The 57,305-nt window shown below is 70.7% G+C and carries 46 protein-coding genes and 2 pseudogenes (2 of these 48 running past the window's edge); 27 read left to right on the top strand and 21 right to left on the bottom strand.

The annotated features are described in order from the left end of the window. Positions 1 to 490 carry the 3' portion of a hypothetical protein gene (locus ABZ910_RS24750; RefSeq protein WP_361368893.1) on the top strand. 119 nt of this gene lie to the left of the window's left edge, so 490 of the gene's 609 nt are visible here — the last part of the coding sequence; its start codon lies off the left edge, out of view; it ends in the stop codon at positions 488 to 490. A gap of 17 nt (positions 491 to 507) precedes the next feature. Here the strand turns inward: ABZ910_RS24750 and ABZ910_RS24745 are convergent, their stop codons facing one another. After that, positions 508 to 798, bottom strand: a complete 291-nt coding sequence (locus ABZ910_RS24745) for a hypothetical protein (RefSeq protein ID WP_361368892.1) — start codon at positions 796 to 798, stop codon at positions 508 to 510. A gap of 261 nt (positions 799 to 1,059) precedes the next feature. On the opposite strand from ABZ910_RS24745, the gene ABZ910_RS24740 reads away from it, so the two are divergent. Continuing rightward, a complete protein-coding gene (locus tag ABZ910_RS24740) occupies positions 1,060 to 1,890 on the top strand; it encodes an alpha/beta hydrolase (protein WP_361368890.1) in 831 nt (276 codons plus the stop codon). 7 nt (positions 1,891 to 1,897) lie between these two features. Here ABZ910_RS24740 and ABZ910_RS24735 read toward each other — a convergent pair whose 3' ends face one another. Then, a complete protein-coding gene (locus tag ABZ910_RS24735; RefSeq protein ID WP_361368888.1) occupies positions 1,898 to 2,287 on the bottom strand; it encodes a hypothetical protein in 390 nt (129 codons plus the stop codon). Between the two features lie 51 nt (positions 2,288 to 2,338). Between ABZ910_RS24735 and ABZ910_RS24730 the strand changes: the two genes are divergently transcribed. Beyond that, complete coding sequence (locus tag ABZ910_RS24730; protein ID WP_361368887.1) at positions 2,339 to 2,689, top strand: type VII secretion target; 351 nt, start codon at positions 2,339 to 2,341, stop codon at positions 2,687 to 2,689. Positions 2,690 to 2,710: 21 nt separating this feature from the next. Beyond that, a complete protein-coding gene (locus tag ABZ910_RS24725; RefSeq protein WP_361368885.1) occupies positions 2,711 to 3,451 on the top strand; it encodes a hypothetical protein in 741 nt (246 codons plus the stop codon). Between the two features lie 36 nt (positions 3,452 to 3,487). On the opposite strand, the gene ABZ910_RS24720 is transcribed toward ABZ910_RS24725, so the two are convergent. Further along, positions 3,488 to 4,078 (bottom strand): hypothetical protein, encoded by a 591-nt coding sequence (locus ABZ910_RS24720; protein WP_361368884.1) that lies wholly within the window; start codon positions 4,076 to 4,078, stop codon positions 3,488 to 3,490. 101 nt (positions 4,079 to 4,179) lie between these two features. Here ABZ910_RS24720 and ABZ910_RS24715 point away from each other — a divergent pair, with 101 nt between their 5' ends. Both ABZ910_RS24715 and ABZ910_RS24710 read left to right on the top strand, forming a co-directional pair. Next, positions 4,180 to 5,370, top strand: a complete 1,191-nt coding sequence (locus ABZ910_RS24715) for a winged helix DNA-binding domain-containing protein (protein ID WP_361368882.1) — start codon at positions 4,180 to 4,182, stop codon at positions 5,368 to 5,370. Between the two features lie 117 nt (positions 5,371 to 5,487). After that, entirely contained in the window at positions 5,488 to 6,081 is a 594-nt protein-coding gene (locus ABZ910_RS24710) for a LysE family translocator (RefSeq protein WP_361368880.1), read from the top strand. A 69-nt stretch (positions 6,082 to 6,150) separates the two neighbouring features. On the opposite strand, the gene ABZ910_RS24705 is transcribed toward ABZ910_RS24710, so the two are convergent. Then, positions 6,151 to 6,465 carry a hypothetical protein gene (locus ABZ910_RS24705; RefSeq protein ID WP_361368878.1) on the bottom strand — a complete coding sequence of 105 codons (315 nt, stop codon included), beginning with the start codon at positions 6,463 to 6,465 and terminating at the stop codon, positions 6,151 to 6,153. 239 nt (positions 6,466 to 6,704) lie between these two features. Here ABZ910_RS24705 and ABZ910_RS24700 point away from each other — a divergent pair, with 239 nt between their 5' ends. The 4 genes from ABZ910_RS24700 to ABZ910_RS24685 all read left to right on the top strand — a co-directional run bounded on the left by ABZ910_RS24700 (position 6,705) and on the right by ABZ910_RS24685 (position 10,988). Beyond that, a complete protein-coding gene (locus tag ABZ910_RS24700) occupies positions 6,705 to 7,067 on the top strand; it encodes an arsenate reductase family protein (RefSeq protein WP_361368876.1) in 363 nt (120 codons plus the stop codon). Between the two features lie 124 nt (positions 7,068 to 7,191). Then, positions 7,192 to 7,944: a hypothetical protein gene (locus ABZ910_RS24695; RefSeq protein ID WP_361368874.1), complete on the top strand. Its 753-nt coding sequence runs from the start codon at positions 7,192 to 7,194 to the stop codon at positions 7,942 to 7,944. Between the two features lie 460 nt (positions 7,945 to 8,404). Further along, positions 8,405 to 8,989, top strand: a complete 585-nt coding sequence (locus ABZ910_RS24690) for a winged helix-turn-helix domain-containing protein (protein WP_361368872.1) — start codon at positions 8,405 to 8,407, stop codon at positions 8,987 to 8,989. Between the two features lie 424 nt (positions 8,990 to 9,413). Then, positions 9,414 to 10,988 (top strand): DUF1996 domain-containing protein, encoded by a 1,575-nt coding sequence (locus ABZ910_RS24685; protein ID WP_361368871.1) that lies wholly within the window; start codon positions 9,414 to 9,416, stop codon positions 10,986 to 10,988. Positions 10,989 to 11,148: 160 nt separating this feature from the next. On the opposite strand, the gene ABZ910_RS24680 is transcribed toward ABZ910_RS24685, so the two are convergent. Beyond that, entirely contained in the window at positions 11,149 to 11,553 is a 405-nt protein-coding gene (locus ABZ910_RS24680; protein ID WP_361368869.1) for a hypothetical protein, read from the bottom strand. 159 nt (positions 11,554 to 11,712) lie between these two features. On the opposite strand from ABZ910_RS24680, the gene ABZ910_RS24675 reads away from it, so the two are divergent. From ABZ910_RS24675 to ABZ910_RS24655, 5 genes are all read left to right on the top strand, one after another. Then, entirely contained in the window at positions 11,713 to 12,222 is a 510-nt protein-coding gene (locus tag ABZ910_RS24675; RefSeq protein ID WP_361368867.1) for a tetratricopeptide repeat protein, read from the top strand. Positions 12,223 to 12,294: 72 nt separating this feature from the next. Beyond that, the gene (locus ABZ910_RS24670; RefSeq protein WP_361368865.1) at positions 12,295 to 14,247 is read left to right on the top strand and encodes a hypothetical protein; all 1,953 of its coding nucleotides are present in this window, start codon (positions 12,295 to 12,297) and stop codon (positions 14,245 to 14,247) included. A gap of 84 nt (positions 14,248 to 14,331) precedes the next feature. Then, entirely contained in the window at positions 14,332 to 15,237 is a 906-nt protein-coding gene (locus ABZ910_RS24665; RefSeq protein ID WP_361368864.1) for a metal-dependent hydrolase, read from the top strand. Continuing rightward, positions 15,237 to 16,286 carry a PDR/VanB family oxidoreductase gene (locus ABZ910_RS24660; protein WP_361368862.1) on the top strand — a complete coding sequence of 350 codons (1,050 nt, stop codon included), beginning with the start codon at positions 15,237 to 15,239 and terminating at the stop codon, positions 16,284 to 16,286. Before ABZ910_RS24665 ends, ABZ910_RS24660 begins: the two co-directional genes overlap by 1 nt. Before the next feature lie 67 nt (positions 16,287 to 16,353). After that, a complete protein-coding gene (locus ABZ910_RS24655; RefSeq protein ID WP_361368860.1) occupies positions 16,354 to 17,070 on the top strand; it encodes a TetR/AcrR family transcriptional regulator in 717 nt (238 codons plus the stop codon). 101 nt (positions 17,071 to 17,171) lie between these two features. On the opposite strand, the gene pulA is transcribed toward ABZ910_RS24655, so the two are convergent. The 11 genes from pulA to ABZ910_RS24600 all read right to left on the bottom strand — a co-directional run bounded on the left by pulA (position 17,172) and on the right by ABZ910_RS24600 (position 35,766). After that, a complete protein-coding gene (gene pulA, locus ABZ910_RS24650) occupies positions 17,172 to 22,580 on the bottom strand; it encodes a pullulanase-type alpha-1,6-glucosidase (RefSeq protein ID WP_361368858.1) in 5,409 nt (1,802 codons plus the stop codon). 204 nt (positions 22,581 to 22,784) lie between these two features. Further along, positions 22,785 to 23,477 (bottom strand): TetR/AcrR family transcriptional regulator, encoded by a 693-nt coding sequence (locus tag ABZ910_RS24645; protein ID WP_361368857.1) that lies wholly within the window; start codon positions 23,475 to 23,477, stop codon positions 22,785 to 22,787. A gap of 74 nt (positions 23,478 to 23,551) precedes the next feature. After that, a complete protein-coding gene (locus ABZ910_RS24640; RefSeq protein WP_361368855.1) occupies positions 23,552 to 24,694 on the bottom strand; it encodes an acyl-CoA dehydrogenase family protein in 1,143 nt (380 codons plus the stop codon). Between the two features lie 80 nt (positions 24,695 to 24,774). Beyond that, positions 24,775 to 26,439: an FAD-dependent oxidoreductase gene (locus ABZ910_RS24635; protein WP_361368853.1), complete on the bottom strand. Its 1,665-nt coding sequence runs from the start codon at positions 26,437 to 26,439 to the stop codon at positions 24,775 to 24,777. Between the two features lie 79 nt (positions 26,440 to 26,518). Next, positions 26,519 to 27,478, bottom strand: coding sequence for a diiron oxygenase (locus ABZ910_RS24630; RefSeq protein WP_361368851.1), 960 nt, complete (start codon positions 27,476 to 27,478; stop codon positions 26,519 to 26,521). A 32-nt stretch (positions 27,479 to 27,510) separates the two neighbouring features. Next, the gene (locus tag ABZ910_RS24625) at positions 27,511 to 29,022 is read right to left on the bottom strand and encodes an NAD(P)/FAD-dependent oxidoreductase (protein WP_361368849.1); all 1,512 of its coding nucleotides are present in this window, start codon (positions 29,020 to 29,022) and stop codon (positions 27,511 to 27,513) included. Between the two features lie 132 nt (positions 29,023 to 29,154). After that, on the bottom strand, positions 29,155 to 30,528 hold the full coding sequence (locus ABZ910_RS24620; RefSeq protein WP_361368848.1) for an alpha-amylase family protein: 1,374 nt from the start codon (positions 30,526 to 30,528) through the stop codon (positions 29,155 to 29,157). Positions 30,529 to 30,667: 139 nt separating this feature from the next. Continuing rightward, positions 30,668 to 32,374, bottom strand: coding sequence for a glycoside hydrolase family 13 protein (locus tag ABZ910_RS24615; RefSeq protein WP_361368846.1), 1,707 nt, complete (start codon positions 32,372 to 32,374; stop codon positions 30,668 to 30,670). Positions 32,375 to 32,464: 90 nt separating this feature from the next. Beyond that, on the bottom strand, positions 32,465 to 33,367 hold the full coding sequence (locus tag ABZ910_RS24610; RefSeq protein WP_361368845.1) for an ABC transporter permease subunit: 903 nt from the start codon (positions 33,365 to 33,367) through the stop codon (positions 32,465 to 32,467). Positions 33,368 to 33,386: 19 nt separating this feature from the next. After that, positions 33,387 to 34,391 carry a sugar ABC transporter permease gene (locus ABZ910_RS24605; protein WP_361368843.1) on the bottom strand — a complete coding sequence of 335 codons (1,005 nt, stop codon included), beginning with the start codon at positions 34,389 to 34,391 and terminating at the stop codon, positions 33,387 to 33,389. Between the two features lie 100 nt (positions 34,392 to 34,491). Next, on the bottom strand, positions 34,492 to 35,766 hold the full coding sequence (locus ABZ910_RS24600) for an extracellular solute-binding protein (protein WP_361368841.1): 1,275 nt from the start codon (positions 35,764 to 35,766) through the stop codon (positions 34,492 to 34,494). A gap of 529 nt (positions 35,767 to 36,295) precedes the next feature. Between ABZ910_RS24600 and ABZ910_RS24595 the strand changes: the two genes are divergently transcribed. Further along, entirely contained in the window at positions 36,296 to 37,330 is a 1,035-nt protein-coding gene (locus ABZ910_RS24595) for a LacI family DNA-binding transcriptional regulator (protein WP_361368945.1), read from the top strand. A gap of 168 nt (positions 37,331 to 37,498) precedes the next feature. Then, complete coding sequence (locus tag ABZ910_RS24590) at positions 37,499 to 38,356, top strand: phosphatase PAP2 family protein (protein ID WP_361368839.1); 858 nt, start codon at positions 37,499 to 37,501, stop codon at positions 38,354 to 38,356. Positions 38,357 to 38,704: 348 nt separating this feature from the next. Here ABZ910_RS24590 and ABZ910_RS24585 read toward each other — a convergent pair whose 3' ends face one another. Beyond that, entirely contained in the window at positions 38,705 to 41,704 is a 3,000-nt protein-coding gene (locus tag ABZ910_RS24585; protein WP_361368837.1) for a bifunctional [glutamine synthetase] adenylyltransferase/[glutamine synthetase]-adenylyl-L-tyrosine phosphorylase, read from the bottom strand. 340 nt (positions 41,705 to 42,044) lie between these two features. On the opposite strand from ABZ910_RS24585, the gene ABZ910_RS24580 reads away from it, so the two are divergent. The 5 genes and pseudogenes from ABZ910_RS24580 to ABZ910_RS24560 all read left to right on the top strand — a co-directional run bounded on the left by ABZ910_RS24580 (position 42,045) and on the right by ABZ910_RS24560 (position 45,908). After that, positions 42,045 to 42,932, top strand: coding sequence for an alkaline phosphatase family protein (locus ABZ910_RS24580; protein ID WP_361368835.1), 888 nt, complete (start codon positions 42,045 to 42,047; stop codon positions 42,930 to 42,932). Between the two features lies 1 nt (position 42,933). Then, positions 42,934 to 44,205 (top strand): MFS transporter, encoded by a 1,272-nt coding sequence (locus tag ABZ910_RS24575; RefSeq protein WP_361368833.1) that lies wholly within the window; start codon positions 42,934 to 42,936, stop codon positions 44,203 to 44,205. Next, entirely contained in the window at positions 44,202 to 45,221 is a 1,020-nt protein-coding gene (locus tag ABZ910_RS24570; protein WP_361368831.1) for a TolB-like translocation protein, read from the top strand. The genes ABZ910_RS24575 and ABZ910_RS24570 overlap by 4 nt, the downstream gene beginning before the upstream one ends. A gap of 163 nt (positions 45,222 to 45,384) precedes the next feature. Continuing rightward, a pseudogene (locus tag ABZ910_RS24565) lies at positions 45,385 to 45,703 on the top strand (Scr1 family TA system antitoxin-like transcriptional regulator); the annotation flags it as partial. After that, positions 45,700 to 45,908: pseudogene (locus ABZ910_RS24560) on the top strand (DUF397 domain-containing protein). The pseudogenes ABZ910_RS24565 and ABZ910_RS24560, both read left to right, overlap by 4 nt. Positions 45,909 to 45,966: 58 nt before the next feature. Here ABZ910_RS24560 and ABZ910_RS24555 read toward each other — a convergent pair. Together ABZ910_RS24555 and ABZ910_RS24550 are read right to left on the bottom strand one after the other, a co-directional pair. Then, entirely contained in the window at positions 45,967 to 47,013 is a 1,047-nt protein-coding gene (locus ABZ910_RS24555; RefSeq protein ID WP_361368829.1) for a radical SAM protein, read from the bottom strand. A 731-nt stretch (positions 47,014 to 47,744) separates the two neighbouring features. Then, positions 47,745 to 49,106, bottom strand: coding sequence for a glutamine synthetase family protein (locus ABZ910_RS24550; protein ID WP_361368828.1), 1,362 nt, complete (start codon positions 49,104 to 49,106; stop codon positions 47,745 to 47,747). 346 nt (positions 49,107 to 49,452) lie between these two features. On the opposite strand from ABZ910_RS24550, the gene ABZ910_RS24545 reads away from it, so the two are divergent. Continuing rightward, on the top strand, positions 49,453 to 50,640 hold the full coding sequence (locus ABZ910_RS24545) for a globin domain-containing protein (RefSeq protein ID WP_361368826.1): 1,188 nt from the start codon (positions 49,453 to 49,455) through the stop codon (positions 50,638 to 50,640). Here ABZ910_RS24545 and ABZ910_RS24540 read toward each other — a convergent pair whose 3' ends face one another. Further along, entirely contained in the window at positions 50,641 to 51,084 is a 444-nt protein-coding gene (locus tag ABZ910_RS24540; RefSeq protein WP_361368943.1) for an Rrf2 family transcriptional regulator, read from the bottom strand. A gap of 212 nt (positions 51,085 to 51,296) precedes the next feature. Between ABZ910_RS24540 and ABZ910_RS24535 the strand changes: the two genes are divergently transcribed. The 4 genes from ABZ910_RS24535 to ABZ910_RS24520 all read left to right on the top strand — a co-directional run bounded on the left by ABZ910_RS24535 (position 51,297) and on the right by ABZ910_RS24520 (position 56,638). Further along, positions 51,297 to 51,998, top strand: coding sequence for a DUF3105 domain-containing protein (locus ABZ910_RS24535; RefSeq protein WP_361368824.1), 702 nt, complete (start codon positions 51,297 to 51,299; stop codon positions 51,996 to 51,998). Further along, entirely contained in the window at positions 51,998 to 52,630 is a 633-nt protein-coding gene (locus tag ABZ910_RS24530; protein ID WP_361368822.1) for a DUF305 domain-containing protein, read from the top strand. Before ABZ910_RS24535 ends, ABZ910_RS24530 begins: the two co-directional genes overlap by 1 nt. A 228-nt stretch (positions 52,631 to 52,858) precedes the next feature. Then, positions 52,859 to 54,799: a S53 family peptidase gene (locus ABZ910_RS24525; RefSeq protein ID WP_361368820.1), complete on the top strand. Its 1,941-nt coding sequence runs from the start codon at positions 52,859 to 52,861 to the stop codon at positions 54,797 to 54,799. Positions 54,800 to 54,883: 84 nt separating this feature from the next. Continuing rightward, positions 54,884 to 56,638: an NAD+ synthase gene (locus ABZ910_RS24520; protein ID WP_361368819.1), complete on the top strand. Its 1,755-nt coding sequence runs from the start codon at positions 54,884 to 54,886 to the stop codon at positions 56,636 to 56,638. 278 nt (positions 56,639 to 56,916) lie between these two features. Here the strand turns inward: ABZ910_RS24520 and ABZ910_RS24515 are convergent, their stop codons facing one another. Next, positions 56,917 to 57,305, bottom strand: the 3' portion of a protein-coding gene (locus tag ABZ910_RS24515; protein WP_361368817.1) for an MFS transporter. Its footprint extends 832 nt past the window's final position; the window shows 389 of its 1,221 coding nt (coding positions 833-1,221); the start codon falls outside the window, past its right edge; it ends in the stop codon at positions 56,917 to 56,919.

Raw genomic sequence — 57,305 nt, 5'->3', positions numbered from 1 at the left:
CGGGTCGGGTGCGGTGTGCTTCGCCACGGTCGAGGGCGCGGCCTTCGAGCAGACGCACCGGGAGGTCCAGGCCCTGCTCGACGCGGACGCCGGCCGGCGAGGCCCACCGGTGGCCCTCCACCGGGACGAGTACGGCTACTCCTGGCTGGTGTCGCTGCGCACCCCGGACGAGCTGCCGCAGCTGGTCACCGACCTGCACGCGGTGAACAGCGCCCTGGAGGCCGACGGCTTCGGCCCGCAGCTGCTGTGCTCACTGGCCGGTTTCGAGAACACGGCCGCGGACACCGCGACGGCCGACGGCGGGCGGCGCCTCGCCCTGGTCTACCTCTACAAGCGGGGCACCTTCTACCCCTTCGCACCGCTGCCCGGCGCGGCGGAACGGCGCGACAGCGCGCTGGAGTTGCAGGTGAAGTCGGTGCTCGCGGACGACCTGCGGATCGAGCCGGACCTGAGCCGCTGGTTCCCGGTGTGGGGTGCCCCCGGTCTGTGACCGGAGGCACCCGCGCCTCACTTGCTCTTCTCGCGCTCCTGGCGCCGGGACTCCAGTGGGCGCTCACGCCGGTAGCGGCGCTCCCACTGGGCCTGGCGGTCACGGCGCTCGCGGTACGCCCGGTAGGTGTGGGGCGTGCCGCCTCCGCCGCCGGCCGCGGGCCCGCCGCCCGACGAGGACGCCGAGGACGAGCCGCGCCCGTACTGCAGGTACAGGAACAGCAGACCGATGGCGGCGAGCCACCAGCCGTGGTTTCCGAATCCGAGGATCACCAGGACGACGGTCCCGGAAAGGACGATGGTGCCCATCTCGGGCCTCCGTGGGCGTGGGTGTGGCGTGGATCTACGACACGTGGATCTACGACGGTGTCGCGTGCCCGACGGGCGGGCGGGGGACGGTGGCCGTCCGTCGGTGCGTAGAGACTAGCCGCGGGTCCGCGAGGTGGTGCCGCTCCCGCGACAAGCGGTGGTGTGCGCCTCCGTTACGCATGTCCAGGGTAGGGAGACGGTCACGCGGCGTGCATCCGGTTTTCCGGCACCCCGGCCCGGCCGGCGTGAATGAATGGGGGCATGAGCGAACTCCCCTCCCCGCCCGCGCGGTTCACGGACACCACCCCGGCCACGCGCTTCACGTACGACCACGACGGCGAGCGACTCGACGGTGTGCACGGCATCGCACACGGCGGTGCTCCCGGACGTCCCGCCGTCGTCCTGCTGCACGGCGCGGGCACCAGCAGCAAGGAGCGACTGCTGCCGCTGCTCGGGGAGTTCGTCGCCCGCGGGTGCCGCGGCCTCGCCTTCGACTTCTCCGGCCACGGAGAAAGTACGGGCACACTACGGGAGTTGAGCCTGCGACGGCGCTTCGAGCAGGCGGTGGCGGTGATCGACGCCCAGGTGCCCGCGTCCGAGCCGCTGGTCCTGGTCGGCTTCAGCATGAGCGGGCAGACGGTGGCCGACCTGGCCGCGCACTACGGGGCACGGGTGGCGTCCCTGGGCCTGTGCGCGCCCGCGGTCTATGCGCCGGAGGCGTGGGACGTGCCGTTCGGGGAGCGGAACGGGCGGTTCAGCGCCATCATCCGGACCCCGGACCGCTGGCGCCGTTCCCCCGCCCTCGATGCGCTGCGGGCGTACGAGGGCCGGGCGGTGCTCGTGGTGCCGGGCACGGACGCGGTGATCCCTGCGGCGGTGACCGAGTCGGTGCAGGCGGCGCTGTCGGCTCGCGCCCGCTTCACCCGCCTCGAACTCCCGGACGCCACCCATGCGTTGGGCATGTGGCTGCGTGATCACGAGAGGGATCGCGGGGAGCTCGCGGACGCGCTGCTGACCGGCCTCGACGACAAGGAAGGGGAGGACGGGCAGACCTGGCACGGCCGACAGGACCGGCAGGCGACGCAGGTCTAGGCGCCGCTCACAGCCGCCAGTCGCGGCCCTCGTGCCGGGCCGGGCCGCTCCTTCCGGCGGCCTGCTGCCGCTCGGCCTTCTCCCGGTCGATCTCTTCCTGGTAGGCGTCCAGTTGCCGCTCGCCCTCGACTTCGGCGGCACGGCGCTCCGCCGCGCTCATCCCCTCGTACGCGCGCATGCCGACGCTGGCCCGCTCGTGCAGCGCCTCGCGGTAGGCACCCGTCCGCATCGCCTGGCGAAGCCCCACCCGTCCCGCGAGGACGTCGCGGGCCATCTCCCGCAGCGTCTCGTCCTCACTGCCGGCCAGCCGCTGCAGGGACTTGCGCAACGCCCTGGCCTTGGCAGGAGTCTTGGCGATGTCGAGGAACTCCTCATCCCCGACCTCTTGTTCATCCATCCGCACTGCTCCTCGCAACGGTCCCGAGGAGCGATACAGTAGCCGACGGTCGTGGAACGTACGGACGAAAACGGGGGCGTCGACATGTCGTTCAAGGTCCATCCAGACGATCTGCAGGGCTACGGCCGGCAAGTGGGTCGTGCGGCCGAGGACATGCATCAGGCGCAGGAATACATCAACAAATACGGTGACTTGGGTGTCTTCACCGACCAGGGGCTGATCCTCTGGGCCACCGGCATGCACACGCAGGCGATGGACGAGGTGAAGAACGTGGTGTCCCGCGTGCGGACACTGCTGTCCGCCAGCGCGGAGGAACTCGCGAAGTCCGCCGAGTACTACCGGACGACCGACCAGCAGCAAGCTTCCAAGCTCGACGCCACCTATCCCCCGAGCAAGCGCTAGCCCACCGCAAGGACCGCTCTCATGAGTTTTACGGACCGCGTCGAGCCCGTGCACAACCTCAAGGCTCCCCAGACGCCCGACGAGTTCTCCAAGGGCATCATCGGCGACAGCGTCAGTACGGTGAGCGACTTTCTCAGCCCCAGTGAATGGGTCCTGGGAACGATCGAGTTCGTCTTCGGCTTCAACCCCCTGGAAGAGGCGATCTCCTGGTTCACCGGTGACTGGGAGTCGTATGTCAAGTGCGGCGAGATGTGGGCCAACACCGGGGCGCTCACCAAGGACATCGCCGCCAACCTGCAGTCCGGCAACAGGGAGTTGGATGCGACCTGGGACGGCAATGCGGCCGACGCCGCCTATGTGTACTTCGACGAGCTGGCGAAGAAGATCGGTTCCCTGGACGCCGACCTGAAGGAGCTCCAGGGCTACTACAAGGACGTCGGTCTGGCGGTCGCCAGGGGCGCGGACCTCGTCAAGGGGCTGCTCGAACAACTCGCGGACGAAGCGATCATCGCGGAGGCCGAGCTCGCCGCCGGCACCCTCCTGGCCGAGACAGGGGTCGGCGCCGTGATGGGCTATGCGGCCGCCGCCCTCGAAATCGCCGAGATGATCAAGACGTGGGGTCGTATCACCGAGGCCTACAGCGCCGCGCAGCAGGCCGTGGACGTGGCGACGACCGCGGGCGGACTGGTGGTCGGCAGGCTCGGCATCGCCCTGAAGAGCTTCCCGGAGCCCGGAAAGAGCTACGACAACCCCGCGGTCTGACCGGTCGGCCCGATCGCAGCGATGGGGCCGCCGCCGTCAGCTCGCGAGCCAGGCCGCCAAGGTCAGCAGCAGGCAGACACCCGCGCCCGCGAGGCCTCCCCACACGAACCACTTCCGGAGCCTGCCCGCCGGAGTCCCCGATATCGACCTGGTGATCAGAGCGACGTGCATGCCGCTGCGCGGAAACATCCCCGTGGCGGCGAATGCCGTGCCGAACGCCACGACCAGCCATCCGAGGAAGAACGCCGCGAGCCACTTGGTGGTCTCGCCGAAGCCCGTCTGCACGTACCAGTCACCGGCCTGCTGCACGGAGACCTTGTTGCCCGGCTTCAGGTCCGCCCGGACACTCGCCTGATCGTCCTTGACCTTGCCGTCGTCGGAGCGGAAGGTACCTCCGCACTCCGTGGTGTCACTGGAGCCGCGGCTGCCGTGCTTGACCCAGCAGCGCTCCACGGTCAGGGTGCCGGACGTCCCGGCGACACCGGCCGCGTGTGCCGCGTTGTAGAGGCCGAACCCGAAGACCACCAGGGCGAGGACGAAGAACAGCCCACCGAGCGCCCGGCCCAGGACGCCGGGACGAGGGAGTTGCGGCGCCGTCGCGAGCGGCGTCAACTCTGGCTGCATCATCGGAACTCTCCGTTGCCGTACGTCTCGACCAGCGGGTCACCCGTGTCGCACTTCTCCATGCGGAGTAGTAAACCAGTAGCTCTCGAGGGGTGGAGGTCGGTATGAGCGGCGGACGACGGCGGCACATCGACGAGGCGGAACGGCGGGCCCGGCTGGCCGTGCGCCACCGGCTGACCGGTACGGCACGGGCGGCGAGCCCCGAGGAGGTCGCCGCCTCGCTGGTGGCGCTGCATGGCACGGACCCGGCGACGGTGTACCTGGCGGTGGGCGCGCGGCTGGCAGAGCCGGTGAAGACCGTGCCGGACACCGAGCGGGCGCTGTACGAGGACCGCACGCTGCTGCGGATGCACGGCATGCGGCACACGGTGTTCGTGCTGCCCGACGACCTGACGGCCGTGGTCCATGCGTCGACGTCCCTCGCGGTGGCCGCGCGCGAACGGGCCTCCCTGCTCAAGGACATGGCGAAGAGCGGCGCTCCCGACGCGGCGTGGCTGACGGAGGTCGAGGAGTCCACGCTGACCGCGCTGGCACGGCGCGGTCAGGCGACGGCCGCGGAACTGGCGGACGAAGAGCCCCGGCTGCGGGAGCAGTTCGTGTACGCGGCCGGGAAGAGCTACGAGGGCGTGCACACGGTCTCGACGCGTCTGCTGCGCGTGCTGGGCGTGGAAGGCAAGGTGGTCCGCGCCCGCCCGCTGGGCACATGGACGTCGAGCCAGTTCCGCTGGGCGCCGGCACCCGAGTATCCCGAGCTGGACACCGCCCAGGCCCAGGTCGAGCTGCTGTGCCGCTGGCTGACGGCCTGCGGCCCGGCCACGGAGGCCGACCTCAAGTGGTGGACGGGGTGGCGGGTGACGGAGGTCCGCCGGGCGCTGGCTGCGATCGGGGCGGAGGCGGTGTCCCTGGACGAGGGCGGGACGGGGTACGTCGTGAAGGGCGACGTCGATCCGGCGCCGGGACCGTCGGCTCCCTGGGCGGCGCTGCTTCCCTCGCTGGACCCGACGGCGATGGCCTGGCAGCACCGGGACTGGTACCTCGCGCCGGAGCTGCGCCCCCTGCTCTTCGACCGCAGCGGCAATGTGGGGCCGACGGTGTGGTGGAACGGGCGGGTGATCGGGGGGTGGGCTCAGCGGGCGAACGGCGAGATCGTCTGGCGGATCCTGGACCGGGAGGGCGTGGGCCACGAGACGGAGGCGGCGATCGCGGCGGAGGCGGAACGCCTGCGAGGCTGGGTGGGGACGACGAAGGTGACGCCACGCTTCCGGACGCCGCTGGAGCGGGAGTTGTCGTCCTGACCGCCACCTCGTCCGCCGCGCAGCGGCGGGAGCAGTAGCCCATCCCCTTGGAGGCCCCGAACGAACCCCGTTCTCACCGCCGCTCTGACCTTCGCCGGCGTCGCCCTGCTCATCAACATGGCGCCCGGCCCCGACACGCTGCTGGTTGTCCGTACGTCCATGACCCAGGGCAGACACGGCGGGCTGGCCGCCGCCCTGGGCATCCTCATCGGCTGCACGGGCTGGGGCATCGCGACGGCGGTCGGCCTGACGGCCCTGCTGACCGCGTCCCACCTGGCGTACGACACGCTCCGCGTGTGCGGCGCCGCCTATCTCGTCCGTCTGGGGATCACGGCCCTCCGGCATTCCGGAAAGTCGGCCGAACCCGAACCGACCGACCGACGCCGACAACGGACCGCCACCATCCCGCCCGGCCGGTTCGCCGCCTTCCGCGCCGGTGTGGGAACGAACCTTCTCAACCCCAAGGCGGGCGTCTTCTACATGAGCCTGATCCCGCAGTTCGTCCCGCACGGCGCACCGGTGTTCAGTACGACGCTGCTCTTCACGGCCGTAGACCTGGCTGAACTGGCCGCCTGGTACTGGCTGTTGTCCGGCGCCGCCTCGGCGTTGGGCGAGCGGATCCAACGCCCGGCGTTCCGCCGTCGACTCGACCGGATCACCGGCGTGGCCTTCTTCGGCTTCGCAGCCGGCCTGCTGGCCGACCGCACGTAGAGGTGCACGTACGACGCCGGGTGCCCCTCCAACACAGGGCACCCGGCGCCACGACTCACCGTGAGCGGCTCAGCGTGAGTAACGCATGAACGCCCGCACCATGTGGCACGTCGTGTCCGACGGCGGATGGACGCCGATCAGCTCCGCCGTGCTGCGTATCGTCTCGTTGGAAGCCTGGTTCGGGACGTGCACGCCCGAGTCGAGCAGGGCGATGGCGAGGCGCATCGCCTTGAGGCGGCGGTTGTGCGTGACGTACCACGCGCGCGGACGCCCGGCCGGCAGCGCACGCTTCATCACGGGCGCGTACGGAAGGTCGAGCTGGACGGGGCGCTTGGCGGTGGACTGGGTGGGCAACGGCTTCGGCTTCAGTGCGGCAGCGGGCACAGGCATCCTCCTGTCGCGATCAGGGCACCCGCCGAAGACTCCGACGTCCCCGGCGACTCCCTCGAACACTGCTTCCAGTTTACCGCCGGGCACTGACAATCAGGGAGTCCGTGCGCCACCTCAAATGTCCAGGTGGGCACGGGGATTGGACTCGTGTCACATCCGTTCCGCACGGCGTGCGCGGCGGCCGAAATTCGAACAGAGCGTACGGCGACCGCCGGGCGCGTACCGTTGCCCGCATGGAAATCTGGATCAACCCCGCCTGCTCCAAGTGCCGTAGCGCCCTCACGCTGCTCGACGCCGAGGGAGCCGACTACACCGTGCGCCGCTACCTGGAGGACGTGCCGAGCGAGGACGAGATCAGGGCCGTGCTCGACCGGCTCGGGCTCGAACCGTGGGACATCACGCGCACCCAGGAGGAGGCCGCCAAGGAGCTCGGGCTCAAGGAGTGGCCGCGGGACGAGGCCTCGCGTGGGCGGTGGATCTCGGCGCTCGCCGAGCACCCCAAGCTCATCCAGCGGCCGATCATCACGGCGGAGGACGGCACGGCGGTCGTCGGTCGCACGGAGGAGGCCGTACGGGACGCCCTGTCCCGCGGCTGAGGCGGTCCGACCCAACCCCCCTGTGACGCACGTTACTTCAGCGACTCGTGCAAACCGCTGAGTAACGTCGATCGGGATCTCGTACTTAGCGACGTACGCTCCCCTACCTCTTCAGGAGGTGCGCATGTCGCGCAGGCGAACTCTCAGTACGAAGAAGAAGGTCGCGCTGCTGGTCAGTGCCGCGGCGGTGGCGGGCGGCGGGGCCTTCGCGATGGCGGCCACGTCGAACGCCGCGCAGAGCCCCCACACCCTGTCCTCCGCCGCGGACTCGTCCGTCTGCCAGGGGCTGGCCACCGCCCTCGGCAACAACGAGAAGTTCATCCAGGGCCAACAGGCCAGTCCGGACGCGCAGTCCAAGGCCCGGATCGCCAACCGCCAGGCGGTCATCGAGCAGATCAAGGTCCAGCAGAAGGCGTCCGGATGCGTGGTGGGGGAGTCGGCTCAGGGCTCCCAGGCCGCGCAGCCCGGGCAGAGCGGCCAGCAGGACAACCAGCCCGGCGGCCAGGCCGGCGACCAACAGGCAGGTCAGCAGACGGGGCAGCAGGCCGGTCAGCAGTCCGCGCCGCCCGCGCAGAGCCCACCCGCCGGGGACGCGGGAAGCGCCGGTGATGGCGCTGCCGCGGCCTCCGGTCAGCAGGTGTGCAAGGGCTCGACCGTCACGCTCTCCGGCGAGGGCGGTGCCCCGGCGGCCTCCAGTAACCAGTTCCCGGCCGGTACGACGCTGAAGGTCACCAACCTGGACAACAACAAGTCCACGACCGTGAAGGTGACCTCCGTGTCCGGGAGTTGCGCCCTGCTCAACAACGCCGCCTTCGAACAGGTCCGGGAGCCCGGCAAGTTCCTGATCCGCCGCGCCCTGATCGAGAAGGTGGGGTAACGCTCGGACTCCGAGCGCTTCGGACAGGTCACCGGCTTCTACGGAGGGGAAGCCGGTGACCCCTTCGCTCTTTCCCGCACGCGCGCGGCATCGGCAGCGACGAGGGGGCGTCCACCATTACGGTGGGCGCCCCCTTCGCGCTGCCCGCTCCCGCAGCTGTCCGAGCTGTGGAAGGAGGCTCCTCCCGCCGCGCTCCGTCTGCTTCAATGGGCGTATGGCCAGCTACCGGAAGTGCATCGCCACGGGTCGCCATGACCTCGAGCCCTTCTGGCCTTCCCGTCAGCACCACGACTTCGACCGGGTGTGTTGCCGCGCGGCGAACGCGCAGGCCCTCTGAAGCCGTACACCCCGGCCTCCGGCCCGCGCGAAGCGACGTACCTCCCTCGGCGCGCCCGACCACGCCTCGCGGCCGCCGTCTGCCCGGCGACACGCCCTTCTCGCGCGAAAGAGCTGACCTCTCATGGCGACCACGCACCCCTTCCCCCTCACCTCCGACGCCCTGTCCGCGAACGGCACCCGGCACCGGCTGCGTGCCGTCGACCGGGACGAGGTGGTCGAGCTGGCGGACCTCCTGCCGCCCGGCGCCACCTGGCTCCCGGCTCCGGAGCACACCGTGCCCGCGCTGCCGGGCCGGCCCCCGATGATCGGCTATCTGGTGCTGGTCCCGGCCGACCAGCAGCCGCCGTTCCGGCCGGTCACGGTGCCGGGCCGGCCGGAGGCCGACGACCGGGCCCCGGCGCCCGGGACGAGCGACCCGCTCGTCCGCATCGACCCCGTACAGCGCACCGCCCGGGTGGACGGGCGTGAACTCGACCTGACCTACCTGGAGTTCGAGCTGCTCGCCCACCTCGTGGCCAACCCGCGCCGGGTGCACACCCGTGACCAGCTGGTCACGACGGTGTGGGGCTACGGCCACGTGGGCGACGGCCGTACCGTCGACGTCCACATCGCCCGCCTGCGCCGCAAACTGGGCGCCGAGCACCGCCGTACGATCCAGACGGTCCGGCGCGTCGGCTACAAGTACACGCCCCCGACGGGGCGTTGAGACCCTCGCCACTTGCTCCCCGCTCCGCCCTCGGCGGTGGCGGGGACGGTGGCCGAGGGTGAATCCGGCGCCACGTCCTGACAACTCACGCTGCTCAAAGGGAAGTTGAGCCCAGAAGGACGCTCAAACCTCTGCTGAATTCACGAGGCGACTGAACACGTCCTGGGTCCCGCCCGTATCCATGGGAGCCGCTTCACTCCTGTCGGGCGCCCCGGTTGCCCGCAAGAAGTCAGAGGAGTTCCGTGACTCCACCCACGCGTATACGCGCGGGCTTCCCGCATCGCCGGCCAGGCCACGTCGCAGAGGACCAGCCCGGCGCTGTTGAGGTGACAACCCCGGCCGCGCCGGGCCAGCCACCCCCAAAAGATGAGGGGTCTTCGATTCCCCACCGGCTGGGGCCGGTGGTCCCCTCGAAGGAGAAGTGATGGTACGCAACACACGAAAACGCCGTATGCCGCTGGCCACCAAGGCGATCGCCGCATCGGCGGCTCTAGCGCTCGGTGGGGGCGGGCTGATCTGGGCGAACTTCTATGCCTCCGCGCACGAGTCGAACGACTCGACGCAGAACCGGACGACGTCCGCCGCAGCGCAGTGGGCGACGATCTCGTGCCCGGACGTCGGCCAGAAGCTGACCGACGTGCCGGGCGAGGCCCGTAACGACGTCGACGGTGAACTCGGCAACCTCGACAGCCAGATCACGGACGCCTACCAGAGTCTGGCGACCACGCGCGACGCGCAGGCCAGGGACGCGAGCTACGTCCAGAACAGCATCCTGCAGCCGCTGCAGGACCGGCGGAAGGTGATCCTGGACCGCATCCGGCTGGAGATCACCCGGGTCGGCGGCACCGCCCCGCAGAGCCTCGACACCCTCGCCAACTGCACCGCGAGCCCGGCCGACCCGTCCACCCGCGACGGCGGCCAGCAGCAGAGCGGCGACCCGCAGCAGACCGGTGATCCACAGCAGACCGGCGACCCGCAACAGAACGGTGGCGAGCAGCAGAACCAGCCCAGCCAGCCGCCGCAGGACGGCAGCGGTCAGCAGCAGGGCGGGGGCCAGCAGCAGGGCAACGGCGGTCAGGCCGGCAACGGGCCGAACGCGGCCGACTTCGTGGACATCACGAAGGCGCAGGCGAACGTGGCCGCGAAGCCGCGCAGGAGCGGCAACGCCTCGACCGGCACGTTCACCACCAAGTGCGGTGTGAACGCGAACAAGAACCACAACACCGACAACGTGATCGTGGCGCCCGGCGTGACCAACGGCGCGCACCACCTGCACGACTACGTCGGCAACCAGAAGGTCAACGCCTTCTCCAGCAACGACACCTTCCTGCAGGGCGGCACCAGCTGCCAGAACAAGAACGACCTGTCGTCGTACTACTGGCCGGTGGTCCGCGTCCAGGACGGCTCGCAGGACTTCGACCAGAACGCGGACGGCGGTGGCAAGGAAGGCAACGTCGGCAAGATCCTGACCCCCGTCCAGGCCCAGATCAAGTACGTCGGCAGCCCGACCGGCAAGGTCACGGCGATGCCGCAGTTCCTGCGCATCATCACCGGTGACGCCAAGACCACCACCAACGGCCTGGCGAACGCCAACGCGCACTGGAGCTGCACCGGCTTCGAGAACAAGGTCCAGCTCACCACGCAGTACCCGATCTGCCCGCAGGGCAGCAACGTGGTGCGCAGCTTCGCCTTCCAGAGCTGCTGGGACGGGCAGAACATCGACAGCGCCAACCACCGCACGCACGTCGCCTTCGCCGACGCGAACGGCAACTGCCAGAACGGTTTCAAGGCGATCCCACAGCTGACGATGCGCCTGGTGTACCAGGTCACCCCGCCGACCCTCGAAAACGGTCAGGTGAAGAACGCCTACGCGGTGGACGGCTTCCCGGAGCAGCTCCACAAACCGGCCACGGACCACGACGACTTCATCAGCGTCACGACCGGCGGCCTCGCGAACAAGATCGCCAGCTGCGTCAACCGGGGCCAGCGGTGCCAGTGACCCACTCGGCCGTGATCGGTGAGCTGGTGAGCTGGTGAGCTGGTGAGCTGGTGAGCTGGTGAGCTGGTGAGCTGGTGAGCTGGTGACGCACTGAACCAGGCCGGTGGCGGAACCCCCCTCCCGCCACCGGCCTTCTCCGTGCCCGCACCCGGCTCCGTACTCAGCCGCCGTGCGCGTGGTGGTGGTCGGCCCCGATCTCCACGTCGCCGCCGAGCCTGCCGCGCAGTGCCTTGACGACGCCGTCGTCGCCGACCGCGACCCACTTGCGGCCGACGAGGTAGTAACCGCCGTAGTCCTTGGCGTCGTTGATCCACTCGCGCTGCCCGCGGTCGGTGGCGAAGGTGGCGAGCACGAACTTCCCGTCGGCGTTCTTGCAGATGGCCTGGCGGATCTCGTCGGCGTCGGTCTGGATGTCCGGCCGGCACTTCGCCTCGGCGGCCAGGCTCTCCAGGCTGCCGGTGGCGGTCTGCGGCACCTTGGCCGCGGCGTCGCCGGAGTCGCAGCCGGCCAGCGCCAGTACGGCCGCGACGCCGGTCACGGCGAGCAGCGCCCTTGTCACCCTCATGTGTTCCTCCGGTCCTGGTGGGCAGCATGCCGCGCGGAGCCCCGTCGAGGGGCCCGCCGCCGTTCGATACGGCCGGCGCGCACCGCCCGCTCAAATCCGGCCTCGACCCCGTGTTCAAATCCCGTGCCGCGGCGGCCACGCCTGTGCGAAGGTGGCCCGATGAACCAGGACTGGGAAGACCGCGTCACGGCCGCGTGGGCCGCGTTCGACACGTACGCGGAGGAGGACGCGGCCGACTTCCGTGCCGTGATCGACGCGCTGGTGGCCGAACTGCCCGAGGGCAGCCCGCTGGGCCCGTTCGAGCGGGCCTGCGCCTGGGACTCGACCGGCCACTCGGACCGGGCGGTGCCGCTGTACCGGGAGGCGCTGGCGCTCGGGCTCGGCGAGGTCAGCGGCTACAAGGGGCGCCGGGCCAAGATCCAGCTCTCCAGCTCGCTCAGGAACACCGGGCAGGCGGAGGAGGGCGTCAAGCTCCTCACGCCCGAACTGGACGCGCCCTCGGACGAGTTGGACGACGCCGTACGCGCCTGCCTCGCCCTGTGCCTGTCCAGCCTCGGCCGGGACCGCGAGGGCCTGTCCCTCGTCCTCGGCGCCCTGGCCCCCCATCTGCCGCGCTACCAGCGGTCGATGGGCAACTACGCGCGGATGCTGGTCGATCCGGAGGACTGACGGGGACGGCGGCCTTCCTCGGACCCACCCGGGTGGCGGTGACCAACCAACGGTTCGCTCGTTCTTCCGGACGTGCAGTCACAGCATGTAGCCCCGCGTCACGCGGCCTCCTCCGCCGGAGCCGCCCGCCCGGTCGTCGACGTCGAGCGGGCCCGGGCCGCGCTCGTCGAGCACTACCCCCGGCTCGTCCGCCTCGCCTACCTGGTGCTGCCGCCGGATCCGGGCCACGGCCGGCGCGTACTGACCGCGCACGCCCTCACCCAGCGCGCGCTGCCGCGGGGGCGGCGGCAGGCCGCCTCCGCGATCCCGGCCCAGCACGGCGCCCCGTCCGGCGCGGCCGACGGCCCCGATGACAGCCCGGGGTACGCCTTCGTCCGCCTCCAGGTCGTGCGTACGGCGCTGGAGGCGAGCCTGCCGCTCAGGCGCCGGGCGTGGCCCCGCCGGTCCCAGCTGCCGCCGCTGCTCCCCCAGGTCTGGGGTCTGCGCCTGTTCCCGCGTTCGGGCGGTGCCGACGAACTCGCCCTGGACCAGCGGCTGGCGGCGCTGTCCGCCCCCGCCCGTGCCGCGTATCTGCTGCGCGGCCTGGAGCGGCTCCCCGATCCCGACGTACGCGAGGTGCTCGCGGCCGCCGGGGTCGAGGCCCCGGAGGCCGCGCTGGCGGAGGCGAACGGCGTCCCGGCGCAGTACACGCTGCTCGACTCCCCCGAGTTCGACCCCTGTTCGCTGCAGGCCCGGCCCACCGACCTGATGCGGCGCAGACAGCACACCAAGGCGGTGCTCGCGGCGGCGGCCGCGCTGGCGCTGTGCGGCGCCCTGGTCGCGCTGCCGCGCGACGGCTGGAGCCCGGACGGCGCGGCGGCCCCGGCGTACGCGCACAACCCGGCGGCCGAAGCCGCCCTCGATCCCGGCCGGTTGACCCGGGTCGCGCCGACCGCGTGGCAGTCGGCCGCCCGCACCGACTTCTCCGTCTGGCCGGCCCGTGGCGCGCTCACCGGCGACACGGCCCTGCTGCGCCGCGCCCTCGCCGTCTGGGCCCGCCCCGGGGAGACGGTCCGTGTCTCGGCGACCCCCGGCACCCAGACCGGCGGCCCGGCGGGCCCGCCGCAACTGCTGTACGCGGGCGAGGTCGACGCCGCGCGCGTGGTGGTCCTGTACGACGGCCTGCGCATCGCCCGCTACGCCGAGCCGAAGGACGGCACGCGGGGCGCCGCGCTCGACTTCGCCCGTGTCGACGGCGCGACCGGGACCGCGGCGAGCGCGGTCGTGCTGGGACGCTCCGACGGCAACGTCCGCTATCTGACGGCCCCTTGGGTGACGAAGGCGGCCGAGCGGGACCTGATGCAGCCGGGCTCCGGGGCGATGGACCTCGATCTGACCGACGGCGTCACGGCGCCGTTCGCCGGCCCGGCCGTGCAGCCCGGCGCGTGCACGTCGTGGAACGTGCTGCAGCTGACGGACGCCTCCGGCACTCATCTCGCCACCGACCTCGGCGAACTGGTGCCCGCCCGCCTCACCACCGGCCGCCCCGGCTCGACCGGCGACGCCCCCGGGGCGCAGGCGCTGCGCACCTGGGCGCCGTTCGCCTGCTCGCTGGGCGAGGAGCGCTCGGCGGGGGTCAGCAGCGTCAACGCCTGGGCGTACGCCGACCAGCCGCTGCCCGACGCGGGCGGGACGGCCGCGTGGGTGTGCACCCGGGCCGAGACCTGGCGGGGCGCGGGGTCGGTGGCGCTGGCCCAGTTCCACACGCCGCAGGGGCGGTTCGGGGCGCTCGCGGCCAAGGGCACGAATGTGACGGCGTGCGGCCCGCGCGATCCCCATGTGCTGGCCGGGGTGCTGTGGAAGTCCGGCACCGGGGCCTGGTACCTGGTGGCCGCGAGCAGCCGGAACACCGCGTCGATCCGGGCGACCGGCGGGGTCACCGGGGCCACTCGGGGCAGGCTCCTCGCCGTACGCGCCGAGCAGGGGGCCCAGGCCCGGCTCAAGGCCACGCTGGACGACGGGACCGCGCTGAACGCGCTGCGTTAGCGGCCTCGACGCCAGTTGACACTTATGTCAACAAGTCCGCGCACGAGGGTTTCCCTCGGTCGTACCCATCAGTACATTGACGCCATGTCTAACACGCAGGCCCGGCCGGTGCACTCCGAGCGGATACCGCTCAAGGCCCGCAACGTGTCCTTCTCGTGGGAGGACACACCGCTGCACTGGGTACCGGGAGACCCGTTCACCACGCACACCATCAATGTGCTGCACCTCCTGCTGCCCGCCGGTGAGCGGTGGTTCGTGCATGTGTACAAGCAGGTGCTGCCGTACATCCGCGACGACCGGCTCCGCGAGGACGTCATCGGGTTCATCGGGCAGGAGGCGATGCACTCCCAGGCCCATGACGAGGTGCTGCCGCACCTGAAGGAGCAGGGGCTCGACCCGACGCCGTACACCGCGCAGGTCGACTGGTTCTTCGAGAAGCTGCTCGGCGACCGGACGCTGCCCCCGGGCAAGGCCCGCAAGTGGTGGCTGCTGGAGCGCGTCGCGCTCATCGCGGCCATCGAGCACTACACCGCGTTCCTGGGCGACTGGGTGCTGAACGCCGCGGAGCTGGACCGGCGCGGCGCGGATCCGACCATGATGGACCTGCTGCGCTGGCACGGCGCCGAGGAGGTCGAGCACCGGTCCGTCGCCTTCGAGCTGTTCATGCACCTCGACGGCGGCTACCGGCGGCGGACGCGCACCTGGGCGGCGGCCTTCACGGCGCTGGTGTTCCTGTGGCAGCGCGGGGCCCGCTTCTTCATGGAGAACGACCCCACGCTCGTCGACGGCAGGGCCAGCTTCCGGGACTTCTACGACCGCGGCCGCCAGGGCACCCTGCCCGCGACCGGAGACCTGCTCAAGTCCATCCCCCGCTACCTCAGCCGGTCCTACCACCCCTCGCAGGAAGGCTGCACCGAGCAGGCCGTCGCCTACCTGGCCTCCTCCCCCGCGGCTCTCGCCGCCGAGAAGACCGGCAAGGGGGCCGCGTGATGCCGAAGCTGCGGACCGTCGTCGTCCTCGCGGGGGCCGCGCTGCTGGCGAAGCGGGCGCTGCGGCGCCGTATCCAGGGCTCGCCGCTGTGGCCGATGCCCGCCCTGGAGGAGCCGGTCTCGGGCCGCCCGCGCTCGCGGGCCGCGCGGCTGCTGATCACCGCGCACGAGACCGTGGCCGACGGGGTCGTACGACTGCGGCTGGAAGGGCGGCAGTCGGGGCGCTGGGAGCCCGGCGCCCACCTCGACGTGGTGCTGCCGTCCGGGCTGGTGCGGCAGTACTCGCTGTGCGGGGACCCGGAGGACACGTCGTCGTACACCGTCGCCACCCGGCTGGTCGCGGACGGGCGGGGCGGCTCGCGCGAGGTGCACGAGCAGCTCGCCGAGGGCATGGAGCTGGAGGTGCGCGGTCCGCGCAACCGCTTCCCGCTCGTCGAGGCGCCCACTTACGTCTTCGTCGCGGGCGGCATCGGCATCACCCCGATCCTGCCGATGCTGCGGGCGCTGCCCGAGGGCGCGGAGTGGCGGCTGCTGTACTGCGGGCGGACGCGGGCGTCGATGCCGTTCCTGGAGGACGTCGAGAAGCTGGCCCAAGGCCGGCTGACCGTCGTCGCGGAGGACGAGGACGGGCGGCCGGACCTGGACGCGCTGTTCGCGGACGGCGTCGCCGAGGGCACCGCCGTCTACTGCTGCGGCCCGGAGGGGCTGATGGACGCGGTGGAGGAGCGGGTTCCCGAGGGCGCCACGCTGCACCTGGAGCGGTTCGCGCCGCGCGCCTCGGCCGGCGGCGCGGAGTTCGAGGTCGAACTCCGGCGCAGCGGGCGGACGGTGACCGTCGGGAGCGACTCCAGCGTGCTGGCCGCCGTACGCGCGGAGCTGCCGGGCACCGCGTACTCCTGCGAGCAGGGCTTCTGCGGAACCTGCCGGCAGCGGGTGCTGGAGGGAGAGGTGGAGCACCGGGACGAGCTGCTGACCGACGCGGAGCGGGCCGACTCGATGCTGCTCTGCGTCTCACGGGCCCGCGGCGACCGTCTCGTGCTCGATATGTGACACCGGAGGTGAATACCGCGTTCGGTCCGGCCCGTTCGGGGCTGAATTCGATCGGTAAGGTGTTCGTATGACTACCGGGGTACGCCGCAGAATGGGAGTCGAGGAGCGGCGGCAGCAGTTGATCGGCGTCGCCCTCGACCTCTTCAGCCACCGCTCGCCGGACGAGGTCTCCATCGACGAGATCGCGTCGGCCGCGGGCATCTCGCGCCCGCTCGTCTACCACTACTTCCCGGGCAAACTCAGCCTGTACGAGGCGGCGTTGAAGCGTGCCGCCGAGGACCTGGCGGCCCGGTTCGCGGAACCGGCCGAGGGGCCGCTGGGCACCCGGCTGCTGCGCGTGATGGGCCGCTTCTTCGACTTCGTGGACGAGCACGGGCCCGGCTTCTCGGCGCTGATGCGCGGCGGACCGGCGGTCTCCGCGGACGGCGTCCCTTCGAAGGACCACGTCTCGGCCACCAACGCGCTCATCGAGTCCGTGCGGCAGGCGGCGTACGAGCACATCCTCGTGCACCTGGAGATCACCGATCCGCCCGCCCGGCTGGAACTCGTGATCCGGTCCTGGATCTCGCTCGCCGAGTCGACCGCGCTGATCTGGCTGGACGGCCGACGCATCCCCCGGGCCGAGCTGGAGCTCCAGCTCGTGCACGACTTCGCCGCGCTGGCGGCGGTGAGCGCCGCCTACGACGAGGAGATGGCCGCCGTACTGCGCCGCATGGTCAAGGACGAGCCGCCCGACGGCACGTTCGGCGATCTGGTCGCCCGACTGCTCTCCCTCGCCTCCTGACCTTTCCGCGGCAGGGAGGTCCTTCCACGGAGCTCCTTCCCACGGCACGAAGGTGGGGCGGACCCCGCAACGGAGTCCGCCCCACCCGAGCCCGTGAGCGGTCAGCCCGCCCGCGTGAACACCGCGACCGTGCGCGCCGGTACGGTGAACGTGCCCGAATCCGCCGCACAGGACGAGGACTTCACGACGGAGTCCGCGCCCGCCGCCTGCACCGGGTGCAGCCGGTAGTGCGCACCGGCGAGCGCGGCGACCCGCTGCTCCTGCTTCTGCGGCGTCGCGTTGAACACCACGACGAGGTCACCGAGTCGCATGGTGATCACGCCCGGCGTCTCGTCCTTCCCGGACAGCGGAAAGGACAGCTGCGACTGCACCTGCGCCGCCGTGCCGAGGGAGAACGCGCTCTCCGTCGTACGGATCCGCAGCAGGTCGCGGTAGGCGGCCGAGGCCCCGCCGATCTGCGGGCACCCGACGCCGACCGACCCCAGCAGCGGCTTGGCGTACGACCACTTGGACTCGTTGTCGGCCGCCATGGGCAGCCCGCGCCCGAAGCCGTTGCCGTCCGCGCAGTTCCAGTGGATGGCGTTGAACCAGTCACCGCTGTCGAAGGAGTTGCGGTCCAGGGACTTGGAGCGCAGCAGGTCCGTGCCCGCCTGGGAGAGGGAGGGCCCCTGCGAGAGGGCGGCCGTGGCCATCGCCAGGACCTGCATGCGGGCCCGGTCGGACGCGGAGGTGTCCCCCGGCAGCTTGTAGGTCAGGGCGTCGAACAGCGACTCGTTGTCGTGCGCGTCGACGTAGGCGAGGGCGTCGCCCGGCGCGTCGGCGTACCCCGCGGGTGAGCCGTTGTAGTCGACCCCGGCGCCGGTGACGTCCTTGCCGTCGGTGTCGGTGAAGCGATACGTGGCGAGGTTGCCGCTCAGGCCGACCTTGATCAGGTCCTGGTAGTGCAGAAGGCGCGCCTTCTGCTCCTGCGGACTGCCGTTCGCGGTCGATGCGTTGGGGTCGGTGTACAGCCCGGACGCGAAGCCCTGGATGCGCGGGTCCGAGTCGAAGGGGCCGCCGCCGCGCACCGCGTCACGGGCGCGGTCGGAGAAGGTGGCGATGCCGGTGCCGGCCATGTTCTTCTGCGTGGCCTGCACGAACCGGGCGTCGTCGGCGACCTCCCCGAAGTTCCACCCCTCGCCGTACAGGATGATCTTCTTGCCGTCGACGCCGTCCTTCGCGACGGTGAGGGCGTCGAGGGCCTTGCGGACGGCGAGGATGTTGGCCTTCGGGTGGTGGCCCATGAGGTCGAAGCGGAAGCCGTCGACCTTGTACTCCTTGGCCCAGGTGACGATCGAGTCGACGACGAGCTTGCCCATCATGGCGTTCTCGGTCGCGGTGCCCGCGCAGCACGTGCTGGTGGCCACGCTGCCGTCCGCGAGGAGCCGCTGGTAGTAGCCGGGCACGATCTTGTCGAGGACGGAGGTGTCCGCCTGGCCGCTGGCCGCCGTGTGGTTGTAGACGACATCCATGACGACCCGCAGGCCGTCCTCGTTGAGCGCCTTGACCATCTTGCGGAACTGGACGGTCCGGGCGGTGCCGTCCGGGTCGGTGGCGTACGAGCCCTCGGGGACCGTGTAGTGGTACGGGTCGTAGCCCCAGTTGTAGGCGTCCTTCGCGGCGATCTTCGCGACGCACTCCTGCTGCTTGTCGGAGTCGGGCGCGTAGGAGGCGAGGTCGCAGTCGGTACTCGCCTGGTCGGCCTTCTTCTCGGGGATGGTGGCGATGTCGAAGGCGGGCAGCAGGTGCACGTACGACGTGCCGGCCTTCGCCAGCGCGCGCAGGTGCTTCGAGCCGGCGCTGCCTCGGTCGGTGAAGGCGAGGTAGCTGCCCCGGTCCGCGGCCGGGACGGTGGTGTCCGCGACGGAGAAGTCCCGGATGTGCAGCTCCTGGATCTGCGCGTCCTTCAGCGGTACGGCCTTGGGCTTGGCCAGGGTCGACCAGCCTCCGGGGGCGAGGGCCCTGTCGCCGAGGTCGACGACGAGGCTGCGCTCGGAGTCGGCGGTGAGCGCGACCGAGTACGGGTCGGTGACCAGGTTGGTGACGACCTTGCGGACGCTGGGCGCCCAGACCTTCACCGCGTACCGGTAGGGCTTGTTCTTCCAGGACGCGGGCCCGGTGACGGACCAGACCCCGGTGTCGTCGTCGCGGTGCATCCGCACGGTGGAGCCGTCGAGGTCCAGCGCCACGTGCTGCGCGGTGGGCGCCCAAACGGCCAGCGTGGGCCGCCCGTCATGGAACGTCGGCCCGAGCCGCGCCGCCGTCGCGTCGTACACGTCGTCCAGTACGCCGGCGATCTGGACGCCGGTCGCGGCGAGCACGGCGCCGCTCGCGGCGCGCTGGGAGGCGACGAGCTGGCCGCTCAGCGCCTCGCGCACCCGACCGCGGTCACGCGGGTCGACGGACCAGGCGGTGTAGTCCTTCAGGTGCGGGAACTTGGCCTTCTGGGCGTCGGTGAGGGTGGCTTTGGACAGCCGCAGCCAGCGCTCGTCGTCGCTGGTGAGCGTGCCGTCCTTCACGGCGATCGAACCGTCGTGGGAGTACAGCAGCTGGGTGGAGGCGGCGCCGTCGGCGCCGTTCCAGGCGACCGTGTCCCGGTCGATCCAGATCGCCTTGGATGCGGTCGGGTCGAGAGCGGCCGCGCTGCCCGCGGGCTGCGGCAGCAGGTACTTCTCCTGGCCGTTCACCAGCCACACCTCGTAGCCGTTCGCCTTGAGGTCGAGGGACTGGTCGGTGGGGAGATCCTTGTCGTCGCCCTTGTGGACGATGTAGCTGAGGCTGGTGGCACCCTCGGTGAGCGGCACCTCGAAGACCGCGCCATAGGGGTCAGTCTTCACCGGCTTCAGGGGGTCCGACCAGTCGGTGGGGTGCGCGGCGCCCGTCCAGACGTGCAGGCCCCAGCCGTCGTAGTTCCCGTCGGCGCGGTGGTAGTGGATGACGGCCTTGGTCCTGTCCTGCGCGGGATAGTCGGGCCGCTGGGTCAGGACGTCCGGCTTGCCCTGCTCGACCCACACCTCACCGGTCTTGGTGACGTCGATGGACCGGTCGGCGGATACGTCCTTGTTGCCGTCCTTGTCGATGACCAGGAACCCGACGTCGGAGGCGCCCGGCTTGAGCTTGACGTAGGCGAAGGCGCCGTACGCGTCGCGGCCGGTGAAGGGGTGGCTGGCGGGCCAGTTCGTGGCCTCGCCGTCGGCGAGGTCGCCCCAGGCGTACAGGCCCCAGTCGGCGTAGTCGCCGTCGGCCCGCTTGTAGTGGACGATCGCGTAGTCCCGGGAGGACGCCGTCGGCACCTCGGGGGCGGGCGGGGTGCCGGTGGTGCTGTCGGCGGTGGCGCTCGCGGTCCGCCCGGCCGAGTCGATCACAACGGCCTTGTAGCGCAGGGCGGTTCCGGTCGGTACGTCCCTGCCGATGGTCTGGGTGACCTTGTAGGGAGCGTGGTCCGCGGAGCCGAGGGTGTGCCAGGCGCCGTCGCCGACCTGGGCGGCGAAGACGACGCGGTCGAGCTGTCCGCCGTCGGTGTCGGCGGAGACCTCGACGGTGCCGGTGGCGCCCGCGTCCGGGGCCTCGAGGGTGAGCGCCGGCTTGGCGGCGGGCTCGGCGAGCGGGCCGGACGCCTTGTAGACGACGGCGGTGCCGGCGGGGACGGTGACGGTGAGCCTGCGGTCGGCGTCGGACCTGGCCGCGGCGGTGGTGCCGTAGATGCCCTGGTACGCCATGTCGGCCGAGCCGGTCGCGAAGGTGGCCGTCTTCTCCGCGTCCGCGTTGTTGAGGGCGACGACGTACTCGGCACCCGTGCGGACGTCCGTCCGGGTGAACGCGTAGATCCCGGGGCCGTCGGCGGCGTAGCGCTGGGTCTGGACGCCGTCCGTCAGGGCCGGGTTGGCCTTGCGCAGCTCGGCGAGGGCCGCGATCTCCTTGTAGAGCGGGGCACTCGTGTCGTAGGCGTCGTCGGCGTGGGTGCGGTCGGTGCCGATCTCGTCGTCGTCGAGGTAGTCGGCGACCTTGGAGGCGAACATCGTCTGTCGGGCGTCCTTGTCGCCGCCGGAACCGGTGAAGCCCTGCTCGTCGCCGTAGTAGACGACGGGGTTGCCACGGCTGAGGAACATCAGCTCGTTCGCGAGCCCGTCCTTGCGCAGGATCTCGGCGTCGCTGGCCTTCGGGTTGTCCTGCTTCAGGAAGTACCCGATGCGGCCCATGTCGTGGTTGCCGAGGAAGGTGACCTGCTCGTAGGCGTTGGCCTTGTCGGTCGTGTACTTGTAGTCGTCGCCGAAGACCCCGGCGAGCCTCTGCGCGCTGCCGCCCTGGGAGGCGAAGGCGCGGGCCGCGTCCTGGAAGGGGAAGTCGAGGGTGGCGTCGAGGCGGCCCTGTGTGACGTACGGGGACGTGATCGAGGTGTCGGCGGAGTAGACCTCGCCGAACATGAAGAAGTTCTTACGGCCGTGCGCGGCGGCGTACTTGTCGAGCGCGGTCGCCCACTGGCTCCAGAACTCCATGTTCACGTGCTTCACGGTGTCGATCCGGAAGCCGTCGACGCCGAAGTCCCGCACCCAGCGCTCGTAGATCCGCTCCATGCCCGAGACGACCTCGGGCCGCTCCGTCCACAGGTCGTCGAGGCCGGAGAAGTCGCCGTAGGTGGCGTTCTCGCCGGCGTACGTCGAGTCGCCGCGGTTGTGGTACATCGTCGGGTCGTTGAGCCACGACGGGACCTTGATGTCGCGCTTGCCGGCCGGAACGACCGGCGTGCGCGGGAAGGAGGCGGTGGAGACGGCGGGGAAGCCCTTGTTCCCGGCGGCGTAGTCGGCGTCGTCGAAGGGGCGGCCGTCCTTGGTCAGGTAGGGGAAGGCGCCCTTGGAGAGGTAGTCGTAGGACTTGCCCTCGTAGTCGACGACGTCGGCGGTGTGGTTGGTGATGACGTCGAAGAAGACCTTCATGCCCTTGGCGTGCGCCTGGGAGATGAGGGTCGCGAGGTCCTTGTTGGTGCCGAAGTGCGGGTCGACGCGGGTGAAGTCGGTGATCCAGTAACCGTGGTAGCCGGCCGAGGCGTTGGTACCCGTCCCCTGCACGGGCTGGTTCTTGAAGATGGGGGCCAGCCAGATGGCGGTGGTGCCGAGACCCTTGATGTAGTCGAGCCGCTTCGTGAGGCCCTTGAGGTCGCCGCCCTGGTAGAAGCCCTTGTCGGTGGGGTCGTAACCGGTGCTGAGGCGTGAACCGGTCAGCCCGCCCCGGTCGTTGGAGGCGTCCCCGTTGGCGAACCGGTCCGGCATGGCGAAGTAGAACTGCTCGCGGGTGTCGTCGTGCCGCGCGGGCGCGGCGGCGAGCTGCGCGTCGGACGGAGGCGGGGGCGGCGCGGAGGCGTGTGCGGCGAGGGGCTGCACCAGCGCGGCGGCGAGTGCCACGGCGGTGACGGCCGCGGCCCGTCTCGCGTGCGGGAAACGGCGCTTCCAGGGCGCCGGCCATCTCGGTATCACAGGCGTGAACTCCTTGCGATTGCGGCTCTGTCGGGATCGACCCCCACACCGCGGCACGGCTTCGATGCCGGGCGCCCGCGCGACCGTATCGCCAACGCAAGGCTTACAGCAAGAGTCTTGAAAGTGACAGCAAGACCTTTCAGTACCAAGGTCGACCGATGCCCGGCGCCCGCGCGCGGGTGCCGGTTCGTGTGCCGGGTGTGCTCAGCCGCCGAGCAGCTCGGACAGGGGCTGGTCCGGGGCGAGTTCGATGCCCAGGGTGCGCAGGTTGCCGTCGAGCACCGACCAGATGGAGCAGGTGAGGAACTCGGCGAGCCGCCCGCTGGTGAGCTCGCGCGACGTGGCCGCCAGCCAGTCGTTGACCGTGGCGTCCACGAATCCGACGACCCCGACGGCGAGCGACCGCGCCAAAGGACCTTCCTGGCCGTGGGACTTCAGGACGGCCGCGAACAACTCGCCGACCCGCAGGGCGATCGCGACCTTGGTGCCCGCGACCACTCCGGAGCCCTCGCCCGGCGCGACGGTGCCCACCCCGAGGAAGGCGTGCAGCCGGGGGTGCAGGCCGATCCAGCCGAGATAGGCGTCGACGGCACGCCGGACGGCCGCCATGACCGTGCCGTCGGGCGCCAGGGTCGGGGCGAGATCGGCCATGAGCGACTCGACGATGCGCCGGCGTATCAGCTCGTCGAGTTCGGCACGGTCCTTGAAGTGCCGGTACACCACCGACCGCGGCAGCCCGACGCGTTCGGCGATCCGCTGGACGCCGACGTCGGGCCCCTCCTCCTCGATGGCGGCCACGGCGGCGTCGATGACGTCGATCTGACGCCGGGCCTTGTGCGCGCTCCAGCGGGTCGAGCGGCCGTCGGCCTCGGCCCGCCGCTTCGTGGTGTCCGCCATCCGATCAGCATAACGACGCGCCAAGACGGCTCAGCGGCGCACGGAGACGGCGCCGCGAGCGCGCGGAGGATGCCTCACACCCCGAGGAACCGCCCGATGATCTCCTTCATGATCTCCGTGGTGCCGCCGTAGATGGTCTGCACCCGGCTGTCGAGGTACGCCTGCGCGACCGGGTACTCGCTCATGAAGCCGTAGCCGCCGTGCAGTTGGAGGCAGGTGTCCACGACGCGCTTCTGCAGCTCGGTCGTCCACCACTTGGCCATGGCGGCGTCCGCGACCGTGAGGCCGCCCTCGTTGTGGACGGTGATGCAGCGGTCCACGAAGGTGCGGGCGATCTGGAGTTCGGTGGCCATCTCGGCGAGGCTGAAGCGGTTGGCCTGGAAGGAGCCGATGGGCCGGTTGAAAGCCGTGCGCTCCTTGCAGTACTCCAGGGTCGTCTCGAAGATCTTCTCGGCCGCCGCCACGGCCGCGACCGCGATCGAGAGCCGCTCCTGGGGCAGCGCGTTCATCAGGTGGACGAACCCGGAGTTCTCCTCGTCGAGCAGGTTCGTCACGGGCACCCGGACGTCGTCGAAGAACAGCTCGGCGGTGTCCTGCGCCTTCAGGCCGATCTTCTCCAGGTTCCGGCCGCGCTCGAAGCCGGGCATCCCACGCTCGACCACGAGCAGGCTGGTGCCGTGGGCGCCCTTCTCCGCGTCGGTCTTGACCACGACGATCACCAGGTCGGCGTTGATGCCGTTGGTGATGAAGGTCTTGGAGCCGTTGACCACGTAGTGGTCGCCTTCGCGCACGGCCGTGGTGCGGACGTTCTGCAGGTCGCTGCCCGCGCCGGGCTCGGTCATCGCGATGGCCGTGATCAGCTCGCCCGAGCAGAAGCCGGGCAGCCAGCGCCGCTTCTGCTCCTCGTCGGCGAGCCCCCGCAGATAGGGGGCGACGACGTCGTTGTGCAGCGTGAAGCCGACCCCGGACGCCCCGGCGCGCACGATCTCCTCGCTGAGCACCGCGTTGTAGCGGAAGTCGACCACTCCCCCGCCGCCGTACTCCTCCGGCACGTCCATGCCCAGCAGCCCCAGCTTGCCGGCCTCGGTCCACACTTCACGCGGGACGATCCCGTCGCTCTCCCACTGCTTGTGGAAGGGGGTGATGTGACGCTCCACGAAGGCGCGCACGGTGGCGCGGAAGCTCTCGTGGTCGGCGGTGTACAGCACGCGGTCCATGGCGGGGCGGTTCCTGTCGCTAGGCGGCAATGAGGTACGGGTCGAACGGGTGCTTGCGGGTGTGGCGGGACAGCACGCTGTCAGGACCGGCGCACCACCGGCAAGAGCAGGCGCCGTCGTGGCGCCGGGGGCGCCTGCCGTGCCGTGGCGAGCAGGGCCTCCCGGTCGGTGATCTTGACGCGGGGGCGTCCCCGGAGCGCGCCCGCCGCGCGTTCGGCCCGGTCGATCGCCTGCCAGCCGTCGAGTCCCACGGCGTCCGCGTACGCCGTCGCGACCGTCGCGTCCGCGCCGCCCGTACCGGCCGCAGGGGCGGTGAGCAGTCCGGCCTCGAAGTCGTCGAGGAGCGCCTCGACGGTCTCCTCCGCACACGACTTGTTGGTGCCGATGAACCCGCTGGGTCCGCGCTTGATCCAGCCGGCGACGTACACGCCCGGCTCGACGCGGCCCCGCTCGTGCGGCACCGTGCCGGTCGCCCCGTCGAACGGCAGGCCCGGCACCGGGCGGGCGCGGTAGCCCACCGAGCGCAGCACGAGCGAGGTCTCGATGACGTCGGTGGCGCCGGTGGGGACGGCCCGTACGGTGCCGTCGGCGTCCGTGCGCAGCTCGGTGCGGGCGACCTCGAGTCCGCTCACGCGCTCGCCGCCGAGGACGCGCGTCGGCGTGGCCAGGAAGCGCAGCACGATGCGCCGCCGCCCCGGCACGGGTGTCCGGGCGGCGAGTTCGGCGAGCAGCGCGGTCTTGGCCGAGGTGTCCTCGGCCAGGCCCTCGGGCCACCCCTCGACGACGACGTCGATGTCGTCGAGGGCGGCGAGCGCGAGCAGTTCGGGCAGCGTGAAGGAGGCCTCGGCGGGTCCGCGCCGGCCGAGGACGACCACCTCGCGCACCCGACTGCCGCGCAGCGCCTCCAGCGCGCCGTCGGCGATGTCGGTGCGGCCGAGCGCCGCCGGGTCGGCGGTCAGGACGCGGGCCACGTCCAGGGCCACGTTGCCGTTGCCGACGACCACCGCGCGCTCGCAGTCCAGCGCGTACGTCGTGGCGCCGTGGTCGGGGTGGCCGTTGTACCAGGCGACGAAGTCGGTGGCGGCCACGCTGCCGGGCAGGTCCTCCCCGTCGATGCCGAGCCGCCGGTCGGTCGCGGCGCCCACCGCGTAGACGACGGCGTGGTGGGTGCGGAGCAGGTCCTCGTGGCGCAGGTCCCTGCCCACCTCGACGCCCAGCCGGTACGAGAAGCCGGGCTGGCCCTCGATGGCCTCGAAGAGCCGGGTGACCTGCTTGGTGTCCTGGTGGTCCGGCGCGACCCCCGCGCGCGCCAGGCCGTAGGGGGTGGGCAGCCGGTCGAGGACGGTCACGCCGACGCCCGGGTGCTTGAGCAGTTCGTCGGCGGCGAACAGCCCCGCCGGACCGGCGCCGACCACGGCGACCCGCAACTCGCCGTCGGAAAGCCGCCGTTGCCTGGGAACCAGCGCGAGCGGCGTCCGGACCGCATGCGGATCGTCGTCGTAGTAGGCGGCGTTGAGGTCGAGGAACGGCCGCTCGCCCGCCGTGAGCCGGGTGTGCGGTTTGAGCGCGTCCACCGGGCAGGCCGTCGCGCAGGCGCCGCAGTCGACGCAGGCGCGCGGGTCGACGTAGAGCATCTCGGCCTCGGCGAAGCCGGGCTCGCCGGGCGCGGGATGGATGCAGTTGACCGGGCAGGCCAGCACGCAGGAGGCGTCGGCGCAGCACGACCGGGTGACGACGTAGGGCATGGGCGGCTTCTTCGCTCGGGCGCCCGATGGGGCGGCTCGGTGGTACGACTCGTCGGTGGGGCTTGCCCGCGCGGCTGGGTCAGGCGGCCAGCGACGAGGGCTGGCCGCGGTAGCGGGAGGGGCGGCCGTCGATGCGGAGCATCTTCCACACGCGCCGGGAGGTCTTGTTCATCAGCCCGATGTCCTCGGCGAGCATGCGCACGTCGGCGAAGAGGTCGCGCAGCATCTTCTGCCCGTCGGCGGACTTCCAGAAGATGTCCTTGATCACCCAGTACGGCACGCCCATCTTCGCGGCGGTCTTGCGGTCCGGGATCACGATGACGTCGCCCAGCAGGCGCATGATCAGCGGGAACGTGACCGACAGCGCGCCCCTGCGCACCTTGCCGTAGCCGGGGACCTTGGTGCGCAGGAACTCGTGGGCGAAGGAGATGTGCCGGGCCTCCTCGGCGACGTGGATCTGCATGATCCGCCGCAGCAGGGGGTGGCCCTCCTCGCCCGAGCGCAGGATCGCCTTCTGGAGGTGGTCGATCGGCTCCTCGCCGGCCAGTACGCCGGTGAAGAACGCCTCCGGCAGCAGCGAGGCGGCCAGTGGCAGGAAGCGGCTGATCGCGCGGAAGGAGCGGCGGCCCCCGTGCGCGTCGAAGCCGGAGCGGTTGACGAACTCCTGGAACATCTGGGTGTGGTGGGTCTCCTCGGTGATCTCGTGGGTGAGATACCGGAATTCGGGGTTCTGGTTGCGCAGGTGGAAGAGGTAGTCGAGCGCCCCGCGCATGAGGACGTTCTCGAACTGCATGCCCACCTTGGCGACGTTGGCGTACCGCCACAGCCCTATCTCCGCCCGGCGCTCCGGCGACTGCTCCCGGTACCAGGGGTGTCCGCCCAGCGGGTCGGCCTCGGGCAGCACCCAGCGGGGGTCGTGGGGATCGACGGCGAAGTCGGGGTTGTCCCAGTCGATGTCGGTGAACGCGTCGAAGTGGACGTGCACCGATCCCTCGGAGAGGGTCTGGAGCACCTCGTGATACGTCTGCTGCCTTGTCATGGCTGTCCTCGATCCGACGGAGGGTCAAACGGTCAGGCCACGGAGGCCGGGTCGGGCTGGTCCGCGGGCCGTGCGGCCGCGGCCCGGCGGCCGAAGCGCAGGGCCGGGTCCTCGATCGGGGAGCGCCGCAGCGCACGGCGGTCGCGGTAGTAGTTGTTCCAGATGCGCCAGGGCGCGCGGGTGCCCTGCCGGGGCATCACGGTGTCGCCGCGCGCGATGTAACCGGAGGTCAGCGAGTCGCCCATCGCGGACTCGGCGGCCCGGTCGGCGTCCGTGGCGACGGGGGTGACCTCGGTGAAGTCCCGCTCGTCCATGTACGTGAGCAGCCTGCTGATGTACTCGGAGGCCATGTCGGCCTTGAGGGTCCAGGAGGCGTTGGTGTAGCCGAGGACGATCGCCAGGTTGGGGACGCCGTCGAGCAGTACGCCCTTGTAGATGACGTGGTCGCGGGTGTTCACGGGCCGCTCGTCCACCTCGATGCGCGCGCCGCCCGCGATCTGCACCCGCAGGCCGGTGGCGGTGACGATGATGTCGGCCTCGATCTCCTCGCCGGACGTCAGCCGGACGCCGGTCTCGGTGAACGTCTCGATGTGGCCGGTGGCCACGGACGCCTCGCCGCTCCTCAGCGCCTTGAACAGATCGCCGCCGGGCACCACGCACAGCCGCTGGTCCCAGGGCTTGTACGACGGGGTGAAGTGCCGCATGTCCACGCTTCCGCCGACCTGTGCGCGCACGCCGGCCAGCAGCACCTTGCGCATGACGGTGGGCGCCGACCGGCAGACCGCGTACAGGGCCCGCTGGAGCGCGATGTTGCGCGAGCGGCCGAACCGGTACACCAGCCCGGCCGGGACGCCCGCCTTGCGCATCAGGCGCGCGACCGGGTCGTGGTGCGGCAGCGACAGGACGTACGTCGGTGAGCGCTGGAGCATGGTGACGTGGGCCGCGTCGCCGGCCATCGCGGGCACCAGGGTGATGGCGGTGGCGCCGCTGCCGATGACGACGACGCGCTTGCCGCGGAAGTCCAGGTCCTCGGGCCAGTGCTGCGGGTGGACGACGGTCCCGGTGAAGCGCTCCTCGCCGGGGAAGTCGGGCCGGTGCCCCGCGTCGTAGTCGTAGTAGCCGGTGGCGTTGACGAGGAACGCGCAGGTGTAGGTCTCGCTCTCGCCGGTGGACTCGTCCAGGGCCTCGACGGTCCACTGGCCGGCCTCGCTCGACCAGCTCGCCCGGACGGCCTTGCGGCCGAAGCGGATGTGCCGGGAGACGCCGTGCTCGTCGGCGGTCTCCTGGACGTAGCCGCGGATGTCGCCGCCGTCGGCGAGGATCTTGGTGCCGTGCCAGGCGCGGAAGCGGTAGCCGAAGGTGTACATGTCCGAGTCCGAGCGGACGCCCGGGTAGCGGAAGAGGTCCCAGGTGCCGCCCACGCGGGCGCGCCGCTCCAGGATCGTGTACGTCCTGCCGGGGTTGTGCTCGGCCAGGTGGCAGGCGGCACTGATGCCGGACAGTCCCGCGCCGATGATGAGCACATCGACATGCCGTTGCTCCATGGGCGTCTCCCTCTTCCTGCCGCCGTGCCGTGTGTAGTGCCGCAACCTACCTGCGACAGCGTGTTTCAGATACCGGCCGCGCAAAGTTATTTACGTCACGTCTAACGACGGCAGGGAGAGGGAACTGCCCTTTCAGCAGGTCGACTTGCCCGCGTAGAGAGCGAGCGCGGTGTTCGGGGCGACCGACGCCGTGAACCAGCCGGTGCTGTTGACCGTCACGGTCCGGTTCGCCTGTACGTCGCAGTAGGTGCCGGCGGGCAGCGAGGTCTGGTACGAGCGATTCGCCGTCGTGCTCTCGTGGTTGATCACCACATAGCCCTTGCTGCCGCGGCCGAAGGTGATGAGGTTGTCGCCGTCGTCCCACCAGTTGGTGACCGCCTGGCCGCGGGTGGCGTTGCGGAAGGCGACCATGGACTTGATCTCCGGCCAGGCGTGCTGGCACTTCCAGCCGTCGACCCAACAGGCGTTGACCACACCGTTGTTGGGCGGACCCGCGTCCGCGTTGGACCACTCGTACCCGGAGTTGATGTCCGGGGCGCCGTAGGGCCAGGCCAGCATGAACACGTTGGCCAGCGTGTAGTTCGCGCCGTCCTTGTAGTTCAGCGTGCTGCCGTTGCGCTCGGTGTCGTGGTTGTCGACGAAGACGCCGGCGCCCGAGCCGGGCAGATAGCCCCAGGGCTCACCGAAGTTGCTGAGGTAGGCGAGCTTCTCGGTGGTGAAGACGCGCTTGAGGTCGTAGGCGTAGCGGAACTCCTGGACGTCGCCGTTGCCCGTGTACTCGGTGGGCTGCACCGCCTCACCCGCGCCGTAGATGACCTCCTGCTTCCAGTAGGCGGACGGATTGGTCAGGCGAGACTTGATGTTGGCCAGGTCGGCCGTGTCGATGTGCTTGGCCGCGTCGATGCGGAAGCCGTCGACGCCCAGGGAGAGCAGGTCGTTCATGTAGTTCGCGATGGCCTGGCGGACGTACTCCTCGCCCGTGTCGAGGTCGGCGAGGCCCACGAGTTCGCAGTGCTGGACGTTCCAGCGGTCCTGGTAGTCGGTGACCTGGGCGGTGCAGTCGTCGAAGTCGGCCGAGGAGTACAGGCCCGGGTAGTTGTACTTGGTGTACGACGAGCCGCCGGTACCGGTGCCCGAGCCCGCGGACATGTGGTTGATCACCGTGTCGACGACGACCTTGACCCCGGCCGCATGACAGGTGTTCACCATGTTCTGGAACGAGGCGCGGTCACCGAGGCGTCCCGCGATCTTGTAGCTGACGGGCTGGTACGACGTCCACCACTGCGAGCCCTGTATGTGCTCGGCGGGCGGGGAGACCTGGACGTAGCCGTAACCGGCGGGGCCGAGGGTCGTGCCGCACTCGCGGGCGACCGAGCCGTAGTTCCACTCGAAGAGGACGGCGGTGACGTCCTTGGTGCCGGGCGGCGACGCGTCGGCGATAGTCGGGGTCATGACAAGAGCGGCAGCGGCCAGGGCGGTGGCCCCGGCAAGGGTTCTGCGTGCCATGGGGGGCTTCCTTCGTCGTTGAAGGTTCTTGCTGAAAGGTTGCGAAAAGCTTGCGGTGGCGCAGATGGTAAAGGCCCGCCACCCGAATGGGCAGCGGGCCGGGAGAAGTCGAGGGCAGAATTTTCCGGTCGCGGGACCGTCAGGCCGTCGTCCACCACACCGTCGTGTCGGCGGGCACCTTCGCCTCGCCGTCGGCCTCGGTCACCTCACCGCTGGCGATCAGCACCCGCCCGTACGACCGGGTCGTCACCGACTCCCCCGAGGTGTTCGCGACGCACACGAACTCCCCGCGCCGGAAGGCGAGGACGCCCTCGGGAGCGCGCAGCCACTCCACCGCGTCGCCCGCGCCGAGATCGGGCTGCGAGCGGCGCAGGCGCAACGCCGAGCGGTACAGCTCCAGCGTCGACCCCGGCACCCCCTCCTGCGCCTGCACGCTCAGCCCGCCCCAGTTCTCCGGCTGCGGAAGCCAGCTCCCGCCGCTGCCGAAGCCGTACGAGGAGCCGGTGCGCGTCCACGGGATCGGCACCCGGCAGCCGTCGCGGAAGCCGTCCTGGCCGTCGCCCCGGAAGTACGCCGGGTCCTGGCGCACCTCGTCGGGCAGGTCGACGACGTCCGGGAGGCCGAGCTCCTCGCCCTGGTAGACGTACGCCGATCCGGGCAGCGCCAGCATCAGCAGCGTGGCGGCACGGGCGCGGGCGAGGCCCAGGTCGCGGTCGCCCGCGGTGCGGATCTGGGTCCCGAGGCCGGGCGGGTTGGCGAAGCGGGTGGCGTGCCGGGTGACGTCGTGGTTGGACAGGACCCAGGTGGCGGGGGCGCCGACCGGGCGCATGGCCTCCAGCGTGCGGTCGATGACCGTGCGCAGTTCCTTGGCGTCCCAGTCGGTGCTCAGGTACTGGAAGTTGAAGGCCTGGTGCAGTTCGTCGGGGCGGACGTAGCGCGCGGTGCGCTCGACCGTGGGGGTCCAGGCCTCGGCCACGAAGATGCGGTCGCCCGGGTACTCGTCGAGGATGGTGCGCCACTGGCGGTAGATGGCGTGCACACCGTCCTGGTCGAAGAACGGCATGACATCGTTGCCCAGCAGCTTCACCTGGTCGTGGGCGCCGAGGTCGGGCAGGCCCTCGGCCTTGACCAGGCCGTGTGCCACGTCGACGCGGAAGCCGTCGACGCCCATGTCCAGCCAGAAGCGCAGGATGGAGCGGAACTCGTCGCCGACCGCCGGGTGGTCCCAGTCGAAGTCGGGCTGCTCGGGGGCGAAGAGGTGCAGGTACCACTCTCCCCCAGTCCTCGACCGGGAGGTGCCCCCAGGCGAGCCGTCCGGCTCGGTCACCCGCGTCCACGCCGGGCCGCCGAAGATCGACTCCCAGTCGTTGGGCGGCAGTTCGCCGTTCTTCCCCTTGCCGGGCCGGAAGTGGTAGCGGTCCCGCAGCGGGGAGCCCGGCCCCTCGGCGAGGGCCCGCTTGAACCACTCGTGCTGGTCGGAGGAGTGGTTCGGGACCAGGTCCACGATGATCCGCAGGCCCTGCGCGTGGGCGTCGCGGATCAGCGCGTCGGCGTCGAGCAGCGAGCCGAACATCGGGTCGACGGCACGGTAGTCGGCGACGTCGTAGCCGGCGTCGGCCTGCGGCGAGGCGTAGAACGGGCTGAGCCACACGGCGTCGACGCCGAGGTCGCGCAGGTAGGGGAGTCGGGAACGTACGCCCTCCAGGTCGCCCATGCCGTCGCCGTCGCTGTCGGCGAAGCTGCGCGGATAGACCTGGTAGATCACCGCGTCCCGCCACCAGTCGCGGTGAGCGGCGACGGTGGCGAGGGCCGTGTTCGGGGCCGGGTCGGCGGAGTGCTGGCTCATGGCGTCCTTGCTGCGTAAAGGAGTTCGGTCAGTGCGGCGTGGCTGCGGCGGCCGGGCATGAGACGGCCGCGTGCCGGCGGTGTCGGGGCGTCAGCCCTTCGTGCCGCCCGCGGTGAGGCCGGTCACCAGGTTCTTCTGGACAAGGTAGAAGAACACGGACACGGGTATCGCGATCAGCACCGCGGTGGCGGCCATGTAGTTCCACTGCGCGTCGTGCTCGCTGATGAAGCTCTGCAGACCGACGGCGAAGGTGTAGTTCGAGTCGTCCAGCATGAACGTGGTGGCGAAGGCGACCTCGCCGACGGCCGTGATGAAGTTGTAGAAGGCCGCGACGGCCAGTCCCGGGCGGGCCAGCGGCAGGATCAGCCGCGCGAAGGTGCCGAAGGGGGTGAGCCCGTCCACGCGTCCCGCCTCGTCGATCTCGAAGGGGATGGTGTCGAAGTAGCCCTTGAGCAGCCAGGCGCTGTACGGCACGGCGGTGGTGCAGTTGATGATGATCAGGCCCCAGTAGGTGTCGATGAGGCCGAGTTCGCCGAAGATCTCGTACATCGGCACGATCAGGATGGCGATCGGGAAGGCCTGGGTGAGCAGCAGCACCCACATGAGCGACCGGTAGCCGGGAAAGCGCATGCGCGAGACGGCGTAGCCGGTGGTCGCGGCGACGAAGACGCCGATCAGGGTGGTGCCGAGGGCCACGATCATCGTCGACTTGAGCCAGTCGAAGAACGGGGTGTGCTCCAGCACGAAGCGGTAGTTGGCGAAGGTGGTCTTGCCGGCGATCGCGCCGGGGTGCAGGTAGTCGTCCTTGTCCGGGCCGAGCGACAGGAAGAACAGCCAGCCGACGGGGGCCAGCGCGACGAGGCTCGCCAGGACGAGGCCGCCGTGCAGCAGGGCGGCGCCGAGCGGGCCGCGCTCGCCGCGCGGGCGGGTCCGGCGGGACCGGACGGCGGGGGCCGGCTCGGCGTGTGACTTCTCGAGGGTCGTGGTGCTCATGGCGGCGGCTCCTGCGGCGTCAGACGGCGAGCTGGTCATTGCGCTTCAGCCAGCGGAAGTAGAAGGAGGTGAAGACGGCCAGGATCGACAGCAGCAGCACGCCGTACGCGGCGGACTGGGCGAAGTCGCGCGGCTGCTGGCCGAAGCCCAGGTAGTAGGCCCAGGTGACGAGGATCTGGGCGTCGGGCGCGCTGTAGGGGCCGAACAGCAGGAAGATGATGGCGAACTGGTTGAAGGTCCAGATGACGCCGAGCAGCACCACGGTGGCGCTGACCGAGCGCAGCCCCGGCAGGGTGACGTGCCGGAAGCGCTGCCAGGCGCTCGCACCGTCCATCTCGGCGGCCTCGTAGAGCGAGGAGTCGATGGACTGCAGGCCGCCGAGCAGCGAGAGCATCTGGAACGGCACACCGCACCAGGTGTTGACCATGATCGCGGCGAACCGCTGCCAGAAGGTGTCCTCCAGCCACTGGGGCTCGGGCAGGTGGAGGGCGTGGAGGACCTGGTTGAACACGCCGGAGTCGGCGAGCATGATCCGCCAGGAGAAGACGCTGACGAAGGTCGGCACCGCCCAGGGCAGCACGAGCACCATCCGGTAGAAGGTGCGGCCGCGCAGCTTCTCGTTCAGCATGAGCGCGAGGCCGAGGCCCAGGGTGTAGTGCAGGGTCACACAGGCGACCGTCCAGAAGGCGGTCCACAGGAAGTGCGACCAGAACCGGTCGTACGCCGTCGGGCCGAACAGGACGTCCTGGTAGTTGTGCAGCCCGATGAACTTGTAGGTGGCGTCGATGTGGTTGACGCCGATCGTGCGCGCCGAGTTGAGGCTGTTGGCGTCGGTCAGGGTGAGGTAGAAGCCGCGCAGCAGCGGGTAGCCCACGATGAGGCCGAGCACGACGAGCACCGGCGCGATCATCGCGTACGCGTACCAGTGCTTGTGGAATCCGTTCTTGACGCGCCGGCCCAGGCCGGGCCGCGGGGCACGGTCACCGCGGCGCTTGCCGGTCGCACGGTCGATGGCGACTGTCATGGTTCGACACCTTCGGGGAGGTCAGGAGGCGGGCCTGGGCACAGGCCGGTGGCCGCCGGATCCCTCCCCCCAAGTGGGAGATCCGGCGGCCACACGGGTCTTACTTGCTGAAGTCCGGGACCAGCTTGGCGATCGCGAGCTCGACGTTGCTCAGGCCCTTGTCCAGGGGCTCCTTGCCACCGGCGATCTTGGGCAGCTCGGTGTCCAGCGGACCCCACAGGGAGCTGTACTCGGGCAGCGCCGGGCGCGGCTGGGCGGCGGCGAGCACACCCTGGTAGCCGGCGATGCCCGGGTCGGACTTCACCTGCGCCGTGTAGGCGTCGTCACGGGTGGGCAGCGTGGAGTTCTTCAGGGCGATGGCCTCCTGGGACTTCGCCGAGGTCATGAACCGCACGAGCTTCAGCGCCGCTTCCTGGTGGGCCTTGTCGGAGCCGGCGTAGACCGAGAGGTTGTGGCCGCCGGTCGGGGCGCCCGCCTTGCCGGCGGAGCCGGCCGGGACGGTGGCGATGCCGAGGTTGGCCTTGTCCTTGAAGGCCGAGCCCTTGTAGAAGTTGGTGATCTCCCAGGGGCCCTGGATGATCGAGGCGACCTTGCCGGTGACGAACGCGTCCTGGATGTGGGCGTAGGCGTCGGCGGTGGTGTCGGCCTTGTGCAGGCCCTTGCCGGAGAACAGGCCGAGCCAGGTGCCGTAGGCCTTCTTGGCGGCGGGCGAGTCGACGGTGATCTTCTTGGCGGCGGCGTCGACGGTGTCGGTGCCCTCGCCGTACAGGAAGCTCTGCGCGTAGTACGCCTGGGTGGAGCCGGAGTAGCCGTCCACACCGGCCTTGGCCTTGAGCTTGGCGGCGTCGGACTTCAGCTCGTCCCAGGTCTTGGGCGCCTCGGCGATGCCGGCCTTCTTGAACAGGGCCTTGTTGTAGACCAGCGCGAGCGTGTCGGTGACGATCGGCACGCCGTACGTCTTGCCCTGGTACTGGGCCTGCTTGATCAGGTTGGGCTGGAACTTGTCCTTCTCGGCGAGGGCCTCGGTGCCGTCGAGCGGCAGGAAGAAGCCCTTCTTGGCGAAGGCCGGGGTCCAGCCGACCTCGGAGCGCAGCACGTCCGGGGCACCCTTGGCGCCGGCGGCCGTGTCGAACTTGTTCTGCGCCTGGTCGAAGGGCACGTCGACGTACTTGACCTTGATGTTCTTGTTGGCGGCCTCGAACTGCTTGACGAGGGCCCGGTAGGTCGGTGCCTCATTGGTGGCGTTGGAGGTGTCCCACCAGGTGATGGTGACCGGCCCGCCGGACTTGTCGCTGCCGCTGTCGCCGCCGCCGCAGGCCGTCGCCGCGAGGGCGAGGGACGCCACGAGCGCGGTGGCCGCTATGCCACGCCGCATGAGTTCTCCTTGAGGGTGAAAGCCCGTGTGGTGCAGGTCGCGGCCCCGTCCGCCGCCCCCTGCGACTTGCCGACCGCGTCGATGGGGTGCCCCCGCTCGAGCGAAGCCGAGAGTGGGGGACGCCGCCGGGCGACGAGAACGTAACAGCGTTGTAAGCGCTGCCGAAAGAGCTTGCAGAAAAAAAGTGCAAGGGCTTTGGAGAGTTACCCCGCCGTGACCGGGTCTCGATCTCCTCGCGACCCTGATACCGGGCCGCTCAGCGGGCCGAGGCACACTTGTGCAAGACTCTGCAAGCTCTTGCCATACCCGTCCGCCGCCGGGATCATCCGTTTGCAGAGCGGGCGTACGGCGACGTAGAGAGGCGTTGCGGCGTCGACGTACCGGGGTGTGGCGGCGTACAGGGACGTACAGGGCGGACGCCGACCGGCAGGGCGGCCGAGCAGAAGGACGAGGGAGCGCGATGACGCAGCAACCGGCAGCGGGCCGTGGGGCCGCTCGCGCACGCCGTCCGATCGGCGAGTCCGGGCCCGTGCCGACCCGCCTCGCCGACATCGCCGCGCAGGCGGGGGTGAGCGAGGCGACCGTCAGCCGCGTCCTCAACGGCAAGCCCGGCGTCGCCGCCGGCACCCGCCAGTCCGTCCTCGCCGCGCTGGACGTCCTCGGCTACGAGCGTCCGGTACGCCTGCGGCAGCGCAGCGAGGGCCTGGTGGGCCTGATCACCCCGGAACTCGAGAACCCCATCTTCCCGGCCCTGGCCCAGGTCATCGGCCAGGCCCTGACCCGCCAGGGCTACACCCCGGTGCTCGCCACACAGACCCCGGGCGGGTCGACGGAGGACGAGCTGACCGAGATGCTCGTCGACCGCGGCGTGGCCGGCATCATCTACGTCTCCGGGCTGCACGCCGACACCACCGCCGACATGCAGCGCTACGAGCGGCTGCGGGCACGGGGCGTGCCCTTCGTGCTGGTCGACGGCTTCTCGCCCAAGGTGCAGGCGCCGTTCATCTCCCCCGACGACCGGGCCGCGATGCATCTGGCGGTCACCCATCTGGTGTCACTGGGCCACACCCGGATCGGACTGGCACTCGGCCCGAAGCGCTTCGTGCCCGTTCAGCGGAAGATCGAGGGTTTCGTCCGCACGATGCAGGACCTGTTGGGCCTGAGCACGGAGGCGATCGAGTCGGAGCTCGTCCAGCACTCCCTGTACACCCTGGAGGGCGGGCAGGCGGCCGCGGCGGCGCTCGTCGACCGGGACTGCACGGCGATCGTGTGCGCCAGCGACATGATGGCGCTCGGCGCGATCCGGGCGGCCCGGCAGCGCGGCCTGGAAGTCCCCCGGGACGTCTCGGTGGTGGGCTTCGACGACTCCCCGCTGATCGCGTTCACCGACCCGCCGCTGACGACGGTCCGCAAGCCGGTCCCGGCCATGGGGCAGGCGGCCGTACGCACGCTGCTGGAGGAGATCGGCGGCACGCCCGCGCCGCACAGCGAGTTCGTGTTCATGCCGGAGCTGGTGGTACGGGGGTCGACCGCCTCGGCTCCTGGGGAGCGGGTGCGGGCCTGAGGCCTGCCCGGGTTTCGCCGGGTCGCCGTCTCCCCCGAGTCCCTCCCGGATCGCCGTCTTTTCTGAGTCTTCCCCGGGTCGTCATCTCGCCGTAGGACATGCGAGAGGAACCTGACCTTGGGATGATCTATTGAAGAAGGCTTTTCTGGCAAACTCTAGGCCATGCCCATGAGTGACTCGACCGTCACAGAGTCGGAAGGTCGCGCACAGACGGCCGCTCCGCAGCCCGTCACGGGCGAGGACGCACCGGGTCGCTTGCGTCGTCTCAGTGGTCCGCTGCAGCTGCGTCATCTGCGGACTCCCCGGCGACCCCGGTTGTGGTTCGAAATCCTCCTGGTGGCGGTGAGTTACTGGACCTACTCGCTCATCCGCAACGCGGTCCCGGAGCAGAAGGGCGAGGCCCTGCGCAACGCCGACTGGGTCTGGACGGTCGAGCACCAGCTGGGTGTCGCCGCCGAACAGTACGTCAACCATGCCGCGAACTCCGTGACTTGGTTGATCGTCAGCATGAACTACTACTACGCGACACTGCACTTCGTGGTGACGCTGGGTGTGCTGGTGTGGCTGTACCGATGGCACCCCGGCCGCTACGCCGCGACACGGCTGGTGCTGTTCGCGACGACGGGCGTGGCCCTGGTCGGCTACTACCTGTTTCCGCTCGCGCCACCCCGGTTGATGAACGGCGGCCGCTTCGTCGACACGGTGGCCGTCCATCACACCTGGGGCTCGATGGCCTCCGGCGACCTGAAGCACATGTCGAACCAGTACGCCGCGATGCCCTCGATGCACATCGGCTGGTCACTGTGGTGCGGGCTGACGATCTTCGCCCTGGCGTCGGTGCCGTGGGTGCGCGTGCTGGGTCTGCTGTATCCGGCCACCACGCTGCTCGTCATCGTCGCCACCGCCAACCACTTCTGGCTGGACGCGGTGGGCGGGGGGTTGTGCCTGGGGTTCGGATTTGCGGTGGCTGGGGTTTGGTACGGGCGGGTGCCGTATTTGCTGCTCGGTCGCCTGCGGGGCGCCTGAGCCGTGTCTATTGCTCGGTCGCCTACGGGGCGCCTCAGCCGGTGACGAGACGGCCCTCGTGCTCAGCCCTTCGGGCCTCCGCGCGAGCGCCGTCTCGTCACCGGCGCGCCCCTTCGGCTCCCTCGGGGCCGGCGCGTGGGGACGCGTGCCGTTGGTGGGCCCTTGCCGTTCGCCCGTGTGGGCAGGTTGGCCGGTGTCAGGGGCGTTTGCGGGTCATGCGCCGTAGAACTTCTTTTCCATCAACCGGTCTGGCTCCCTCGGGGCCGGCGCGTGGGGACGCGTGCCGTTGGTGGGCCCTTGCCGTTCGCCCGTGTGGGCAGGTTGGCCGGTGTCAGGGGCGGTCGTAGGTCACGCCCCGTAGAACTCCTTTTCCATTACCGCTCTGGCTCTGCGCGTCGTACGGCGGTAGTCGTCGAGCATGTCGCCCACGTGACCCTCGCCGTAGCCCAGGTAGCGGCCCACCGCGGCCAGCTCGCGGCCGTGGGAGGGGAACGTGTCGCCGGCCCGGCCGCGGACCAGCATCACGGCGTTGCGGACCCGGGTCGCCAGGACCCACGCCTCGTCCAGGATCTCGGCGTCCTCGCCGGAGAGGAGACCGGCCTCGTGGGCCGCGGCCAGGGCCTCGCGGGTGCGGGTGGTGCGCAGGCCCGGTTCCGCCCAGCCGTGCTGGAGCTGGAGCAGCTGGACCGTCCACTCGACGTCGGAGAGGCCGCCGGGGCCCAGCTTGGCGTGGAGCCTCGGGTCGGCGCCTCGGGGGAGGCGCTCGGACTCCATGCGGGCCTTCAGGCGGCGGATCTCGCGCACCGCGTCCTCCCCGAGGCCCTCGGCCGGGTAGCGCAGGGGGTCGACGAGGTCGATGAAGCGGCGGCCCAGGTCCTCGTCGCCGGCGACCGGTTCCGCCCGCAGCAGCGCCTGGGACTCCCAGATCAGGGACCAGCGGCGGTAGTAGGCCTCGTACGACTTCAGGGTGCGGACGAGGGGGCCGGACTTGCCCTCCGGGCGCAGGCCCGCGTCGATGAGCAGCGGCGGGTCGGTGCTGGGGATCTGGAGCAGGCGGCGCATCTCGGCGACCACCTTGTTCGCCGCCTCCGCGGCCTCCCGCTCGTCGACGCCCTCGCGCGGCTCGTGCACGAACAGGACGTCGGCGTCGGAGCCGTAGCCCAGCTCGTGGCCGCCGAAACGGCCCACGCCGATGATCGCGAAGCGGGTGGGGAGGCTGTCCCCCCAGCCCTCGCGGACCACGGCGCGCAGCGTTCCGGCGAGGGTGGCGGCCGTGATGTCGGAGACGGCGCCGCCGACCCGGTCGACCAGCGCGCCCGGGTCGGCCTCGACGGGCTTGGTCTCGGTGCCGTAGGTGTCGACGATGGCGGCGGCGGCCGTACGGAACAGTTCGCGGCGGCGGACGCCGCGGGCCGCGGTGACCGCCTGGTCGGCGCTGCCGGCGCGGCCGACCGCGGCGAGGATCTCCTGCTCCAGCTGGGCGCGTCCGCGCGGCTCCAGTCCGCCCTTGCCGCCGTCGCCGTCGCCGAGCAGGGCCACGGCCTCGGGTGCGCGCATCAGCAGGTCGGGGGCGAGGCGGCCGGCCGACAGGACGCGGGCCAGGTTCTGGGCGGCGGCGCCCTCGTCCCTCAACAGCCGTAGGTACCAAGGGGTCTTGCCGAGCGCGTCCGAGACCCGGCGGAAGTTCAGCAGGCCCGCGTCCGGGTCGGCCGAGTCGGCGAACCAGCCCAACAGGACCGGCAGCAGGGTGCGTTGGATGGCGGCCTTGCGGGTGACGCCCGAGGCCAGGGCCTCCAGGTGGCGCAGCGCGGCGGCCGGGTCGGCGTAGCCGAGGGCGACGAGGCGCTCACGGGCCGCCTTGGGGCTCAACCTGGCTTCGGTGGGGCCCAGTTGGGCGACGGCGTCGAGCAGCGGCCGGTAGAAGAGCTTCTCGTGCAGTCGGCGTACGGCGCCGGTGTGCCGCTTCCACTCGCGGACCAGCTCGGTCACCGGGTCGGTGCGCAGCCCCAGGGAGCGGCCGAGGCGGCGCAGGTCGTCCTCGCCCTTGGGGACGAGGTGGGTGCGGCGCAGCCGGTGGAGCTGGATGCGGTGCTCCATGCTGCGCAGGAAGCGGTAGGCCTCGTCGAGCTGGACCGCGTCGGCCCGGCCGATGTAGCCGCCGGCGGCCAGGGCCTGCAGGGCGTCCAGCGTCGTACGGCTGCGCAGGGAGGGGTCGGTGCGGCCGTGCACCAACTGCAGGAGCTGGACGGCGAATTCGACGTCCCGAAGGCCGCCGGGGCCCAGCTTCAGCTCGCGCTCGATCTCGGCGGCGGGGATGTTCTCGACGACGCGGCGGCGCATCTTCTGCACGTCGGCGACGAAGTTCTCGCGCTCGGCGGCCTTCCAGACGAGCGGCTCGACGGCGGCGACGTACTCCTCGCCGAGCTCCATGTCCCCGGCCACCGGGCGGGCCTTGAGCAGCGCCTGGAACTCCCAGGTCTTGGCCCAGCGCTGGTAGTAGGCGAGATGGCTGTTGAGGGTGCGCACGAGCGGCCCGTTGCGGCCCTCGGGGCGGAGGTTGGCGTCGACGGGCCAGATGGACCCCTCGACCGTCGTCTCCGAACAGATCCGCATCATGTGCGAGGCGAGCCGGGTCGCGGCCCCGAGCGCCTTCCCCTCGTCGGCGCCGCCCGCCGCCTCCCCGACGAAGATCACGTCCACGTCCGAGACGTAGTTCAGCTCGTGCCCGCCGCACTTGCCCATCGCGATCACCGCGAGCCGGCACAGCGCGGCGTCCTCGGCCGCTTCGGCGCTAGCGAGGGCGAGGGCGGCGCGCAGGGTGGCGGTGGCGAGGTCGGCGAGCTCGGCGGCGGTCTGGGCGACGTCGGTGGTGCCGCACACGTCGCGGGCGGCGATGGACAGCAGGCAGCGGCGATAGGCGACGCGCAGGCCGACCGGGTCGGTGGCCTCGGCCAGCCCCCGCTCGAACTCCGCCACCCCGGGGTGCAGGTCCTCCGGCTCGTAGGTGACCAGCGCCTCCCAGTCACGCGGATGCCGGGCGAGATGGTCGGCGAGGGCCGCGGAGGCGCCGAGCACCCCCAGCAGCCGGTCGCGCAGCGGCTTGGCCGAGATGAGGGTGTCGAGCAGCTCGCGGTGGGCGGTGTGCCCGGGCTGCGCCTCCAGCAGCCGCACGAGGCCGTGCAGGGCGAGATCGGGGTCGGCGGTCGCCCCCAGTGCCTCCAGCAGCACCGGGTCGTCACGCACGGGCGCGAGCTCGGCGCTGTCCAGCAGCCGCTCGGCGGCCGAGGGGTCCGTGAAACCGTGCCGCAGCAGCCGAGTGAAGGTACTGCTCCTGCGCCCCGGCTTCATCCGCGGCCTCCCCTCGGATCAAGGTGGTCCTGGCCCGAGCCTATCCGGAGAGTGCGGGGGCGGCTGCGGGGCGGGGGTGAGGGGGCCGGCGGCTCACCTGGAGCCTTCGTCCGCAGAGCACCTGGCATGCGTCCGCGGAGCACCCATGGCGCATCTGTGGCGCACCCGCGGAGAACCTTCACTGACGGCCGTCGCCTCCTCAATTCGCGCCCCGCGGAAAGCAGTTCACGCCGTTTTCATCTGCCGGACCTCGTGGCACCGGGTGGGGGAATGTTGACGTGGGCATGCTCTGCACCGCACCGCCGCGCCCACCCCGTCCGCTCCCTCACCGGAGGTTGTTGTGTCAGGCAGTTCCGTGTACCGCCGTGCCCGCACCGTCGTGGCGTCCGCGGCGGCGTTCGCCGCGGCCGCCGTCGGCCTGTGGACCGGGCTCGGCGGCGAGTCCGCGCATGCCGCGGGTGCCGTGCCGAGCCCGGACCACGTGGTCGTCGTGGTCTTCGAGAACCACGCCTACGACCAGGTCATCGGCTCCTCCAGCGCGCCGTACATCAACTCGCTCAAGACCGGCGGCGCCAACCTCACCCAGTCCTTCGGCATCACCCACCCCAGCCAGCCCAACTACTTCGCCCTGTTCTCCGGCTCCACCCAGGGCGTCACCGACGACAGCTGCTACACCCCCGGCTTCTCCTCCGCCCCCAACCTGGCCTCCGAGCAGCTCGCGGCGGGCCGCAGCTGGGCCAGCTACAACGAGACGCTGCCCAGCCAGGGCTCGACCACGTGCAGCAGCGGCACCTACGCCCGCAAGCACAACCCGTGGTTCGGCTTCAGCAACGTCCCGACCTCGACCGCGAAGACCTTCGCGCAGTTCCCGACGGACTACACGACGCTGCCCCAACTCTCCTTCGTGGTCCCGAACCTGTGCAGCGACATGCACGACTGCTCGGTGTCGACCGGTGACACCTGGCTGCAGAACAACCTGGGCGCATACGCCACCTGGGCCAAGACCCACAACAGCCTCCTCGTCGTCACCTTCGACGAGGACAACCGGCTCAGCGGCAACCGCATCCCGACCGTCCTGTACGGCCAGCCGGTCACGCCGGGTTCGAGCAGCGCGACGACGTACAACCACTACGACCTGCTGCGCACCCTGGAGGACACGCAGGGCCTGACGGCCCACGCGGGCAACGCGGCCTCCGCCAAGGACATCACGGGCATCTGGGCTCCCTGACATGTACGTAGCGGACAGCCGCGCAAGTTCCCCGCATGCCGCGGCGTCCGCGAACGGTGCCGTCCGGCCTCCCGCCGGGCGGCGCCGTACCGCGGTCGCCTCCACGGTCCTCGCGCTCGGCACGGTCAGCCTGGTCACCGACGTCTCGTCCGAGATGGTCACGGCGGTGCTGCCGCTGTACCTCGTGGCGGGCCTCGGCCTGTCCCCGCTGGGCTTCGGCCTCCTGGACGGCATCTACAACGGCGTCTCTGCGCTCGTACGACTGGCGGGTGGCCACCTCGCCGACCGGGGCGACGGCCGCCACAAGTGGGTGGCGGGCGCCGGCTACGCCCTCTCGGCCCTCTGCAAGCCACTCCTGCTCCTGGCGCACACGGTGACACCGATCGGCCTGATCCTGGCCGCCGACCGCACCGGCAAGGGCCTGCGCACCGCCCCGCGCGATGCGCTGATCTCCCTCTCCAGCACGCCGGAGACCCGCGGCCGCGCCTTCGGCGTCCACCGCGCGATGGACACGGCGGGCGCCCTGCTCGGCCCCCTCGTCGCCTTCCTGATCCTGCGGGCGACGGTGGACGGCTACGACGCGGTGTTCACGGTGAGCTTCTGCGTGGCCGTGGTCGGCGTGCTGGTGCTGGTGCTGTTCGTACCGGGCGGGCGAGCCGCGGCGACAGCACGTGACGAGCGCCCGACGGCACGCATGGCGCTCGCCCTCCTGCACCGCCGCGACCTGCGCCGCATCACGGTCTGCGCCGTGCTGCTGGGCCTGGCCACGGTCAGCGACTCCTTCGTCTACCTCCTGCTGCAACGCCGCCTGGGCGTCCCCGACCGCTGGTTCGCCCTGCTGCCGGTCGGTACGGCGGCCGCGTTCCTGCTCCTCGCGGTGCCACTGGGCCGGCTCGCGGACCGAGTGGGCCGCTGGCGGATCTTCCTGGCGGGCCATGGCGCCCTCCTCCTGGCGTACGGCCTGCTCCTCACGTCCTGGCACGGCACGGCGCTGCCCTACCTGGTCCTCGCCCTGCACGGCGGCTTCTACGCCGCGACGGACGGCGTACTGATGGCGGCCGCCTCGGCCGGCGTGCCGGAGGAGCTGCGCTCGTCGGGCCTCGCCCTGGTCCAGACGGGCCAGGCCGTCGCCCGTTTCGCCTGCTCACTGGCCTTCGGGGCGGCATGGACGATGTGGGGCGACCGTACGGCGCTGACGGCGGCGGCGCTGGCACTGACGGTATGCGCGGCGTACGCGCTCAGGCTGCGCCCGACCGAGGAGAGAGAACGTTGACGGTACGCACACGCATCCTGGTCCTGCTGTCCGCGGTCGTGGCCCTGGCGGCGGTCGCGGTGGCCTCGGTCCTGCACGCCTCCGCCCGCGCCGAACACCGCGACCAGGCGCAGGCGGGCGGCCAGCCGGTCACGGCGGGCAACGTCACACTGACGACCCCCGACCGCATGGTGTTCCGCAACATGGCCTGGGGCCCGCACCGCGACGAACTGACCACGGTCCCGGCATCGCACCCGTCCGCCGCACGCACCGCCTCCGGCCTCAAGTGCCTGCGCTTCTACGCCGCTTCGGGCACGGGCGTATGCCTCCAGGCGGTGCACGGCGCCGTCGCGGACACCTACCGCGCGGTGACCCTCGACGCCGGTCTGCACATCAGAAGGCACTACGACGTCCCCGGCATCCCGTCCCGCGCCCGGGTCTCCCCCACCGGCCACTTCGCGGCCTGGACGGCGTTCGTCGGCGGCGACAGCTACGCGGGCACGAACTTCTCGACGCGCGCGGCGATCGTGGACGTGAGGACGGGCAGGCTGATCCCGACCCTGGAGACCTTCCGGATCGTCAAGGGCGGCCGGCCGTACCGCTCGTCGGACGCGAACTTCTGGGGTGTGACGTTCGCGTCGGACGACCGCACGTTCTACGCGACGCTGGCGACGAAGGGCAGCACGTATCTCGTCCGGGGCGACCTGCGCACCCGCACGGTCACCACCCTGCACGAGAACGTCGAATGCCCGTCCCTCTCCCCCGACGGCACCCGCATCGCGTACAAGAAACGCGTCAAGGGCCTCCCCAAGGAGGCCCCTTGGCGCCTGTACGCCCTGGACCTGCACACGATGCGCGAGACTCCGCTGGCGGAGACGCGGAGCGTCGACGACCAGGCGGTCTGGAAGGACGACCGCACGGTGGTGTACTCCCTGCCGGGCGACTACGGCGCCGACCTGTACGAGATGCCGTCCGACGGCACGGGGCGGCCCCGCCGGATCAGCACCTCGGCGGTCTCGCCGGCGTTCATCGGCTGAGCGTGGCGTAACTCGTAGGCGTTCCGGTCGCTTCGTTCGCGTCACTCGGCGTGGTCGCGCCCTCTGCCGTCGGACACGTCGCGATAGGACGCGTACGACGGAGGGGCGCGGATGTCGGTGGACGGTGAGGCGGTACGGCTCAGGGGCGAAACGGACGAGCCCGGCGGGCGGGTTGCTCGCCGCGATGAAGGAGGACGTGCAGAAGGTCCGGTATCCGAAGCGGGTGCGGGAGCTCGCGAAGCTGGATTCAGGTGATGCCGACCGAATCCGAGGATCACTTCGGAACGGGCGGATTGATCGAGGTGTTGAAGTTCCCCGACGGCACCGCGGTAGGGCGTTCCGACGGGGCGTTCGCCGGACGACCGGTGACGGATCCAAAGCAGTTGAGAATCCTTGAGCTGCGCTATGGCATGATCCGCGCCCAGGCGCTCACATCGCGAGAGTCGCGGGACTTCATCGAGCAGATGCTGGGAGAGTCATGACCCCTGTCCCCTCCACCCGGAACATCTCCGCACTGGTGTGGTTCAAGAGCAGCTACAGCAGCAGCGGTGACGGCAACGACTGCGTCGAAGTCGCCACAACCCCCGCCACGGTCCACATACGAGATTCCAAGACCCCCCAGGGCCCCGCCTCACCCTCACCCCATCTGCGTGGGCGGGCTTCCTGACCTTCGCGGGCCGGGATTGATCCGCCCGGCCCTCCGGCCACCCGGACACCGGTTCATTGACGGTGTCCGATCCATCTTTCACCCGTATGTCGCTGTGGTTACCGGCCGCTTCCCGATTTGCAGCAGCGGTCGCGGATCACGGGTGAAGGTCAGGTACGGGCAGGCGTTCACCTCGGGGTCACGGGACTCCCAACCCAGCAGCCACGGTTGAAGCTGGCGATTGTCGACGTCGAGCGAGCCGTCCGGCAGGAGCCGACCGATGGTGTTGGCATCGTCTGAAAGGGCCACAGTGCACTTGCCCAGGCGACCATCAGCACGCACTAGCAGCGAGTTGGCTCGGGCTGCGTAGCAGATCTCGTCAGGGGTGAAGATCCGCTCACTGTCGCCGCCCTGAACCAACAGCCTTTCCAGATCCGCGATCTTGCAGTCGTCAGCGTCGAGGACGTTCATCGTTGCGTCGTTGGGGCCACCAAGGCGAACCACGCGCTTCAGAAATACCGAGAAGCGTGGGTCGTCAAGCAGCGTGTCACGGATGCAGGTGAGGAACTCGGGCATCACCGGCATATTCTCTGGCGTCAGGTGCACCCGCAGCAAAATCCGTACTGCGGCCGAACTTTCACGGATCGAGATCAGGTTGCGCCAGATTTTCTGGAACGTTCCCCGACCATCGGCGCGTACGCGGGTCCGATCGTGGTGATCGTCCGGCCCGTCCAGGGAGATCTGATGGGTCCGAACACCGAGGTCTGCCATGTGTTCGGCCATCTCGCCGTCCAACATGTAGCCATTGGTCGTCATGTCGCTCTCGTAGACAAGACCGTCGTGCCGCTCCTGTGCCCGGAGTGCATGGGAGGTCACGTCCTCGATGATCGAGCGAGCGAGCAAGGGTTCTCCGCCGAACCATGACAGTTGGAGACGTCGCAGTCCTGCGGCGCGACGATCGATCAGGTTCTTGACGCCACTGACGACTTCAGGCGCCATCTGTCCGATGGCGAAATCCTCGTAGCAGTACGTGCAGCGGAAGTTGCACTGCTCGGTCGGTAGCAGAATCAACTGGAGGCGGTCGCTGCGGACCGAGTCGGCGAGATCTTGATCGAAGGAGGAGATGTCGCTGATGGTGCTGGTCACGCTTTCCCCCGTCTCAAGCAGGAGGCCGGCTGCCGCAGCCCTTGGCGCAGTTACCGCCGTGACAGTTGTTCGCGGCCATCATTCGGGCCCCAGAGTCCGGTTGCGCTCCGATGGCAGCCGCTACTGCCTGCGCGAGTTGCGGATTGCCGATCTGGACTTGCCCGTCGCTGTCGAGGGTGAGGTCCTCTGCGCGAAGTGCGAATGTAATCCCTTGGTCGGCCATGACTTTCTCCTTCCCTGGAGGGCAATGGCGCGAGTGCCGCTAACCACTGCTGCTTCAGGATGCGGTGCGGTTAGGGCGCTCGTTTAGATGATGGGGGCCGTCCGCGCGATCTGCGCGGCATGGTGGTCCACTCAGGCGACTTGAGTCACTCGACCAAGACCGATGTCCATCCGCGCTGCCGCTGGAGATCTTTAATGGCCGGGGTTACCGCACTTGGAGGTCGAGCCCGGTCTTGGCGATGAGGCCCTCGATGAGGCCATGATCGGGCGGCGATCATGCAAGACCATACGGCGCTGGGCCGGCACCTCAACAGCAACCCGGACGTCGTTCGTCGGTCCACCCACCGGATGCCGAGCGGTCAGGGAGTGCTCCTGGTCAGTGGACAGTGCGTACGCCGACGCCAGAGGGCCCACAGACGGCCCAGGACTCCTGAGACGACTCCGGGTCGACGGTGTATGACCGTCGACCCGGAGCCTCACCCAGCAGCAATAGACACGCTGACCTGCCCCTACAACACCGGCAGATTCTTCCGCAGCTCGAATGCCGTCACCTCGGACCGGTACTCCTCCCACTCCGAGCGCTTGTTGCGGAGGAAGAAGTCGAAGACGTGCTCGCCCAGCGTTTCGGCCACCAGGTCGCTGCGTTCCATCAGGGTCAGCGCCTCGCCGAGGTTCTGCGGGAGAGGCTCGATGCCCATCGCGCGGCGTTCCGCGTTGGAGAGGGCCCAGACGTCGTCCTCGGCGCCCGGCGGGAGTTCGTAGCCCTCCTCGATGCCCTTGAGGCCGGCGGCCAGCAGGACCGCGTAGGCCAGGTACGGGTTCGCGCCCGAGTCCAGGGAGCGGACCTCCACGCGCGCGGAGCCCGTCTTGCCGGGCTTGTACATCGGGACGCGGACCAGGGCGCTGCGGTTGTTGTGGCCCCAGCAGATGTACGACGGGGCCTCGCCGCCGGCGCCGGCCGTGCGCTCGGAGCCGCCCCAGATGCGCTTGTAGGAGTTCACCCACTGGTTGGTGACGGCCGAGATGTCCGCCGCGTGGCGCAGCAGGCCCGCGATGAAGGAGCGGCCGACCTTGGAGAGCTGGTACTCCGCGCCGGACTCGTAGAACGCGTTCCGGTCGCCCTCGAAGAGGGAGAGGTGGGTGTGCATGCCCGAGCCGGGGTGCTCGGAGAACGGCTTCGGCATGAAGGTCGCCTGGACGCCCTGCTCCAGCGCCACCTGCTTCATCACCTGGCGGAAGGTCATGATGTTGTCCGCCGTCGAGAGCGCGTCGGCGTAGCGGAGGTCGATCTCCTGCTGGCCGGGGGCGCCCTCGTGGTGGGAGAACTCCACCGAGATGCCCATCGACTCCAGCATCGTGATCGCCTGGCGCCGGAAGTCCATACCGACGTTCTGCGGGGTGTGGTCGAAGTAGCCGGAGTTGTCGGCAGGGGTCGGACGGCTGCCGTCCAGGGGCTTGTCCTTCAGGAGGAAGAACTCGATCTCCGGGTGGGTGTAGAAGGTGAAGCCCAGGTCGGAGGTCTTGGCCAGGGCGCGCTTGAGGACGTAGCGCGGGTCGGCGAAGGACGGGGAGCCGTCCGGCATCAGGATGTCGCAGAACATGCGGGCGGTGCCCGGGGCCTCGGCGCGCCACGGCAGGACCTGGAAGGTGGAGGGGTCCGGCTTGGCGATCATGTCGGACTCGTAGACGCGGGCGAAGCCCTCGATGGCGGAGCCGTCGAAGCCGATGCCCTCATCGAAGGCCTGCTCCAGCTCGGCAGGGGCCACGGCCACGGACTTGAGGAAGCCCAGCACGTCCGTGAACCACAGGCGTACGAACCGGATGTCGCGCTCCTCCAAGGTCCGGAGCACGAACTCCTGCTGCTTGTCCATCTTCCGCTTCCCCATCTTTGCTGGTCAGGCCGCCTCCCCGATACCACGGGACGCGGTCGGCACCTGAGCATCCCACCACATCACCATTTCATGCGCGTTGCGGACCATGATCGGTTGCCCGACCCCGGCCTGAACGCCACACGTACGGCGGCTGCACCGCTCCGCGCGGTGGGCGCACCGCCCTGACGCCCATCTTGCCTGCTCGGACCGACATCCGTAATGGCCGTGCGTGGTCGCCCGCGCGCCCAGCCGCCCCCAGCACCTCACTCGCCACCCCGTCCGCTTAATTTGCATTTCAGATGCCAATTTAATTACCGTGCGGACAGTCCCACCTCCAGGAGTCCTGATGCTGTCCGAGCAGTCCGCCGCCACAGTCCGCGCCACCCTCCCCGCCGTCGCCGCGGCCCTCGACGAGATCACCGAGCGCTTCTACTCCGGACTGTTCGACGCCCACCCCGAACTGCTCCGCGACCTGTTCAACCGCGCCAACCAGGCCGCCGGCACCCAGCGTCAGGCCCTGGCCGGTTCCATCGCCGCCTTCGCCACCCACCTCCTCGACCACCCGGACCAGCGGCCCGACGCGATGCTCGCCCGAATCGCGAACAAGCACGCCTCCCTCGGCATCGCGCCCGAGCAGTACGCGGTCGTGCACGAGCACCTCTTCGCCGCCATCGCCGGCGTCCTCAGCGAGGCCATCACGCCCGAGGTCGCCGCCGCCTGGGAGGAGGTCTACTGGCTGATGGCGAACGCCCTGATCGCGATCGAGAAGCGGCTGTACGCGGAGCACGGGGGCCAGGGATGGCGGCGCTGGGAGGTCGTCGAGCGCGTCGCCGAGACCGCCGACGTCGTCTCCCTACGGCTGCGGCCCGTGGACGGCGGCCCGGTGACGGACTTCCGTGCGGGGCAGTACGTCTCCGTCCGCGTCGAACTCCCGGACGGCGCCCACCAGATACGGCAGTACAGCCTCTCCGGCGCGCCCGGTGAGACGGTGCGCCAGATCAGCGTGAAGCGGGTGCGGGGCGGTGGCACTCCTGACGGCGAGGTCTCCCACCACCTCCACGCGCGCGTGCAGGTCGGCGACGTCCTGGAGCTCTCCGAGCCGTACGGCGACCTCGTCCTCGACGAGGCCCCCGACGCCCAGGACACCCCGCTGCTCCTCGCCTCCGCGGGCATCGGCGTCACCCCGATGATCGCGATGCTGGCCGAACTCGCGGAGAGCGCCCGCCGCGGCCCGGTCACCGTCGTGCACGGCGACCGCTCCCCCGCCGACCACGCGCTGCGGACCGACCACGAGGCCTACGCCGCCAAGCTCCCGGACGCCACCGTGCACTTCTTCTATGAGCGGGGAGCCGAGCCGGGCACCCGCGCGGGACGGGTGGACCTCGGCGGCATCGACGTAGCGCCCGGCACGCACGCGTACCTCTGCGGCCCGCTGCCGTTCATGCGCGCGGTGCGGTCCCAGCTGATCGAGAAGGGCGTGGCACCGGCCGACATCCACTACGAGGTCTTCGGCCCCGACCTCTGGCTGGCCTGATCAGGAGTCCGCGGGAGCCCGCGTGATCCCGAGCAGCAGGGGTCCCGTCGGGTCCCGCACGATGTCCGTCACCGTCACCGGGTCCAGCGCCGCGAAGAACGCCTCCTGGGCCCGGCGCAGGGCGCCGCGCAGCCGGCAGCCGGAGACCAGGGGGCAGGCCGGGGGGCCCTCGCAGTCGACGACGTCGCCCTCGCCCTCGAAGGCGCGCACCACGGCCCCCACCGACGCCGCACGTCCCTTCTCGGAGAGCGCGAGCCCGCCCCCGCGGCCGCGCCGCGCGTCGACCAGGCCCATGCGCTGGAGCTCCGCCACGACCTTGGCGGCGTGCGTGTACGGCACGTCCATGTCCTGAGCGACCTGTCGGGTCGTGGGACTGGACTCGCCGGCGACGGCGAGCCGCATGAGGACCCGCAGGGCCAGATCGGTGGAGCGCAGCAGCCGCATACGGGCAGCGTAGATAATCCGCATCCACGGCTCAAATTATTCGGTCCCGCCCCCCTCTCCTCCGTCCCCGCACCCCTCTCCCCCACGTCTCCGCACCCCTCTTACGGGTTACCGCGGCGCTCTCCCTGTGGAAAGACGTCTCTTCCCCACTACGATCAGCGGGCCCCACTGTCCGTCTCTCTTCTCTCTCTTCTCCCCGGAAGGCACGCCACATGGGTTCCGCCAAGAGCACCGGCACCACCGGCACAGCGGCGCGCACCGCGCGCATAGAGGAGATGCGGCGCGCCGAGCGGGCGCGTCAGCGCCGCAACCGGGTCCTCGCCATCGCCGCGAGCGTGGTGGTCGTCGCCGGGCTGGCCGTCGGCGGGGTCGTCCTCGTGCAGTCGCAGTCCGACGCCTCCGACGCCAAGGCCGCCAAGCCGGCCGCCTCCACGTCCGCGGCGGCCGGCGCGAAGAGCTCCGGGCACTTCGTCACCGGCAAGGACGGCGTGAAGACCTGGACGGGCACGCTCACCCGCAACCACGTCACCACCACCGTGCACTACCCGACCGAGCCTCCGGTCGGCGGTGACCACAGCCGGATCTGGCAGAACTGCGACGGCGCCGTCTACACCAGGGTGCTGAACAACATGAACACCGTGCACGCGATGGAGCACGGCGCGGTCTGGGTGACGTACAACGCCAAGGCGCCCCGGGCGGACGTCGACGCGCTCGCGGGGAAGGTGCGCAGGACGCCGTACACGCTGATGAGCCCGGACAACGCGCAGAAGGATCCGATCATGCTCACCGCGTGGGGCCACCAGCGCACGGTGACGGGCGCGAAGGATCCGAACGTGGACAAGTTCTTCGCCGCGTTCGTCCAGGGCTCCCAGACGCCCGAGCCGGGTGCGCCGTGCACGGGCGGGTTGTCGTAGTGCGGCATGTGGCACTGATCGCGGGGGCCGCGGCGGCGGGACTCGTCGCGGCCGGCGCGATCACCTACGCCGTCGCCGAGGGGAACCCGGCCCCCGCCCCGGCGACGAAGACGCCGACCGCCGAGTCCGCGGACGCGGGGTTCGCGCGGGACATGGCGGTCCACCATCAGCAGGCCGTCGAGATGTCGTTCCTCGTGCGCGACCGCACGAAGGACGACGAGGTGCGGCGGCTCGCCTACGACATCGCGCAGACGCAGGCCAACCAACGCGGCATGCTGCTGGGCTGGCTCGACCTGTGGGGGCTGCCCAAGGTGTCGGCCGAGCCGCCGATGACCTGGATGGGCATGGGGGACATGGCCTCCGGCAAGGACGGTGCGCTGATGCCGGGCATGGCCACCAACTCCGAGATGAGGAAGCTCAGTACGCTCAGCGGCAAGCAGGCGGAGGTCTTCTATCTCCAGCTCATGACGGACCATCACAAGGGCGGCATCCACATGGCCGAGGGTTGTGTCGCCAAGTGCACGGTCGGGGTGGAGAAGAGGCTCGCGCAGGGCATGGTCGACGCACAGCGGTCGGAGATCGGTCTCATGGCCGACATGCTCAAGGAGCGGGGCGCACACGCCCGTTCATGATCCGCATATTGCGGGGCCGACGTGGATCGTGCGAACGAAACGCTCAATTCGCCCTATCTGACGGTTCCTTGGGCTTCTCTTGACCTTCACGTTCCCCTGACATGAACCGTTCATCGCCAGAGTGGCCACCATCGTGTGATCCATTGCCGGGCCGACGCCGCCGCGGGCCCGAGCGGATCGGCGACGACCGACCACTACATGCATGCGTACCGCATCGCAGGGGGTTCTATGAGATCCAACCGCGCCACGACACGCGCCGGTCTGAGCATGGCGGCCACGTTGCCGATGCTCGCCGGCGCGCTGGCGTTCGGGATACCCGCGGCGCACGCCGCGGACAGTGCGGGCCGGACCACGCTCGCGGGCACCAGGCCCGCCTGGGCCACGGCCTCGGCAGACAAGGGTTCCACCGCGAACGACAACCGGGTCTCCGCCCGGGTCTACCTGGCCGGCCGGGACGCGGCCGGCCTCGCCGCGTACGCGAAGGCGGTGTCCGACCCGTCCTCGCCGCAGTACGGCAAGTACCTGACCGCCAAGCAGGCGCATGCCCGCTTCGGCGCGACCAAGGCCCAGGTGGCCGCCGTGAAGTCGTGGCTGACCTCGGCCGGTCTGACGGTCGACGAGGTCACGCAGCACTACGTCGCCGTCTCCGGTGACGTGGCCGCCGCCGAGAAGGCGTTCGGCACCCAGCTGCACAACTTCGCCAAGGGCGGCAAGACCTACCGGGCGCCGTCGAAGACGGCCTCCGCGCCGGCCAGCCTGCACGGCGCCGTCCTGACCGTCACGGGCCTGGACAACGCGCCGCACAAGGCGAAGCACGACGACCAACTGCCGCCGCCGGACGGCGTGTTCAAGAACGCGGGGCCGTTCTCGTCGTACTACGGCTCCAACACCGCGACGACGCTGCCGGACGCGTACGGCTCGAAGATCCCGTACGCCGTCAAGGGCTACACCGGCGAGCAGCTGCGTGCCGCCTACGGCGCCGGTTCCCGCACGGGCAAGGGCGTCCGCATCGCGATCACCGACGCCTACGCCTCGCCGACCATCGCCTACGACGCGGCCACCTACGCGAACAAGCACGGTGACGCGGCCTGGAAGACGGACCAGCTGCGTCAGGTGCTGCCCAAGAACTACACGAAGACCAAGGAGTGCGGGGCGGCCGGCTGGTACGGCGAGGAGACCCTCGACGTCGAGGCCGTGCACGCGGTCGCGCCCGCCGCCGACGTCACGTACGTGGGCGCCTCGTCCTGCTACGACGACGACCTGCTCGACTCGCTCGGCAAGATCGTCGACAAGCACCTGGCCGACATCGTCTCCAACTCCTGGGGCGACATCGAGGCCAACCAGACGCCGGACCTCGCGGCCGCCTACGACCAGGTCTTCCAGCTGGGCGCGGTGCAGGGCATCGGCTTCTACTTCTCCTCCGGTGACAACGGCGACGAGGTCGCCAACACCGGCGTCAAGCAGGTCGACACCCCGGCCAACTCGGCGTGGGTGACCGCGGTCGGCGGCACCTCGCTGGCCGTGGGCCAGGGCGACAAGTACCTGTGGGAGACCGGCTGGGGCACCGAGAAGGCCACGCTGTCGACCGACGGCAAGAGCTGGGTGAACTTCCCGGGCGCGTACACCTCCGGTGCGGGCGGCGGCACGAGCAAGACCGTACCGCAGCCCTACTACCAGAAGGGCGTCGTCCCGAACGCGCTGGCCACGGCCAACAACGCGGCGGGCAACCGGGTCGTCCCGGACATCGCGGCGATCGCCGACCCCAACACCGGTTTCAAGGTCGGCCAGACGCAGACCTTCCCGGACGGGACGCAGCAGTACAGCGAGTACCGCATCGGCGGCACCTCGCTGGCCGCTCCGGTGATCGCGGCCGTCCAGGCCCTGGCCCAGGAGGCGCGCGGCGGCAAGGCGATCGGCTTCGCCAACCCGGTGATCTACGCCAAGTACGGGTCGAAGACGTACCACGACGTCACGGACACCCCCACGGGCTCCGAACTCGCCGTGGCCCGCGTCGACTTCGCCAACGGCTACGACGCGGCCGACGGTCTGCTCACCTCGGTCCGCAGCCTCGGCAAGGACAGCTCACTGAAGGCCGTGAAGGGCTACGACGACGTCACCGGCGTGGGCACGCCCGCGAACGGCTACGTCGAGTCGTACACCCGCCGCTGACGCGGCACCCGTCATGGGGTGGCGTGGGGGGCACCACACCCCCATGCCACCCCATTGCGTCGCTTTGACGATTAGACTGGGGGCGTGGCTCAGCTTCGTCTCGCCCTGAACCAGATCGACTCGCGCGTCGGCGACCTCGCCCGGAACGCCGAGTCGATCGTCCGCCGGACCCGGCACGCCGCCGAGCAGGGAGCGCACCTGGCGGCGTTCCCGGAGATGGTGCTGACCGGGTATCCCGTCGAGGACCTGGTGCTGCGCTCCTCCTTCGTCGAGGCCTCCCGCACCGCCCTGCGCTCGCTGGCAGCACGCCTCGCCGACGAGGGCCTCGGCGAGCTGCCGGTGGTCGTCGGCTACCTCGACCGCTCCGAGACCGCCCAGCCCAGATACGGCCAGCCGGCCGGTGCCCCGCAGAACGCGGGGGCGGTGCTGCACCGCGGCGAGGTGGTCCTCACCTTCGCCAAGCACCACCTCCCCAACTACGGCGTCTTCGACGAGTTCCGCTACTTCGTGCCCGGCGACACCATGCCGGTCGTCCGGGTGCACGGCGTCGACGTCGCCCTCGCCATCTGCGAGGACCTGTGGCAGGACGGCGGCCGGGTGCCGGCGGCCCGTTCGGCCGGGGCGGGCCTGCTGCTCTCCATCAACGCCTCCCCCTTCGAGGTCCACAAGGACGACACCCGCCTCGACCTGGTCCGCAAGCGGGCCCAGGAGGCGGGCTGCACCACGGCCTACGTCGCGATGACGGGCGGCCAGGACGAGCTCGTCTTCGACGGCGACTCGATCGTGGTCGACAGCGGCGGCGAGGTGATCGCGCGGGCGCCGCAGTTCGCCGAGGAGTGCGTGCTCCTGGACCTGGACCTCCCGTCGGCCGCGGCCGACGCCCCGACGGGCGTGGTGGACGACGGGCTGCGCATCGACCGGGTGGTCCTCTCCGAGGACCCGGTCCCGGCGTACGAGCCGGAGCACACCGGCGTCCGCGCCGATCGGCTGGACGACGCCGAGGAGATGTACGCGGCGCTGGTCACGGGCCTGCGGGCGTACGTCCGGAAGAACGGCTTCCGGTCGGTTCTGATCGGCCTGTCCGGCGGCATCGACTCGTCGCTGGTCGCGGCGATCGCGTGCGACGCGGTGGGCGCGGAGAACGTGTACGGCGTGTCCATGCCCTCGAAGTACTCCTCGCAGCACTCGAGGGACGACGCGGCCGAGCTGGCCCGCCGCACGGGCCTGAATTTCCGTACGGTGCCCATCGCCCCGATGTTCGACGCGTACATGGAGTCGCTGGGCCTGAGCGGCCTCGCGGAGGAGAACCTCCAGGCCCGCCTGCGCGGCACGTTGCTCATGGCCGTCTCCAACCAGGAGGGCCACATCGTCCTGGCCCCGGGCAACAAGTCCGAGCTGGCGGTGGGCTATTCGACGCTGTACGGCGACTCGGTGGGCGCGTACGGCCCCATCAAGGACGTGTACAAGTCGTCGGTCTTCCGGCTGGCCGAGTGGCGCAACCGGGCCGCGCGGGAGCGGGGCGAGACCCCGCCGATCCCCGAGAACTCCATCACCAAGCCGCCGAGCGCGGAGCTGCGCCCGGGCCAGGTCGACACGGACTCCCTGCCGGACTACGCGGTGCTGGACGCGATCCTCGACCTGTACGTGGACCACGACAAGGGCGCGGACGCGATCGTGGCCGCCGGTTTCGACCCGGCCCTGGTGACGAAGATCCTGCGCATGGTCGACACGGCCGAGTACAAGCGGCGCCAGTACCCGCCGGGTACGAAGATCTCGGCGAAGGGCTTCGGCAAGGACCGGCGGCTGCCGATCACCAACGGGTGGCGGGAAACGGGCTGAGCCCGACTCCGTGGGCCGGCCGACAGGTTGTCAGCGGGCGCCCCGCCCTGGAGACCGCCGCGCGGGCGGCTCGGTTGTTCGAGGAGGTGGGCCGTGGCAACTCCCTTGTTGCTACGGCTACTTGGGGACGCCGGACGGCGCACCGGTCGTGATGACCGTGCTGACGACCAGGTTCGAGGAGGCCGCCGCGGCCGACCATCCGCTGGTGGCGAGCACCGCCGCACTGCTGGCGGCGGCGCTCGGCTAGGACGGCCGGCCTGCGGCCACGGCCCTTGCGGTCAGTGCCGCACCGCACCCTGCTGCTCGGGGACATGGCCCGCGACCAGCCGCTCCCGCCCCGTCGACGCCGCACCCCGCCTGTGGTCCACGGCGTAGGCGAGTGCCGCCACCGCCAGGCCGAGCACCGCCAGGGCGGCGCCAGCCAACGCCGGCGACGTCACGCCGAGGCCCGCCGCCAGGGCGAGGCCGCCGATCCACGCGCCGCCGGCGTTGGCGAGGTTGAAGGCGGCCTGGTTGGCGGAGGAGGCGAGGGACGGCGCGGCCGCCGCCTTCTCCATGACCATGAGCTGCAGGGGCGAGCCGGTGATGAACGCGGCGGCACCGAGCAGGATGACCGCGACGGCCGCGCTCCACTGGGCGGCCATGAGGACGGGGAAGAACGCCAGGA

It is taken from the genome of Streptomyces sp. NPDC046805, assembly GCF_040645355.1.
Taxonomy (GTDB): domain Bacteria; phylum Actinomycetota; class Actinomycetes; order Streptomycetales; family Streptomycetaceae; genus Streptomyces.
Note: the sequence above shows the minus strand (reverse complement) of the source record. Positions and strands in the feature narration are given on the sequence as shown.

Excerpts from the sequence above, each read along its gene's own strand:
- ABZ910_RS24745 (WP_361368892.1), bottom strand. The coding sequence starts at position 798 with ATGGGCACCATCGTCCTTTCCGGGACCGTCGTCCTGGTGATCCTCGGA.
- ABZ910_RS24740 (WP_361368890.1), top strand. The coding sequence starts at position 1,060 with ATGAGCGAACTCCCCTCCCCGCCCGCGCGGTTCACGGACACCACCCCG.
- ABZ910_RS24735 (WP_361368888.1), bottom strand. The coding sequence starts at position 2,287 with ATGGATGAACAAGAGGTCGGGGATGAGGAGTTCCTCGACATCGCCAAG.
- ABZ910_RS24725 (WP_361368885.1), top strand. The coding sequence starts at position 2,711 with ATGAGTTTTACGGACCGCGTCGAGCCCGTGCACAACCTCAAGGCTCCC.
- ABZ910_RS24720 (WP_361368884.1), bottom strand. The coding sequence starts at position 4,078 with ATGATGCAGCCAGAGTTGACGCCGCTCGCGACGGCGCCGCAACTCCCT.
- ABZ910_RS24715 (WP_361368882.1), top strand. The coding sequence starts at position 4,180 with ATGAGCGGCGGACGACGGCGGCACATCGACGAGGCGGAACGGCGGGCC.
- ABZ910_RS24710 (WP_361368880.1), top strand. The coding sequence starts at position 5,488 with ATGGCGCCCGGCCCCGACACGCTGCTGGTTGTCCGTACGTCCATGACC.
- ABZ910_RS24700 (WP_361368876.1), top strand. The coding sequence starts at position 6,705 with ATGGAAATCTGGATCAACCCCGCCTGCTCCAAGTGCCGTAGCGCCCTC.
- ABZ910_RS24695 (WP_361368874.1), top strand. The coding sequence starts at position 7,192 with ATGTCGCGCAGGCGAACTCTCAGTACGAAGAAGAAGGTCGCGCTGCTG.
- ABZ910_RS24690 (WP_361368872.1), top strand. The coding sequence starts at position 8,405 with ATGGCGACCACGCACCCCTTCCCCCTCACCTCCGACGCCCTGTCCGCG.
- ABZ910_RS24685 (WP_361368871.1), top strand. The coding sequence starts at position 9,414 with ATGGTACGCAACACACGAAAACGCCGTATGCCGCTGGCCACCAAGGCG.
- ABZ910_RS24680 (WP_361368869.1), bottom strand. The coding sequence starts at position 11,553 with ATGAGGGTGACAAGGGCGCTGCTCGCCGTGACCGGCGTCGCGGCCGTA.
- ABZ910_RS24675 (WP_361368867.1), top strand. The coding sequence starts at position 11,713 with ATGAACCAGGACTGGGAAGACCGCGTCACGGCCGCGTGGGCCGCGTTC.
- ABZ910_RS24665 (WP_361368864.1), top strand. The coding sequence starts at position 14,332 with ATGTCTAACACGCAGGCCCGGCCGGTGCACTCCGAGCGGATACCGCTC.
- ABZ910_RS24660 (WP_361368862.1), top strand. The coding sequence starts at position 15,237 with ATGCCGAAGCTGCGGACCGTCGTCGTCCTCGCGGGGGCCGCGCTGCTG.
- ABZ910_RS24655 (WP_361368860.1), top strand. The coding sequence starts at position 16,354 with ATGACTACCGGGGTACGCCGCAGAATGGGAGTCGAGGAGCGGCGGCAG.
- ABZ910_RS24645 (WP_361368857.1), bottom strand. The coding sequence starts at position 23,477 with ATGGCGGACACCACGAAGCGGCGGGCCGAGGCCGACGGCCGCTCGACC.
- ABZ910_RS24640 (WP_361368855.1), bottom strand. The coding sequence starts at position 24,694 with ATGGACCGCGTGCTGTACACCGCCGACCACGAGAGCTTCCGCGCCACC.
- ABZ910_RS24635 (WP_361368853.1), bottom strand. The coding sequence starts at position 26,439 with ATGCCCTACGTCGTCACCCGGTCGTGCTGCGCCGACGCCTCCTGCGTG.
- ABZ910_RS24630 (WP_361368851.1), bottom strand. The coding sequence starts at position 27,478 with ATGACAAGGCAGCAGACGTATCACGAGGTGCTCCAGACCCTCTCCGAG.
- ABZ910_RS24625 (WP_361368849.1), bottom strand. The coding sequence starts at position 29,022 with ATGGAGCAACGGCATGTCGATGTGCTCATCATCGGCGCGGGACTGTCC.
- ABZ910_RS24620 (WP_361368848.1), bottom strand. The coding sequence starts at position 30,528 with ATGGCACGCAGAACCCTTGCCGGGGCCACCGCCCTGGCCGCTGCCGCT.
- ABZ910_RS24615 (WP_361368846.1), bottom strand. The coding sequence starts at position 32,374 with ATGAGCCAGCACTCCGCCGACCCGGCCCCGAACACGGCCCTCGCCACC.
- ABZ910_RS24610 (WP_361368845.1), bottom strand. The coding sequence starts at position 33,367 with ATGAGCACCACGACCCTCGAGAAGTCACACGCCGAGCCGGCCCCCGCC.
- ABZ910_RS24605 (WP_361368843.1), bottom strand. The coding sequence starts at position 34,391 with ATGACAGTCGCCATCGACCGTGCGACCGGCAAGCGCCGCGGTGACCGT.
- ABZ910_RS24600 (WP_361368841.1), bottom strand. The coding sequence starts at position 35,766 with ATGCGGCGTGGCATAGCGGCCACCGCGCTCGTGGCGTCCCTCGCCCTC.
- ABZ910_RS24590 (WP_361368839.1), top strand. The coding sequence starts at position 37,499 with ATGAGTGACTCGACCGTCACAGAGTCGGAAGGTCGCGCACAGACGGCC.
- ABZ910_RS24585 (WP_361368837.1), bottom strand. The coding sequence starts at position 41,704 with ATGAAGCCGGGGCGCAGGAGCAGTACCTTCACTCGGCTGCTGCGGCAC.
- ABZ910_RS24575 (WP_361368833.1), top strand. The coding sequence starts at position 42,934 with ATGTACGTAGCGGACAGCCGCGCAAGTTCCCCGCATGCCGCGGCGTCC.
- ABZ910_RS24550 (WP_361368828.1), bottom strand. The coding sequence starts at position 49,106 with ATGGACAAGCAGCAGGAGTTCGTGCTCCGGACCTTGGAGGAGCGCGAC.
- ABZ910_RS24545 (WP_361368826.1), top strand. The coding sequence starts at position 49,453 with ATGCTGTCCGAGCAGTCCGCCGCCACAGTCCGCGCCACCCTCCCCGCC.
- ABZ910_RS24540 (WP_361368943.1), bottom strand. The coding sequence starts at position 51,084 with ATGCGGCTGCTGCGCTCCACCGATCTGGCCCTGCGGGTCCTCATGCGG.
- ABZ910_RS24535 (WP_361368824.1), top strand. The coding sequence starts at position 51,297 with ATGGGTTCCGCCAAGAGCACCGGCACCACCGGCACAGCGGCGCGCACC.
- ABZ910_RS24525 (WP_361368820.1), top strand. The coding sequence starts at position 52,859 with ATGAGATCCAACCGCGCCACGACACGCGCCGGTCTGAGCATGGCGGCC.